This is a genomic window from Methanomethylovorans sp. (genome assembly GCF_041305605.1).
Taxonomy (GTDB): Archaea; Halobacteriota; Methanosarcinia; order Methanosarcinales; family Methanosarcinaceae; genus Methanomethylovorans.
The window spans coordinates 1-56,832 of record NZ_JBFYLB010000017.1 but is presented as its reverse complement, the minus strand read 5'-3'; the positions used below and the strand labels follow the sequence as shown (position 1 = coordinate 56,832).

61 protein-coding genes, 2 tRNA genes and 1 pseudogene (1 of these 64 only partly in view) are annotated in these 56,832 nt (G+C 43.2%); 36 read left to right on the top strand and 28 right to left on the bottom strand.

The window, feature by feature from the left end; all coding sequences use genetic code 11:
* Both ACCM36_RS01290 and ACCM36_RS01285 read left to right on the top strand, forming a co-directional pair.
* Positions 1-322, top strand: partial view of an ABC transporter ATP-binding protein gene (locus ACCM36_RS01290; RefSeq protein WP_370571887.1) — the 3' portion only. Its footprint begins 620 nt before the window's first position; only the last 322 of its 942 coding nucleotides appear in the window; its start codon lies off the left edge, out of view; its stop codon occupies positions 320-322.
* 50 nt (positions 323-372) lie between these two features.
* The gene (locus ACCM36_RS01285) at positions 373-993 is read left to right on the top strand and encodes an ABC transporter ATP-binding protein (RefSeq protein ID WP_370571886.1); all 621 of its coding nucleotides are present in this window, start codon (positions 373-375) and stop codon (positions 991-993) included.
* Between the two features lie 21 nt (positions 994-1,014).
* On the opposite strand, the gene ACCM36_RS01280 is transcribed toward ACCM36_RS01285, so the two are convergent.
* On the bottom strand, positions 1,015-1,818 hold the full coding sequence (locus ACCM36_RS01280) for a methyltransferase domain-containing protein (protein WP_370571885.1): 804 nt from the start codon (positions 1,816-1,818) through the stop codon (positions 1,015-1,017).
* A 116-nt stretch (positions 1,819-1,934) separates the two neighbouring features.
* The gene (locus ACCM36_RS01275; RefSeq protein WP_370571884.1) at positions 1,935-2,363 is read right to left on the bottom strand and encodes a hypothetical protein; all 429 of its coding nucleotides are present in this window, start codon (positions 2,361-2,363) and stop codon (positions 1,935-1,937) included.
* A 252-nt stretch (positions 2,364-2,615) separates the two neighbouring features.
* Here ACCM36_RS01275 and ACCM36_RS01270 point away from each other — a divergent pair, with 252 nt between their 5' ends.
* Entirely contained in the window at positions 2,616-3,596 is a 981-nt protein-coding gene (locus tag ACCM36_RS01270; protein WP_370571883.1) for a radical SAM protein, read from the top strand.
* An 18-nt stretch (positions 3,597-3,614) separates the two neighbouring features.
* Here the strand turns inward: ACCM36_RS01270 and ACCM36_RS01265 are convergent, their stop codons facing one another.
* The 6 genes from ACCM36_RS01265 to ACCM36_RS01240 form a co-directional block, all read right to left on the bottom strand.
* Complete coding sequence (locus ACCM36_RS01265; RefSeq protein ID WP_370571882.1) at positions 3,615-4,169, bottom strand: GNAT family N-acetyltransferase; 555 nt, start codon at positions 4,167-4,169, stop codon at positions 3,615-3,617.
* A 44-nt stretch (positions 4,170-4,213) separates the two neighbouring features.
* Positions 4,214-4,444 carry a hypothetical protein gene (locus ACCM36_RS01260; RefSeq protein WP_370571881.1) on the bottom strand — a complete coding sequence of 77 codons (231 nt, stop codon included), beginning with the start codon at positions 4,442-4,444 and terminating at the stop codon, positions 4,214-4,216.
* A gap of 13 nt (positions 4,445-4,457) precedes the next feature.
* A complete protein-coding gene (locus tag ACCM36_RS01255) occupies positions 4,458-7,229 on the bottom strand; it encodes a heavy metal translocating P-type ATPase (protein ID WP_370571880.1) in 2,772 nt (923 codons plus the stop codon).
* A gap of 20 nt (positions 7,230-7,249) precedes the next feature.
* On the bottom strand, positions 7,250-7,459 hold the full coding sequence (locus ACCM36_RS01250) for a heavy-metal-associated domain-containing protein (protein ID WP_370571879.1): 210 nt from the start codon (positions 7,457-7,459) through the stop codon (positions 7,250-7,252).
* 76 nt (positions 7,460-7,535) lie between these two features.
* On the bottom strand, positions 7,536-8,318 hold the full coding sequence (locus ACCM36_RS01245) for an EFR1 family ferrodoxin (RefSeq protein ID WP_370571894.1): 783 nt from the start codon (positions 8,316-8,318) through the stop codon (positions 7,536-7,538).
* Between the two features lie 42 nt (positions 8,319-8,360).
* On the bottom strand, positions 8,361-9,380 hold the full coding sequence (locus ACCM36_RS01240) for a restriction endonuclease (RefSeq protein WP_370571878.1): 1,020 nt from the start codon (positions 9,378-9,380) through the stop codon (positions 8,361-8,363).
* Positions 9,381-9,629: 249 nt separating this feature from the next.
* Between ACCM36_RS01240 and trxA the strand changes: the two genes are divergently transcribed.
* The gene (gene trxA, locus ACCM36_RS01235; protein ID WP_370571877.1) at positions 9,630-10,034 is read left to right on the top strand and encodes a thioredoxin; all 405 of its coding nucleotides are present in this window, start codon (positions 9,630-9,632) and stop codon (positions 10,032-10,034) included.
* A gap of 29 nt (positions 10,035-10,063) precedes the next feature.
* Positions 10,064-11,503, top strand: a complete 1,440-nt coding sequence (locus ACCM36_RS01230; RefSeq protein ID WP_370571876.1) for a methanogenesis marker 14 protein — start codon at positions 10,064-10,066, stop codon at positions 11,501-11,503.
* 388 nt (positions 11,504-11,891) lie between these two features.
* On the opposite strand, the gene polX is transcribed toward ACCM36_RS01230, so the two are convergent.
* Together polX and ACCM36_RS01220 are read right to left on the bottom strand one after the other, a co-directional pair.
* Entirely contained in the window at positions 11,892-13,637 is a 1,746-nt protein-coding gene (polX, locus tag ACCM36_RS01225; RefSeq protein WP_370571875.1) for a DNA polymerase/3'-5' exonuclease PolX, read from the bottom strand.
* A 52-nt stretch (positions 13,638-13,689) separates the two neighbouring features.
* On the bottom strand, positions 13,690-14,361 hold the full coding sequence (locus tag ACCM36_RS01220) for a DUF166 domain-containing protein (protein WP_370571893.1): 672 nt from the start codon (positions 14,359-14,361) through the stop codon (positions 13,690-13,692).
* A 289-nt stretch (positions 14,362-14,650) separates the two neighbouring features.
* Between ACCM36_RS01220 and tmk the strand changes: the two genes are divergently transcribed.
* Positions 14,651-15,262 (top strand): dTMP kinase, encoded by a 612-nt coding sequence (gene tmk / locus ACCM36_RS01215; RefSeq protein WP_370571874.1) that lies wholly within the window; start codon positions 14,651-14,653, stop codon positions 15,260-15,262.
* 65 nt (positions 15,263-15,327) lie between these two features.
* Here tmk and ACCM36_RS01210 read toward each other — a convergent pair whose 3' ends face one another.
* On the bottom strand, positions 15,328-15,603 hold the full coding sequence (locus ACCM36_RS01210) for a hypothetical protein (protein ID WP_370571873.1): 276 nt from the start codon (positions 15,601-15,603) through the stop codon (positions 15,328-15,330).
* Complete coding sequence (locus tag ACCM36_RS01205) at positions 15,600-16,310, bottom strand: HisA/HisF-related TIM barrel protein (protein WP_370571872.1); 711 nt, start codon at positions 16,308-16,310, stop codon at positions 15,600-15,602. The genes ACCM36_RS01210 and ACCM36_RS01205 overlap by 4 nt, the downstream gene beginning before the upstream one ends.
* 47 nt (positions 16,311-16,357) lie before the next feature.
* Here ACCM36_RS01205 and ACCM36_RS01200 point away from each other — a divergent pair, with 47 nt between their 5' ends.
* The 3 genes from ACCM36_RS01200 (at position 16,358) to ACCM36_RS01190 (ending at position 18,553) form a co-directional block, all read left to right on the top strand.
* On the top strand, positions 16,358-17,056 hold the full coding sequence (locus ACCM36_RS01200; protein WP_370571870.1) for a (5-formylfuran-3-yl)methyl phosphate synthase: 699 nt from the start codon (positions 16,358-16,360) through the stop codon (positions 17,054-17,056).
* Between the two features lie 236 nt (positions 17,057-17,292).
* A complete protein-coding gene (locus ACCM36_RS01195) occupies positions 17,293-18,249 on the top strand; it encodes an NAD-dependent epimerase/dehydratase family protein (RefSeq protein WP_370571869.1) in 957 nt (318 codons plus the stop codon).
* 55 nt (positions 18,250-18,304) lie between these two features.
* Positions 18,305-18,553, top strand: a complete 249-nt coding sequence (locus ACCM36_RS01190; RefSeq protein ID WP_370571868.1) for a hypothetical protein — start codon at positions 18,305-18,307, stop codon at positions 18,551-18,553.
* Positions 18,554-18,642: 89 nt separating this feature from the next.
* Here ACCM36_RS01190 and ACCM36_RS01185 read toward each other — a convergent pair whose 3' ends face one another.
* Positions 18,643-18,975, bottom strand: a complete 333-nt coding sequence (locus ACCM36_RS01185; RefSeq protein WP_370571867.1) for a transcriptional regulator — start codon at positions 18,973-18,975, stop codon at positions 18,643-18,645.
* Between the two features lie 336 nt (positions 18,976-19,311).
* Here ACCM36_RS01185 and ACCM36_RS01180 point away from each other — a divergent pair, with 336 nt between their 5' ends.
* The 8 genes from ACCM36_RS01180 (at position 19,312) to ACCM36_RS01145 (ending at position 28,595) form a co-directional block, all read left to right on the top strand.
* Positions 19,312-20,886, top strand: a complete 1,575-nt coding sequence (locus tag ACCM36_RS01180) for a glycosyltransferase family 2 protein (RefSeq protein ID WP_370571866.1) — start codon at positions 19,312-19,314, stop codon at positions 20,884-20,886.
* Between the two features lie 359 nt (positions 20,887-21,245).
* The gene (locus ACCM36_RS01175; protein WP_370571865.1) at positions 21,246-22,823 is read left to right on the top strand and encodes a polysaccharide deacetylase family protein; all 1,578 of its coding nucleotides are present in this window, start codon (positions 21,246-21,248) and stop codon (positions 22,821-22,823) included.
* Entirely contained in the window at positions 22,817-23,593 is a 777-nt protein-coding gene (locus ACCM36_RS01170) for a hypothetical protein (RefSeq protein ID WP_370571864.1), read from the top strand. The genes ACCM36_RS01175 and ACCM36_RS01170 overlap by 7 nt, the downstream gene beginning before the upstream one ends.
* Positions 23,590-24,261 (top strand): class I SAM-dependent methyltransferase, encoded by a 672-nt coding sequence (locus ACCM36_RS01165; protein ID WP_370571863.1) that lies wholly within the window; start codon positions 23,590-23,592, stop codon positions 24,259-24,261. The genes ACCM36_RS01170 and ACCM36_RS01165 overlap by 4 nt, the downstream gene beginning before the upstream one ends.
* A 42-nt stretch (positions 24,262-24,303) precedes the next feature.
* Positions 24,304-25,383: a DUF354 domain-containing protein gene (locus ACCM36_RS01160; protein WP_370571862.1), complete on the top strand. Its 1,080-nt coding sequence runs from the start codon at positions 24,304-24,306 to the stop codon at positions 25,381-25,383.
* Between the two features lie 53 nt (positions 25,384-25,436).
* Entirely contained in the window at positions 25,437-26,483 is a 1,047-nt protein-coding gene (locus tag ACCM36_RS01155; RefSeq protein WP_370571861.1) for a polysaccharide deacetylase family protein, read from the top strand.
* An 84-nt stretch (positions 26,484-26,567) separates the two neighbouring features.
* Positions 26,568-27,785: a glycosyltransferase family 4 protein gene (locus ACCM36_RS01150; protein ID WP_370571860.1), complete on the top strand. Its 1,218-nt coding sequence runs from the start codon at positions 26,568-26,570 to the stop codon at positions 27,783-27,785.
* A 252-nt stretch (positions 27,786-28,037) separates the two neighbouring features.
* Positions 28,038-28,595, top strand: coding sequence for a carbonate dehydratase (locus ACCM36_RS01145; protein WP_370571859.1), 558 nt, complete (start codon positions 28,038-28,040; stop codon positions 28,593-28,595).
* A gap of 48 nt (positions 28,596-28,643) precedes the next feature.
* Here the strand turns inward: ACCM36_RS01145 and ACCM36_RS01140 are convergent, their stop codons facing one another.
* The 6 genes from ACCM36_RS01140 to ACCM36_RS01115 all read right to left on the bottom strand — a co-directional run bounded on the left by ACCM36_RS01140 (position 28,644) and on the right by ACCM36_RS01115 (position 33,587).
* A complete protein-coding gene (locus ACCM36_RS01140; protein WP_370571858.1) occupies positions 28,644-28,922 on the bottom strand; it encodes a winged helix-turn-helix domain-containing protein in 279 nt (92 codons plus the stop codon).
* A 462-nt stretch (positions 28,923-29,384) separates the two neighbouring features.
* Complete coding sequence (gene cydB / locus ACCM36_RS01135) at positions 29,385-30,428, bottom strand: cytochrome d ubiquinol oxidase subunit II (RefSeq protein WP_370571857.1); 1,044 nt, start codon at positions 30,426-30,428, stop codon at positions 29,385-29,387.
* Between the two features lie 2 nt (positions 30,429-30,430).
* The gene (locus ACCM36_RS01130; protein WP_370571856.1) at positions 30,431-31,747 is read right to left on the bottom strand and encodes a cytochrome ubiquinol oxidase subunit I; all 1,317 of its coding nucleotides are present in this window, start codon (positions 31,745-31,747) and stop codon (positions 30,431-30,433) included.
* 220 nt (positions 31,748-31,967) lie between these two features.
* Positions 31,968-32,465: a ferritin-like domain-containing protein gene (locus ACCM36_RS01125; RefSeq protein ID WP_370571855.1), complete on the bottom strand. Its 498-nt coding sequence runs from the start codon at positions 32,463-32,465 to the stop codon at positions 31,968-31,970.
* Between the two features lie 35 nt (positions 32,466-32,500).
* On the bottom strand, positions 32,501-33,175 hold the full coding sequence (locus tag ACCM36_RS01120; RefSeq protein WP_370571854.1) for a peroxiredoxin: 675 nt from the start codon (positions 33,173-33,175) through the stop codon (positions 32,501-32,503).
* Positions 33,168-33,587: a Fur family transcriptional regulator gene (locus ACCM36_RS01115; RefSeq protein ID WP_370571853.1), complete on the bottom strand. Its 420-nt coding sequence runs from the start codon at positions 33,585-33,587 to the stop codon at positions 33,168-33,170. The genes ACCM36_RS01120 and ACCM36_RS01115 overlap by 8 nt, the downstream gene beginning before the upstream one ends.
* A gap of 311 nt (positions 33,588-33,898) precedes the next feature.
* Between ACCM36_RS01115 and ACCM36_RS01110 the strand changes: the two genes are divergently transcribed.
* A complete protein-coding gene (locus ACCM36_RS01110; RefSeq protein WP_370571852.1) occupies positions 33,899-34,672 on the top strand; it encodes an exodeoxyribonuclease III in 774 nt (257 codons plus the stop codon).
* Between the two features lie 132 nt (positions 34,673-34,804).
* Here the strand turns inward: ACCM36_RS01110 and ACCM36_RS01105 are convergent, their stop codons facing one another.
* Positions 34,805-35,314, bottom strand: coding sequence for a tetratricopeptide repeat protein (locus tag ACCM36_RS01105; protein ID WP_370571850.1), 510 nt, complete (start codon positions 35,312-35,314; stop codon positions 34,805-34,807).
* Positions 35,315-35,583: 269 nt separating this feature from the next.
* On the opposite strand from ACCM36_RS01105, the gene ACCM36_RS01100 reads away from it, so the two are divergent.
* Entirely contained in the window at positions 35,584-35,901 is a 318-nt protein-coding gene (locus tag ACCM36_RS01100) for a hypothetical protein (protein WP_370571849.1), read from the top strand.
* A 254-nt stretch (positions 35,902-36,155) separates the two neighbouring features.
* Here ACCM36_RS01100 and ACCM36_RS01095 read toward each other — a convergent pair whose 3' ends face one another.
* Complete coding sequence (locus ACCM36_RS01095; RefSeq protein ID WP_370571848.1) at positions 36,156-36,611, bottom strand: TIGR00725 family protein; 456 nt, start codon at positions 36,609-36,611, stop codon at positions 36,156-36,158.
* Between the two features lie 27 nt (positions 36,612-36,638).
* Positions 36,639-37,160, bottom strand: coding sequence for a DUF367 family protein (locus tag ACCM36_RS01090; RefSeq protein ID WP_370571892.1), 522 nt, complete (start codon positions 37,158-37,160; stop codon positions 36,639-36,641).
* Positions 37,161-37,306: 146 nt separating this feature from the next.
* On the opposite strand from ACCM36_RS01090, the gene minD reads away from it, so the two are divergent.
* The 4 genes from minD to ACCM36_RS01070 are packed head-to-tail and all read left to right on the top strand — an operon-like array spanning position 37,307 to position 41,949.
* Positions 37,307-38,116 carry a cell division ATPase MinD gene (gene minD, locus ACCM36_RS01085; protein ID WP_370571847.1) on the top strand — a complete coding sequence of 270 codons (810 nt, stop codon included), beginning with the start codon at positions 37,307-37,309 and terminating at the stop codon, positions 38,114-38,116.
* 11 nt (positions 38,117-38,127) lie between these two features.
* Entirely contained in the window at positions 38,128-40,041 is a 1,914-nt protein-coding gene (locus tag ACCM36_RS01080) for a type II/IV secretion system ATPase subunit (protein WP_370571846.1), read from the top strand.
* Positions 40,034-40,957: a type II secretion system F family protein gene (locus ACCM36_RS01075; RefSeq protein ID WP_370571845.1), complete on the top strand. Its 924-nt coding sequence runs from the start codon at positions 40,034-40,036 to the stop codon at positions 40,955-40,957. The genes ACCM36_RS01080 and ACCM36_RS01075 overlap by 8 nt, the downstream gene beginning before the upstream one ends.
* Positions 40,958-40,959: 2 nt before the next feature.
* Positions 40,960-41,949: a type II secretion system F family protein gene (locus ACCM36_RS01070; RefSeq protein WP_370571844.1), complete on the top strand. Its 990-nt coding sequence runs from the start codon at positions 40,960-40,962 to the stop codon at positions 41,947-41,949.
* Here the strand turns inward: ACCM36_RS01070 and ACCM36_RS01065 are convergent.
* From ACCM36_RS01065 to ACCM36_RS01055, 3 genes are all read right to left on the bottom strand, one after another.
* Positions 41,942-42,520, bottom strand: coding sequence for a FumA C-terminus/TtdB family hydratase beta subunit (locus ACCM36_RS01065; protein WP_370571843.1), 579 nt, complete (start codon positions 42,518-42,520; stop codon positions 41,942-41,944). The genes ACCM36_RS01070 and ACCM36_RS01065 overlap by 8 nt on opposite strands.
* Positions 42,507-43,355 (bottom strand): fumarate hydratase, encoded by an 849-nt coding sequence (locus ACCM36_RS01060; RefSeq protein ID WP_370571842.1) that lies wholly within the window; start codon positions 43,353-43,355, stop codon positions 42,507-42,509. Before ACCM36_RS01060 ends, ACCM36_RS01065 begins: the two co-directional genes overlap by 14 nt.
* Positions 43,356-43,741: 386 nt before the next feature.
* Positions 43,742-43,824, bottom strand: a tRNA-Leu gene (locus tag ACCM36_RS01055).
* A 151-nt stretch (positions 43,825-43,975) separates the two neighbouring features.
* Between ACCM36_RS01055 and ACCM36_RS01050 the strand changes: the two genes are divergently transcribed.
* The 6 genes from ACCM36_RS01050 (at position 43,976) to ACCM36_RS01025 (ending at position 50,912) form a co-directional block, all read left to right on the top strand.
* The gene (locus ACCM36_RS01050) at positions 43,976-46,468 is read left to right on the top strand and encodes a PAS domain S-box protein (protein ID WP_370571841.1); all 2,493 of its coding nucleotides are present in this window, start codon (positions 43,976-43,978) and stop codon (positions 46,466-46,468) included.
* Positions 46,469-46,586: 118 nt separating this feature from the next.
* Complete coding sequence (locus ACCM36_RS01045) at positions 46,587-48,266, top strand: site-2 protease family protein (RefSeq protein ID WP_370571840.1); 1,680 nt, start codon at positions 46,587-46,589, stop codon at positions 48,264-48,266.
* A 33-nt stretch (positions 48,267-48,299) separates the two neighbouring features.
* The gene (locus tag ACCM36_RS01040; protein WP_370571891.1) at positions 48,300-49,328 is read left to right on the top strand and encodes a TrkA family potassium uptake protein; all 1,029 of its coding nucleotides are present in this window, start codon (positions 48,300-48,302) and stop codon (positions 49,326-49,328) included.
* Entirely contained in the window at positions 49,325-50,008 is a 684-nt protein-coding gene (locus tag ACCM36_RS01035) for a TrkA family potassium uptake protein (RefSeq protein WP_370571839.1), read from the top strand. Before ACCM36_RS01040 ends, ACCM36_RS01035 begins: the two co-directional genes overlap by 4 nt.
* A gap of 13 nt (positions 50,009-50,021) precedes the next feature.
* Positions 50,022-50,768, top strand: coding sequence for a sulfite exporter TauE/SafE family protein (locus tag ACCM36_RS01030; protein ID WP_370571838.1), 747 nt, complete (start codon positions 50,022-50,024; stop codon positions 50,766-50,768).
* Between the two features lie 54 nt (positions 50,769-50,822).
* A tRNA-Arg gene (locus ACCM36_RS01025) sits at positions 50,823-50,912 on the top strand.
* A gap of 17 nt (positions 50,913-50,929) precedes the next feature.
* On the opposite strand, the pseudogene sfsA reads toward ACCM36_RS01025, so the two are convergent.
* Positions 50,930-51,663 (bottom strand): annotated as a pseudogene (sfsA, locus tag ACCM36_RS01020) (DNA/RNA nuclease SfsA).
* Between the two features lie 39 nt (positions 51,664-51,702).
* Between sfsA and ACCM36_RS01015 the strand changes: the two are divergent.
* The 7 genes from ACCM36_RS01015 (at position 51,703) to ACCM36_RS00985 (ending at position 55,479) form a co-directional block, all read left to right on the top strand.
* Complete coding sequence (locus ACCM36_RS01015) at positions 51,703-52,080, top strand: RHS repeat domain-containing protein (RefSeq protein ID WP_370571837.1); 378 nt, start codon at positions 51,703-51,705, stop codon at positions 52,078-52,080.
* Positions 52,081-52,094: 14 nt separating this feature from the next.
* Positions 52,095-52,682, top strand: coding sequence for a hypothetical protein (locus ACCM36_RS01010; protein WP_370571836.1), 588 nt, complete (start codon positions 52,095-52,097; stop codon positions 52,680-52,682).
* A gap of 3 nt (positions 52,683-52,685) precedes the next feature.
* On the top strand, positions 52,686-53,168 hold the full coding sequence (locus tag ACCM36_RS01005) for a hypothetical protein (RefSeq protein ID WP_370571835.1): 483 nt from the start codon (positions 52,686-52,688) through the stop codon (positions 53,166-53,168).
* Between the two features lie 93 nt (positions 53,169-53,261).
* Positions 53,262-54,254 (top strand): RHS repeat-associated core domain-containing protein, encoded by a 993-nt coding sequence (locus tag ACCM36_RS01000; protein WP_370571834.1) that lies wholly within the window; start codon positions 53,262-53,264, stop codon positions 54,252-54,254.
* Between the two features lie 8 nt (positions 54,255-54,262).
* Positions 54,263-54,649 (top strand): hypothetical protein, encoded by a 387-nt coding sequence (locus ACCM36_RS00995; RefSeq protein ID WP_370571833.1) that lies wholly within the window; start codon positions 54,263-54,265, stop codon positions 54,647-54,649.
* A 131-nt stretch (positions 54,650-54,780) separates the two neighbouring features.
* Entirely contained in the window at positions 54,781-55,269 is a 489-nt protein-coding gene (locus tag ACCM36_RS00990) for a DUF6883 domain-containing protein (RefSeq protein WP_370571832.1), read from the top strand.
* A 9-nt stretch (positions 55,270-55,278) separates the two neighbouring features.
* Complete coding sequence (locus tag ACCM36_RS00985; RefSeq protein WP_370571831.1) at positions 55,279-55,479, top strand: DUF4926 domain-containing protein; 201 nt, start codon at positions 55,279-55,281, stop codon at positions 55,477-55,479.
* A gap of 456 nt (positions 55,480-55,935) precedes the next feature.
* Here the strand turns inward: ACCM36_RS00985 and ACCM36_RS00980 are convergent, their stop codons facing one another.
* Both ACCM36_RS00980 and ACCM36_RS00975 read right to left on the bottom strand, forming a co-directional pair.
* Positions 55,936-56,412: a PIN domain-containing protein gene (locus tag ACCM36_RS00980; protein WP_370571830.1), complete on the bottom strand. Its 477-nt coding sequence runs from the start codon at positions 56,410-56,412 to the stop codon at positions 55,936-55,938.
* Positions 56,412-56,771, bottom strand: a complete 360-nt coding sequence (locus ACCM36_RS00975) for a hypothetical protein (protein WP_370571829.1) — start codon at positions 56,769-56,771, stop codon at positions 56,412-56,414. Before ACCM36_RS00975 ends, ACCM36_RS00980 begins: the two co-directional genes overlap by 1 nt.
* Between the last annotated feature and the right edge of the window lie 61 nt (positions 56,772-56,832).

Sequence of the window (56,832 nt, the reverse complement as noted above, 5' to 3'; positions counted from 1 at the left end):
CATGCTCATCATCACCCATGATCTGGATTTCGCCCATGCTGTATGTGACAGGGTGGCTGTGATGTATTCCGGGAGGATCGTGGAGGTCAATAAAGCCGAAAGGGTTGTTACAGCTCCGTCTCATCCCTATGCCAGGGGTCTTGTGCAGGCCCTGCCTCGTAACGGGCTTGTGCCTATGGATGGCCACAGCCCGAGCAGGATAGATCTGCCTGAGGGCTGTTTGTTCTACCAGCGTTGCGATTCCCGCTCTGATGTGTGTTGTCTGGAACACCCCCTCACGAAACTCCATGAAGGAGGGCTGGTTAACTGCCACCTGTATTAGAAGTAAAGCATCTGCAGAAAGAGTTCAATGGCAGGAACGTACTGGAAGATGTGAGCCTTGCCATTTGGCCGGGTGAAACTCTTGGTTTATGTGGCAGGAGCGGTTCAGGCAAGACCACGGTGGGACGCTGTATCGTCGGTCTTGAAAGACCTGACAGCGGAGACATTCTTTTCGAAGGCCAAAAGCTGCTGTTGAAAAGCAAAAAAGCCTTTTCAGGTAAAAGTACCGGCATACAGATGATCTTCCAGCATCCTGAAACTTCCCTGGACCCGCGCATGAAAGGCATGGACAGCATCATCGAGCCCCTGCAGATACACAATAAATGTAATGGAGAAGAGATGTATGACAAAGCCCTGGAACTTGCGGATATGGTGGGTCTTAGCATGGAGCATCTGCACCGCTATCCCAGCCAGCTCAGCGGTGGCGAGATACAGCGTATCGTACTTGCCAGGATCTTGTCCATAAGACCCCGGCTCATTGTAGCCGATGAACCTACCTCCATGCTGGATGTGTCGGTGCAGGCTCAGGTCCTGAGGCTCATGCAGCGCATCCAGGAAGAAAAAGGCATATCATACCTGCTCATATCCCATGATATCGAGCTTCTGCATCAGGTATGTGACAGGATAGCGTATCTGGAGGATGGGAAGATCGTGAGAGTGGAGAAGAGTTGAAAGAAGAAGATTCAGACATCTTCATTTCCTCCCCACGCCTTTAAAGAACATATAGTTGAAAGTCCCTTCTTCCGAAGCTGTTCTGTGCAGGTCTTCGATTCCTTTATCAAATATTTTGGCATCGATGATGCCCATTTCAATTGATTTTTCCCGCACTCCTTCCACCATGGGGATGATGGTAAGCCTCACGAAGCCTTCTTCCATGTGAGGACGGCTGGCATCGCTGTAGACCATGCGGGGTGAGACTTCCACATCCCTGAAACCCGCTTTTCTGAGCAGAGGATAGACCTGTCTGCCCACAAGGGAATTGCCGCCGAGCATAGCCTGTGAGACTATCAGGCTGTTCCATGCATGGAGTGCCGCTTCTGTTTCCGGGTGGAAGAAACATGAGCCGTGATCGCCTTCGATGACCGTGATGGTACCATCTTTTTTCAGCACCCGCATGAGCTTCTGCAAGGCTTCCAGAGGATGTTCCAAGTGTTCCAGCACAAAGCACACGAACACATGGTCAAAGCTTTCATCTTCAAAGGGCAGGTCGAAGATATCCGCCTGCCGGAAGGTCACATTGGAAACGTCATGATCCCTCGCCCGCTGCATGGCCTGCTTAAGCGAGTTTTCTGAAATATCAATAGAAGTGATATCAGCATCCGGGCTGTTCTTTGAAAGGATCACGGTCTGTGCACCTATACCGCACCCCGCTTCCAGCACCTTTTCCCCTGGCTGGTAATGAGTATCGCTGTGCAGCAGTTCTTCCAGTGTCGTTGCCTGGTCGTGCAGCCTTAAAGCCTCTCTTTCGGAGTACCCGTGGACGTATTTGTTGCTCATGTTCTCCCTGCTTTTTTTATTGCGGAAGTTCCATTGAACCCTCGGTTATATTAGATTGCTGCTAGAGGATCATTTGAGCATACACATGAAGATACTAAAAGAAGCATCCTTCAATTTTAGCAAATGAAGTATTCCTTTTTGGAACGAATATACAGTATAACAGGTATCGATGTTATCAGCGAACTGGCTGCTATTATGATCAATGAGCTAACCGTTATTGGTGGAAATATAAACAAGGAAAGTAATCCATTGACAGCTTCGAACAGAAGCCATGGCAGTCCGAGTGTCCATGCGATCTTTTTGAGCTTATAGAAGCCGTATGTGACAAATAGTCCGATGATCCCGAAGATAAAAGATAACAAAGTACCAAGAAGCCCATATATCATTTTTCCGAATATGAAAGCAGGTATTTGAGGCATTGTCTGGAGCAAGTGTCCAAGTGCTCCTATCATTAGTAAAGTAAGCACTATGTTAAATCCGGTTGGCCTCTTTAATTCTTTTGAAAGTGCATTGCATGCTGAACCTACTATTACTTCAGTTGACACTTTTATCACCACCTTTTCGGCTTTCAACTCAAAATGCTCCATGGTTATATAAAATACTATTGCATTGTAACAAGGTACATCTTCTGTTATATGAGGTTTTTTGTTTTTTTCTTACCGATAATTCCATTCAATATAAACCAATATGTATATATGTCTATATATAAAACATATTTTTTAGAAGCAAACATTGGAACAGAAAGTATCAAGTATTACGTGAGATAGTTGTAGAGCATCAATCTTATCGGTAATACCATGAGACCAGAAGTAAAAGCAGAACTTATTGCCGTAGGTTCCGTGGATATGGAACCCTCCCTTTCGGGCCGTACTACCATACCCACAGCAGGTCCTGGCGCTGGCAAGCTGGCCTTTTTCTTTAGTTCCGGTGGCAACAGGGTGCGTCTGGGCATTAATCCCGCTTCTCCCCTCAAAGGTAAAAAAGAAAATGGAGAGCTTGTGATCATAAAGGATGGACGGGAGATTGCCCGTGGCATCATCGAAGAAGAGCTCATCCACTGTCCCGAACAGGCTTTTATCACCATGTGCGAGAAATGCATCTTCGACTGCAAGTTCTGCCCCGTGCCTAAACTACAGGGCAAGGTCAAGACCATGGACGAGATGCTTGCAATGATCGAAAAGTCCCATGCCACCGGCAGGATGCATGCGATCTCGATCACATCCGGTGTGGAGATATCTCCTGAAAAAGAGGTTGACAGAGCCGAAGAGCTTATCCGCAGGCTCAGGGAAAAGTACACTGTGCCTATAGGTGTCTCGGTCTATCCCACACACGATTCCACGCGCAGGCTCAAGGATGCCGGTGCTGATGAACTCAAATATAACGTAGAGACCCTGGACCGGGAGATCTTCAGCAAAGTGTGTCCCGGAGGCGGTCTGGAAGATGTGCTTGCAGGCCTGCGTGAAGGTGTGGAGATCTTCGGACGTAATAAAGTTTGCTCGAATTTCATTATCGGCCTGGGTGAAACCGATGAATCGGCCATGAAAGGCATTGAGGAACTTGTGTCCATGGGCGTGGTCCCCATCCTCAGGGCTGCCAGTCCGCACCCTCTTAGAAAAGGTGAAGTATTCATAGAAAGACCGTCCGCTGAAAGGCTCATGCGCTTGACCCGCTTCCTGCGTGAGAAACTGGATAAGTACGGTCTGCGGGCGGACACTTTCCGGACTATGTGCCTGCCATGTACGGGATGCGACCTGAATCCGCATTCGGATCTGGAATAGATATCCTGTGTCCAGAAGCTACTTCAGGTTATTTTCAAACTCATCTTTAAGAATAGCATATATACAGCCATCCTGCACAACATTGTTTTTGATAATATTGCTTTTCAGGACAGCTTCAAGCCTGAAACTTGCCTTTTCAAGAACTCTTCTGGATGCTGTATTTCTGGCAAAAGGCTGTGCGTAAACCCTTATTAGATCGAAGTTCCCGAACAAATATTTCATCATGCACCTGACCACTTTTGGCATGATCCCTTTTCCCCAGTATTCCTCAGCCAGATAATAACCCAACTCTGCGTTCTTTTGATGTACATTTTCCTTAAAATACGCAGCTATGCTGCCTGCCACAACATTGTCTATAACAATAGCAAATGCCCTGGAAATGCCTTCACTATGTTTGGTGAGGTAAATGAATTTCCTGGCATCGCTGATGGAATATGGATAAGGGAAACCATCTCTTAAATTATCGGCTATTTTTTTGTTGTTCGCAATAACTGCAAGCCTTTCGGCATCTCCATCTTCCCACGGCCTCAGGGTAAACTCATCGGTCACTATTCTTATATTTCCTCTCTTCATGGAAATCCTTCTCTGAAAAATATTAAATGAGCATATTCTCAAGATCAGCGTATCCTCTTTTCAATGATCTCAGGCCAGACAGAAGCTGATACTATCATGCTCAAAACAAATACAAATACCATGCCTGCAACGATATCCACCTGACTATACAGTGGCACAGTCCTGGAACTGTTCACCATTACAGCAAGTCCGGCAAAAATGATCACAAGCAAAAGTGAAGAAAGGATGCTGGCAATAAGTGAGTATTTTCCTTTATTGTCTGAACTTTTATCCATACCGATCATCACCTTATTTTATCCGGCTCCTTTTCATCAGCAGCGAGTTCGTAGTGACAGATACGGAACTCATGGCCATGAAAGCCGCAGCAAGTTCTGGGGTTATCAGTATCTTATGAAACACCGGAAAAAGTAAGCCCGCAGCAATGGGTATGCCAATACTGTTGTATCCGAAGGCCCAGAACAGGTTCTGTTTGATCTTGTTCATGGTAAGCTTGCTAAGAGTAATAGAAGCGACCACATCCCTGAGATCATTCTTAATAAGCACGATACCTGCTGATTCCATAGCAATGTCCGTGCCTGCACCCATGGCAATCCCGATGTCAGCCTGGGTGAGCGCCGGAGCATCGTTAATACCATCTCCCACCATGGCAACTATGCGTTCTTCCTCCTGCAGTTTCTTGATCTCGGATGCCTTGTCCTCAGGCAGCACTTCTGCAAGCACTCTGTCAATACCTGCTTCTTTAGCAATCGCTTCGGCGGTCCTGCGGTTGTCTCCGGTGATCATCACAACTTCTATCCCCATTTTCCGGATCTTTTGTACTGCCTCTTTGGAGTTCTCCTTAATAGTGTCCGCAACAGCAACGATCCCGATGGTCTGTCCATCTTTAGCAACTATCATGGCAGTCTTGCCCTCAGCTTCAAGCTTTTCCATTCCAGGATTGATAACTGAGATCTCAAGGCCATTGTCTTCCATGAGCCTGCGGGTCCCAAGCAGTACTCTGCTGCCATTTATTGTAGCCTCGATGCCTTGTCCTGCAATTGACCTGAAATCCTCCACATTTCCAATGTCCAGCTGCTTCTCCTGAGCCGCCCTGACAATAGCCTCTCCCAGGGGATGCTCTGATCCCTTCTCAGCAGTTGCTGCAATTGCAAGCACCTCATTCTCATCATGGTCTGCAGTAAGCACAACATCAGTAAGTTCGGGTTTGCCTTTGGTGAGAGTGCCTGTTTTGTCAAAAACGATGGTATTAACTTTCGGGGTAAGCTCCAGAGCTTCTCCACCTTTGATGAGGATACCGTTCTCAGCGCCTTTACCGGTACCCACCATTATGGCAGCAGGTGTGGCAAGTCCCACAGCACAGGGACAGGATATGACCAGCACTGTGATGGAAATAAGTAATGAGAACAGGAAAGGACTTGTTATGCCGGAAACTGAGGTTACGTCATATCTCTCGTATCCGATAAAGAACCAGAAGAAGAATGCTGCAAGTGCAATGATATGCACGGCCAGGATGAAGTTACCAGCCACCACATCAGCGATTCGCTGGATGGGAGCTTTGGATGTCTGGGCATTCTCCACCAGCTCGATGATCTGTGCCAGGGCAGTGTCAGCGCCAACTTTTGTAGCCCTGAACTGCAGGTATCCGCTCTTGTTGATGGTTGCTCCGATGACAGTATCTCCTGATGCTTTCTCCACAGGGATACTCTCCCCGGTTATCATGGATTCGTCAACTGCAGAACTTCCCTGTACTACCACTCCGTCCACAGGCAATTTCTCCCCGGGTCTTACCACCACAATGTCTCCTACCTGTACATCTTCCACAGGTACTTCTTTCTCTTCTTCTCCAACAAGAACACGTGCAGTCTTAGCCTGCAATCCGATGAGCTTCTTAATGGATTCCGATGTCCTGCCCTTTGCCCTGGCCTCCAGATACCTCCCCAGGACGATGAACGCGATAAGCATGACAGCGGTATCATAATACAAATGGTGATAGCCCGGTCCCAGGTCCAGGAACGAGGATGCCATGCTTATGACATAAGCTGCTCCGGTACCTGTCGCAATGAGCAGGTTCATGTCCGTGACCCCGTGTTTCAGGCCTTTGTACGTGCCTTCGAAGAACTGCCTTCCCGGAAATACCATTACTATAGTCGTGAGCAGGAACAGCACGATGTCATTTGTCAGGATATCCGGCACAAAGTATAACAGCTGCGGGAATCCCATTTTCATACTGCCCAGCATCACAGGGATGACCATACCGCCAGCTATGAGCAGGTTCCTTTTCTGCTGCCTGATCTCCTCTTCCCTTTCCTTAAGTTCCCTGTCTTCCAGGGCTTTTCGGTCCATTTCCAGGGATGCTTTGTATCCGATGCCATCCACAGCTGCTTTCATCTGCTCAGGGGAAACCAGGGAAGCATTATATTCCACATGGGCTTTCCCAAGAGAAACGTTCACGCTTACGGACTCCACGCCATCGAGCTTTTTGAGCACCTTCTCCACGTTCAGGGCGCATGAAGCACATTTCATACCTTCTATCTTAAGGCTCAGGCTATCCCTTACCACTTTGTATCCGATAGCTTCGATAGCATCTTCAATCTCCTTCGGACCCACAAGTGCTGGATCATAAGAAACATATGCTTTTGCCATAGGCAGGTTCACAGAAGCAGAAGCCACACCCTCTAATTTTTTAAGGGTACGTTCGATGTTAAGGGCGCAGGCAGAGCATTGCATTCCTGATACTTTCAGGGTGATCTCCTGAAGTTTACCAGGATCGGTCTTTTTTCGACCCTTATCTTCTTTTTCATCGTCCTCGGGGATGGGAAAAGGACATGCCTGCTGCTCATCAGCAGCATCACATTCTTCTCCTGTCTCATAACCTGCATCCACGACTGCCTTCTTTATCATTTCAAGGTCCGTTGTTGCCGGGTCGAATTCAACTGTAGCACTTTCATCTTCCAGTTGCACCTCTACTGAACTGACTCCGGCAACCTTGGAAATTGCCTCTGTCACACGCTTGTGACAGTGCATACAGGTCATGCCATAAACTTTGAATTTGGTCTTCATGTAACTAAAGTTCAGTGATCCTATGCCACAACTTCATAACCCGCATCCGTAACAGCTTTTTTGATCTTGCTTATATCAGTTGCAGCGGCATCATATTCAACAGTTGCCTGTTTCTTTGTCAGGTCAACTTTCACGCTTTTTACTCCCTTCACTGCCTTTATGGCCTTCTCCACAGTTGCCTGACAGTGTCCGCACATCATTCCTTTTATGTTGATCGTTTCTTGTGCCATTATCTCACCAAGTGCCGTTATTCGTGATTTTATTAATGATTTGGCGGGCAGACTATAATATCCTTATGCAAGTCCACTATTGCAAAAGGTCCCTGATTTTGACAGCTCTGTAAGTCTTTCCCCGGTAATTGATGGGACAGGAAATGGCCTTTTTGGGGCAGAACGAGGTACATCTTAAACAGTATTCACAATCATATCCACGTTCAGGATATCCGTCCTCTGTCATCGTGATATTGCCAACCGGACAGAGTTTAATGCATATCCCGCATTTGCTGCATTTTTTCTTATTTATCTTCAAGTTCAGCAACTTCTGGTTAAGGTCGCTTTTTGTTAGTCTGAGCCCAGCTCTGGAAATGAAAAAGACGATATCGGAAAGTATGGGAACTCTGCCCCAGTTTGATCTTCCTTCGATGATATCAAGAGCATATTCTCCGGCTTTTTGAAGTCCCCTCTCTACTTTTTTCTGACATACCTTATCTTCTTGGATGTAAAATATATTCGGGGGCATAATGATCTCTTTAGCTCCCACAGGAGAGTAACCTTTCTTTTTTACGATCTCACGCATGGGACCTATGATCCCACCGGAAACGCCTCCAAGAGTATCCACCATAAATATAGGCGTACCATGGGCTTCAGGGAGGGCCTTTACAAAATCCCATACCAGCCTGTAAGTGGTAAGTTCAGCCACAGGAAAGCCCAAGCCTATCGTATGCTCCGGGTCGATATCACTGGGATCTGATCTTTCTATCCTGTGCAAATTGACTTGTATGTCATGTTTCTCAAAAACATAGCGCATCTTCTTAACAATAAGTAAAGTATTCCCGGTGCCGGAGAAGTAATAGAAATCCACGACCTTCATATCCACAGTATCATCTTCTCAAAACAGCCTTAACCTCAAATATCAACTGATCCTGACAGCAGCCTCTATAGCTTCTTTCCATGATGCAAGATCTGCACAATCAATTTCAAAACGGGCATTATCTTTCATATTTCCCATAACGACCAGTTTACTTCGGCCCAAAAGGCCTCCTCCTTTTATCTCAGTGCCCAATGTATCTTTCAAGCTTATGTCCTTTGAACCGCCTGAATACTCGATTTTTGCTATTCTCTTATTAGTAAGTACTGTAAACTCATCTTTTGTCCGGTCAAACTTCAGCAAATGCTCTCCACGTATGTATTCCTGCTGCAGGCATTCAAGCATCTCTGTTATCTGTTCCGGTTTTCTGGCCCGCATGCCCATGACCGTTATCTGTCTACCTCCCATTACCAGGTAGATCGATGGCATTTCATGCGCCCATCCCAGCATATCCCGTACTTCCACAGAGTAAAGCACTTCTCTTCTTTTAGAGAGGAGAGAGTTTGTATTTTTGATCAGAAAGATGCGCTTGTTGGTGCAGGCCATTAAGACCCGTTCACCTCTGAAGAGGACCTCTGTTTCTCCAAGTGTCTTTTCGCCCTGTTTGAGAACGGTACCTTCAAGACCCACATTTTCTCTCTTTTCAGAAACAGCAAGCTGCTGTATCCTTCTATCTGAATCTTCAGGCATGTAATGCTCCAACATCTTTACGAGCAGCGGACCGTCAAGCAGCTTCACATTATGCTCTGCAGCCTCTTTTTGCGCCTCTTTTGTGAAACCTGAAGTCGTAGCTATGATAACTCCATCAACATTATCCCTGTAGCGCAGGCTGCTGTATTCCCTTACCTCCTTTACACCTACTGGCTCAGCATAACGTTTAGCCTGCACGATCCATGTGTGGGAAAGGCCAAAGTTCTCGATGAAGATATTGATGTCCACTCCCGCATCCCTCGACCTCTGGGTGACCTCTGATCTGTACCCCATCTTTATGAACAGATGGCCAAGGAGGTCCTCAAACTCATAGGGTTCCAGGCCCAACAGTCTTTCAATTGTCCAGGTGTTCATATTATAGACCATCTAACGGGGATTTGAAACATAGATGTGAAAATATGTGGATGTTTTTGCTTCCTTCTTACTTATATTCTTGCTTCTGTATAGTTGTCTGGCACATATAAGGCAGCATAACAGTTGTTGTGTAGAGTAGTTGCACAACCATACAAAACTTTATTTCCTATCATGTCATATTGAGCATTGTTCTCCCTTACGAACACTACAGGATTAGGTTTTTAATACAATGGAACAAATCATTCGAGGATGAGTAAAATGGACGATCTGGAAGCTATCAGGAAGAAAAGGCTTCAGGAACTCCAGCGGTCCCTTGAAGCACGTCAATATCCGGCAGAACCGGTGGTTGTCACTGATACTGGTTTTAACCAGTTCATATCCCAGTACCCCCTGGTAGTGATAGATTGCTGGGCACAGTGGTGCGCTCCCTGTCGCATGTTATCTCCCACCATCGACCAGCTTGCCTCAGAACTGCAGGGAAAGATCGTGTTTGGTAAACTTGACACGGATCATAATCCCAAAACCGCACAGAACATGGGAATATCAAGCATCCCCACATTGCTGGTTTTCCGACAGGGCCACTTAGTTGACCGCATTTCGGGAGCATTGCCAAAACAGCCACTTTTACAAAGATTAACACCATTTATTTATTGATCTATTTATCACATAGAGGAGCTTGTAATATGGGCCATAAACCAAGAATTGTCGAGAGTCCTTCAGTACGTTTAATAGAACTGAAGTCCGGTTCCAATGCATATTTCATTGTAGCTTCTGTGGAAGTGGGCAACACTACTACCAAATGTATCCTTACAGCTACGAACCTGGAAGATGGAAAAACACGCCTGGTCACCAAGACCGTGACCATGACCCGTGATGTGAGGGCACCTAAACCCGGAGAGGAGATATTTGGCCGGACTCTCAGCGGTGTGGAGCTTACCAGGCAATCCATTGCTGAACTTGTGAGAGATACACTTCTAAAAGCAGTGGAAACGGCAAATCTGGATATAAAGACAGATATCCATTTCGTGGTACGTTCCACAGGTGTTGTGGCCGGTTTTGACGCACCGGAGGAAGTGGGCGAGTTTATCAAAGCACTGGCTGAAGGTTGTCTCATGGCGGGTGTACCTCCGAATCGTATGACACCACCGATGTCAGTATTTAATATGCATGAGAAGTTCCGTAAATATACCAAACTGGAAAAGGTCGTATTTGATGGGGCAGTTGCCAGTGTCACACCTCCCAAAGGAGCTACAGGCGTGGAGATCGTGGCCAACGAAATGGAAGGAGAACTTGCCACTGCAGGCATCAAAGAAGGTGCTAAATGGGTGGATGTGGATTTCCGTAACCCTTGCATTTCCATGGACTTTGGTACCACTCTGGATGGAAGGATCATAGGACAGGAATTACCTTACGCAAGGACCATTGGTAACTTCTGCGGTTATGCAGGTGCTATTCCGGATGCGCTCATCAAAGGCACAGGCAAGGTCGATGCCAAAAAAGGCACTGCTCTTGAAATAGCTCAGAACATATCCCTTGGTAAAGTTTCGCTCATGCTCAAGGGTAAACAGATAAAGGAATACTCGCAAAATATCCATCAATACATACGCATTGAAAAAGTACCCCAGGGTTTTAAAAGATACGGAAGCGTACCAGTGAACCCAAAAGCAGCAGAGGAGATAGGTGTTGTGCTCATAGGCTGTGATGTAGGGGTGAACGGTTCAGATATGGACAAGCTTATGGCAATAGGTGCCGAGATAAATGAGAAACATGGCATAAACTTCCTGTTCGCCGTGATAGATGAGGTAATGGCCCATGTTGTCCAGAGGCTTGTGAAAGTGGCACAGGACGAAGGACTTGTTTTTGAGAACACTGCGATCGGTGTTACCGGACGTGCAGGGATCACGGGAGACAAACCGAAGCTCATCTTGAAATATCTCGGGGAATTGGGCATAAACCACAAAATAGAGGAGCATGTTGTGTTTGTAGACGATGGTCTGGCAAGAGGCGCTGCCGTTATGGCGAGGTGCATGAACTCCCTGGGAACGACATTCAATCCGCTTGGTGGCAGAAGAGGCGGAAAATGTATTCTTGGCCAGCGCATTAAATTACAATCGGGAAAATGAATCTTGGGAAGGTAAGACCTTCCCTGTCTACATATGTAAAAGTGGCCGGAAAAATAACAGGTCCAAAATAACAGAATTATTCAATTCACTATCAGATTAGTAATAATTACCGTTCCTCTTCTCTTGTCTCATCTTCTCTTTTTTGAACTCCATCTGGTGCTTTGTCATTGCTCTTTCATGTCTGTTTGGTTTCGTGTTATTCATACGACCACCTGCAAATAGTCATATTTTCATACATGTGGCTATCTCCTGTGATAGTTGAGCAGAATAGGAACGATGCAGAAAAAAGAGACACGTTCCATATAATTCAATTGAAGGTAAGAGAGTGCATTTCAGAAACATTGCCTGTTATCTGGGTATTTATGTACATGTATATAAAGAAGCTGTCCTAATCCCTGCTTCTTTCATAGGAGATGCCTAAGAGCCTGCACATGTCCTTTAAATGCAATGTATTTATAACATCAGCAGGTGTAACCCAGGCCCTTCTTGCCGTACCCACTCCATATCTTATGTTAGCGAACTGGTCCGGTGAATGGGTATCGGTATTGATGGCGAGTTTTATCCCCATTTCCCTGGACATCATTGAATACTTATCATTAAGGTCAAGTCTCTGGGGAGCTGAATTTATCTCCAGTATTTTTCCATGTTCCAGTGCTGTGTCCATTATCTTTTCCATATCCATCTCGAAGGGCAGCCTCTTTCCGAATTTTCTGCCGGTGGGATGTGCAAGGATATGTACATATTCATTCTCCAATGCAGTTACGATCCTCTGTGTCATGGTCTTGCTATCCTGCTCAACAGAACCATGCACAGCCACTACAACAATGTCAAGCTGCTCCAGTAATTCATTACTATAGTCCAGTTTTCCATCAGTAAGTATATCGCATTCGGTACCCGAAAGTATACGTATGCCTTCGATCCTCTCGTTAAGTCTCTCTATTTCCTTGATGTGTTCCAGCAACCTCTTTTCTGAAAGGCCGTTTGCGATCTTAGAAGACCCGGAGTGGTCAGATATAGCTATGTATTCGTATCCAAGGAACCTTGCAGCAAGTGCCATCTCTTCTATTGTATTCTTACCGTCACTCCAGTTGGAATGTACATGGAGATCACCTTTGATGTCACCGATCTCTATAAGCTGAGGGATCTTCTTTTCCATTGCTGCTTCTATTTCTCCCCTGTCCTCACGCATTTCCGGCGGGATGAATTGAAGTCCGAGCATCTCATATTGTTCCTGTTCAGTGGAGCAAGGCATTTGCTCTCCCGTCACAGCATTCTTTAATCCATATTCGCTGAGGTGCAAGCCCTTTGCAAGGGCGATCTTGCGCAATTTAACATTATGTTCCTTCGAACCAGTAAAATGCTGAAGCAAGGAACCGAATGCATCATCTTTCACTATCCTCAGGTCTACCTGTATGTTTCCCTGATAGATGGCAGACCCTTTGGTATTTCCCTTTTCCAGGACTTTTTGCACGTTATCCATACGGGTAAACGCTTCTATGGCCTTTTCGGGGTCATCGGACCGGGCTATCAGGTCGATATCCCCTACAGTATCTTTCCATCTCCTGATGCTGCCCGTTATCCTTACTTCCCTGATCAATGTTCCATCAACGAGCTTTTTGGATATTTCCTCGGCTACAGGCAATGCCACACCCAGCGGAAATCTTCCTATGTTACCTTCTGCAACCTGACGTTTAACTGCAGTAAGAATGTTCTCTTCCGTTTTCACACCCATTCCGGGAATCCTGCGGATCCGATGTTCCTCTGCAGCCTTGAGCAATCCCTCCAGATCTTTAACACCTAATCTTGTATACAAAAGATGGGCAGTCCTGGGGCCGATCCCCTGCACAGCAGTGATCTCGTCTATTTCTTCCGGTATCTCATGCCTGACCTCTTCGAAAGCCTTGAATGTCCCTGTGTCAAGCATCTCCTTTATCTTTGCCTCTATTGCCTCCCCTACTCCGGGGATATTGCCAAGCTCATCTTTTTTGCGCAGGACATTTATATCCTCTTCCAGCTCCTCTATATGTCTTGCAGCTTTCTGGTATGCTTTTATCTTGAAAACGTTCTCTTCTCCTTTAAACTCCAGCATTTCTGCCATTTCATACAGGCGCTTTGCAACTTCAGCGTTAGCCATCTGAATATATAATGAGAGAATTGCACAAAAATCTGATGTTCCTTTTCCAATATTACTTTTTAAGGGCTGCCTTTTCAATGGCCTTCAGAACAGCATCCTTGTGCAGTTGTGCAGATTCGTGGATACCGCCTTTGTTGCCTCTTACAGCACGGCATGGATACTGCTGGATAAGAAGTCCTGCCTTTGCAGGTGCATCCTTTAACGAAACGCCTTTCAACTCCTCTGCCATGTGCCAGGTGCTGCCACAGGGTGCTCCTCTGATCACTTTTACCTCAGCCACTTTTCCTTCGTGAGTGGTGATCTCAAGCAGAGGCCGTGACAATTTGTCAGTGAATTCACATATAGCAGGATCTGCGCTGAGGGTGCAGCAGATATCCTCCACTTCTATGTACATACCATATTCCTGTGATATTCTTTTCAGTTCCTGTACAGGCGCTTTTGATGCACCTCCGGGAACTATGAGGGCCCTCACACCTGCCCTACCTGCCATATGGGCTATCTGTGGCGTAAGATCAGGATGTAGAGAGTATGTTATAACAATTTCAGCATTGAATACAGTTCTATCCATTGCTACCTGCTCGAGGAATTCTTCCGGCTCATCTATAAAATCAGGGAGATGTTCCGGCACTTCTGCGCTCAGCACTTTCATATCAGTGCGCGTAAGCAGATTACTGATGAGCCTTTTCCCATATTTGCCCCTTGTGATAACACCTATGGTCGTCATGTTCTTCATGTTACTTAGATTTCATGCACTATAAATGATCTTTCTTATGGACCTGTTGAGATATAGTCACGCAAAATTTATATTATACTATTAATATATTATATTTAGGTAAAAATCATGGCGGAGATCGACCAGTCAATGGTGTATTTCAAGTGCGGCTCATGTGATTACGTCTTTGAGTCAGACCCGGATTTCTTCGAGGTAACGTGTCCACAGTGCGGAAGTGGAAGCACTTACCGGATCTAAGAGTAGTTATATAATAGGTCTTGCCTTTATTGGTAGTCATTGAATGAGAGGCAAACTAATTACTTTAGAGGGTATCGATGGCTCCGGCAAGTCTACCATATGCCGGTTACTGCAGGATGAAAAAAGGTTCGCAGGGTGCATCTTCACTCGTGAGCCCACTACAAGCTGGCTTGGAGATGCTGTAAATCGTGCCCTGCGCAGCGATACGGACCATATAGCAGAGCTGATGCTTTTTCTGGCGGATCATGCTGACCATATTTCCAGGCTTGTTCGCCCTTCCCTTGAACGTGGATCTAATGTTATATCAGACCGTTATTCTGCAAGCAGATGTGCTTACCAGGGCTCCACACTTACGGGTTTGTTCGAGGACCCACTGGATTGGGTGCGAACACTACACAAAGGCTGGACTGTCGATCCGGACCTCATAGTTCTTTTTGACACTGATCCTTCGGTGGCTGTAAAACGTTGCGGGGATCGCGGAGAACAATCGAAGTTCGAGAAGATCGAGTTCCTGAAGGCAGTGCGCAATAATTACCTGCGTCTTGCAGCAGAAGACCGTGAAAGGTTTGTGGTCATCAATGCTGACAGACCTTTAAATGAAGTGAAAGAAGAAGTCTTCAGAATCATTGCTCATGCATTAGAAGGCCGGGAATAAAGATTGAACCAGATATTAAAAATGGTTCCTTACAACTGATCTTTTCCTTTTCCCGGCTTTAAAGATCACAGATCGTTCGCATCAGCGAACTTGATGAGTGTCTCTCCCAGATCCCTTATATATTTGGGATTTAGGTTAAAACGGCCTCTTTTCTGGCCAGCCCGTTCTTTTGCGATTTCTACATACTCATTTTCGTACTTTTCACTTGTAGCAAGGCTTATTGTTAGAAACCAGCCTCCTCCCATTTTGATCTCTGCGAAGCCTTCTTCTATTGTTATCTCAGATTTTACATCAGACTTTGTATCAGTTTCTTCCAAGCATGTCACCTTTATTCTCGTCATTGCTGTGCCCTATCCAGCGGTATTGAACCATTGTGCAGCGCAGTTGCCACAAGGGCACCTTTAATTCCTATGCTTTCAAGCTTTTTGATATCATGGATATCTTTTACACCGCCACCCAGAAGCACATCGTGGTGGGAAATGGAGGCAATCTTACTTAAGAATTGTGAATCCACACCGCTTGATGTGCCCACCCTGTCCATGTCAAGGATAATGATATTTTGTATATCAAGAGCATTGAGCTCATGCACAATTTCAGCAGGCTCACGGGGCATGAGAGGATCGGATGTAAGTATCTGCCCGTGCTTTTTGTCAATACTTACATTTACTCTGCCAGGCAGGAGGGCTGCAACTTCTTTTATGGTCTGAAGGGATGCAGTCTCGGTTCCAAGGATTAACGTATGTGCAAGAGAACTTACTTCCATCGCCTCTTTAAGCGAAGATATACCCGGGTCCAGCATTGTACTGACCTGTGAGGATATTTGCTTTATCGTGGCGAAGTTGGTATTATGAAGCCCGTCCACCTGCAGGATATTGAGGTCCGCAATGTAGACTTCTTTTGGTTTTACTTCTTCTAAGAGCTTTATGGGCTCTGAGGTGCTACAGATGCGGCTTGTCAGATGTACGGAATGGTAGTTCTTCCGATCTCCACCCTGCGCGTGGACCACATTCATATTATATAAATCCAGTACAAAAACGATACGAAACATATATTAACTGATAGACAGTCTCATGCTATAAAATAGAGGTTATTATCATGAAATTGCTAGTCAGCCCAATAAACAAAGAAGAGGCAATCGCTGCATACAAGGGTGGTGCTGACATCATTGATGTGAAGAACCCCAAAGAAGGTTCCCTGGGTGCCAACTTCCCTTGGGTCATCAGATCAGTGAAAGAAGCTATAGGTTCCAAAAAACCTATCAGTGCAACGATTGGTGATTTCAATTACAAACCCGGAACTGCATCTCTGGCAGCTCTGGGTGCTGCTGTTGCAGGTGCGCATTATGTCAAGGTCGGTCTCTATGATGTGCAGACAGAGGAACAGGCTCTGGACATGCTTATCAACATCACCAAAGCTGTCAAGGACCTGGACCCTTCTAAAAAGGTTGTAGCATCGGGATATTCCGATTACAAGCGTATCAATTCAATTTCTCCGTTCCTGCTTCCGGCGATCGGTGCGAAAGCTGGCGTGGATGTGGTAATGGTCGATACGGGTATCAAGGATGGCCGCTCCACCTTTGAATTCATGTCCGAGGACGAACTTACGCAATTCACCGGTTCTATCCGTGAATTGGGTATGGAATCTGCTCTTGCAGGTACTCTCAAGTTCGAGGATCTGCCCACGCTCAAACTCATCCAGCCCGATATCATTGGTATACGTGGCATGGTCTGTGGCGGCGATCGCACTTCCTGTATCCAGCAGGAACTTGTTGAGAAACTGAAGAAGTTGATCTGAGTAATTCCGGCTTGGTCCGGATCTTTTATATTTTTCCGTTTAAGCATTTTGATTTCTATATATATCTATACATAGATATATTGCCAGTACTGCCAATAGGACCTACTAAAGATTAGCTCCATAAATGTCTATATTGCTTCAGTGCCACATTTTCTGTAAGTGGAATTCAAAACACTTAAATATGTTCTTTGGATTATGTCTCTGAAAGAATCTAATATTTTTGGAATGGTGGAAGGATGAGATCAGGATCATCTAAAAAAGTGCTCGTTACGGGCGGTGCCGGATTTATCGGAAGTCATGTTGTGGACAGGCTTCTGGCCGATGGCCACGATGTGGTGGTCTTTGATAACATGACCTCAGGTAAAATGGAGTTCATAGCTCATCATTTGAATGAACCGCATTTTAAGTTCATAAACGGGGATATGCTTCAGCCTGATCAGATCTACAAAGCCTGTAATGATGTGGAACAGGTTTTTCACCTGGCAGCCAACCCTGACGTAAGGATTGGCTCTTCTAACACCCGGATGCATTTTGACCAGAACATTCTGGCTACATACAACCTCCTTGACGCCATGCAAAAGCAGCATGTGCCGGAAATAGCTTTCACCTCATCTTCCACAATCTATGGCGAAGCGAATATCATTCCGACCCCTGAGAACTATGGTCCATTGATGCCAATTTCCATGTACGGGGCATCCAAGCTTGCCTGCGAGGCAATGATCACAGCCTACTGTCATACCTTTGATATGAGATCCTGGATCTTCCGGTTTGCCAATATAATCGGTGACCGTGGGACCCATGGTATTATCGTGGATTTTATCCATAAACTCAAAAAGGACCCTTTTCATTTAGAGATCCTGGGTGACGGCAAACAATCTAAATCCTACCTCCATGTAAGGGAATGTGTGGATGCTATGATGTCCGTGGTTGAGAAAGGCAATGAGCAGGTCAATATAATCAATATCGGCTCAGAAGATGTCATCTCGGCCACCCGCATAGGTGAAATAGTAGCCGAGGAGATGAGACTCAGTCCGGAATTCGTATACACAGGTGGATCCCAGGGCTGGAAAGGCGATGTGCCTAAAATGATGCTTTCAATAGAGAGATTAAAAGTATTAGGATGGAAACCCGCAATGGGTAGTGAGGATAATGTGAGAGGGACAGTCAGATCCCTTCTTAGAGCTGTGGAATAGGTCGTATCAGTAAAGCATTTAAAGAGTTATGGCCTATTTATCCTACAGATAAAATATGAGTATAAGTGTCAGGCTCACCAGTGATCGCAAAATACAACTTCCGGAATATGTGATCAAAAAAATGAATCTATCAATAAACGATGAGATCATTGTGGAAGTTGAAGACAGCAAGTTAATTCTGACCAAAAAAGAAGGTAGTCAGGCTGATCTTTTTAATGGATCACATAATGAAGTCTGGAATAGTACTGATGCTGAAGAGTATTTGAAAGATGAAGGCAATTGCAGTGATAATAGCGGTTATTGAACTCTGTCAAAAGGTCATTGGCATGATTGCCCGGTAATAAGTATATCAATACCGCTGTTTACTTAAAAAACAATGATATCCATAACACGTTAGTTTTCCTCATCGCCCTTACAATGAGAATTACAACCCGAATCTGGTTCTCGCAGCATTGTACAAATACCACATATGCGATGAGGGATATTTTCAACTTCCCCATTGCTCAGGTCTTGAGCAATGGATCTAATAGCTGTTTTAACGTCATCTTCGAACTCTATCCTGTATCCTCTCTTCTTAGAAAGGTACTGGGAAATTGCAGACGGGGCCATGTCCAGCAGACGAGCGGTTTCCTGTTGGGACACCCCAAGATTCACTAATTCTTCTGCTATGGCTGCTCTTATTGCCGGCAGCACATCCCACACTATGGTTTGGCAAGGTAACTTCATCGAAGTATAATTTGTACCATTGGATTAAATCATTGTGGCTATATGTGGACTTTCAGGGCAAGGACTTTTTAGAACAAAGGCATTAAGATAAATATTACTATCTGTACGATATCCCTTTGTATTACGAAAGTCGCTTGAACGGTCAACAGTCACAACTTGCACAATGATTTGTTATATCTCGTATTGTTTATTCAAAAGGAACTGAATTATAAAGAAACATTTATATTGCTTTGAATTGATAGTTATTCAGATAATTATGCACATAGCGATACATAGCGAATGTGAGATTTACGATCAGTATGCCACCTTCCGGCTTTTAATGCGGGGGCTAAATAGTTGACCATAGTTGCTGTAATTCCTGCTTATAATGAAGAAGTATATCTACGGGATGTCATCAAGAAAGCAAGATCTTATGTTGATGACATTATAGTTGTGGATGATTGTAGTGATGATGCCACAGCATTCATTGCCACCAGCATGGATGTCACACTTATCCGGCACGATAAGCCTCTTGGTAGAGCAGAGGCTTTAAAAACTGGTTTTCAGGAGTCTTATAAACTTAAGCCTAAGATCATTGTAACTATCTATCCGAACGGCTGTCACAATCCCGACGATATCCCTAAGCTTCTGGAGCCCATCTTCTGGTTACAATCTGATGTTGTTACCGGTGAGTTAAAAGGCCATGAATGTATGCCCATGATCCTCATCGATAAAAATGGAAAAAAACAACAGACAGTTGTAGGGGAAGCATATGACTTTTCAGAAAGCCGATATGCGGGATTCAGTGCTTTTTCATCCAATACCTTTGATGCTCTTAAGTTCGATGGAACAAATGTTCCTATCGAGTTCTCTCTTATTAAGGATGTACAAGATGCAGGGCTTGACGTCAAAGGAGTAGAGGTATCCGTTTTCGTCAGTGATGAACACGCTGTTTTCTATGAACGCAAGATCGGTGTGGTCATCCCTGCCTACAACGAAGAAAAACTTATCAAGATCACTGTTGAAGGTATTCCTCCGTACGTTTCCAGGATCTACGTGATCAACGATGCAAGCACCGACTCCACTGCACAGGTGCTGGAATCCATCAAGGATCCGCGTTTACACGTCATCACTCATGAAATGAATCAGGGAGTGGGTGCAGCTATTCTGCATGGATACAAGCGCTCTCTTAAAGAGAACATGGATTTGATCGTGGTCATGGGAGGGGACAACCAGATGAACCCTGATCAGCTTCCCAAGCTTCTCATGCCGATCATTCAGGGCAAAGCCGATTATACCAAAGGCAATCGTCTCATGAGCAAGGAGTTTAGGGGAGGCATGAGCAAATGGCGTCTGTTGGGCAATTCCATTCTGACAATGATCAACAAGATCAGCAGCGGATACTGGCATATCATGGACCCCCAGAACGGTTATACTGCCATCTCTCGAAAAGCCCTCTCTGGCATGGATATAGACACTCTCTTCACTTACTATGGCTACTGCAATGATATGCTTGTGAAACTCAACACTTTTGGTTTTCACACTATGGATATCACAATGCCCGCCCGCTACGGTCAGGAAAAGTCTTCCATCAAGTACAGTAAATTCATGTTCCGTGTTTCTGTTATGCTCTTCAGGAAATTCCTGTGGCGCCTTAAGATGAAGTACATGATATTGAGCTTCCATCCTCTAGTGTTCTTCTATGCTCTGGGAATGATACTGGTACCTGTGGGTTTGCTCTTTGGGGGTTACATTTTTGCTTCCAAGTTGTTCCTCGGCTGGCCAGTGTCACCGAATTCCCCACTGCTGGACGCTTTATTGCTGATCACTGGAATACAGTTCACTTTGTTTGCTATGCTGTTTGACATGCAGGAATCTGACAAATGTATGCAAGATAGTGAAACAGAGATTCGGAGTGTGGTCTGGAACTAACTCATTCGTCTTAAGTAATATCTTAAGTAATTTGTAGTCAGAATGATCTTAGGGCAAATCCCATCAGTTCAATTATTAATACATAGCGATGATGACACTCAATACATATCATTTCAATGAAGGAAGCAAGGATGCCCCCGGACAGGGGTTTCCGGAGCGATCATATACGGCTTATGGGCAAATAGAAGATCAATTCGATCGAAATCTTTTGCTAGTGGTGATATCTGATGTTTTCTCTTAATAACCTTGATTTTTCTCTCCCTAGATTTCGCCAGATATGTGAATCAATATCCAGTAACTATACAACTATAACAGTATTAGATTATTTTCAAAAACCCCGTCCGGATAAATTCATAATAATGCGTCATGATATTGACAGGTTTCCTGACAATGCATTGAAAACAGCAAGAATAGAACAGGAACTTGGGATCAAAGCAACCTATTATTTCCGATCTAATAAGGGTGTATTCCACACAAGGATAATTAAGCAAATTAAAGAAATGGGTCATGAGATCGGGTATCACTATGAGGTGCTGAGTGAGACCAACGGTGATCAGGAAAAAGCTATCGAGCTTTTCCACTCTAATCTGGAAAAGTTAAGGCAGATCTGCGATGTTAAAACTATCTGCATGCATGGAAGGCCCCTTTCAAAGTTCGATAACCGTGATCTCTGGAAAACCTATGATTACAGAGATTATGGTATAGTAGGAGAAGCCTACTTATCCGTAGGTGAGGAACTGAATTACTTTTCCGATACCGGCAGATGCTGGGGTCTTAAGGACAATATGAGGGATTACATTCCAGGAAATGCACAGCAGATCGACATTGATAGAACCAACGACCTGATGGAACTGATCGAAAGCAAAAAACTAAACAATCTTTATATTCTTACGCATCCGGAAAGATGGTCATCTAACCTTTTTTCGTGGAGTGCATATTATTCGATGGACCTTGCTGTTAATTTTGGAAAGAACATTTTGATCGAATACTCCGGGCGAAAGAACCGCCTACACGCTAATCGCAGTTTATCGATCACTGTTGACATTGAAGATTGGTATCATATCCCTTCTGTTTGTGGATCTGATTTTTCAGTGTATAAAGATGTTAAAGAATTCTTTGAAAAATGGGACGGAAGATACGACTACTTAAGCGAGCCGACAAAAAGGGTCCTGGACATCCTCGATGAATTTAACATGACTGCCACATTCTTTATTGTAGCGGATGTTGCAGAACATTATCCGGGTTTGATCGAGTCCATTGCTTCAAGGGGTCATGAGATCGCATGTCATGGAGCTGATCACAGGTGCAGTATCAATCCAAACACAAAAAAGCCGCTACTGACAATTGAAGAATTCGAGCAAAGTACGATGGAAGCAAAGAAGATACTAGAAAAGGCTTCCGGACAAAAAGTAATTGGTTTCCGTGCACCAAACGCAGCAGTGACAGGACAAATGCTTGATTCACTTAGAAAAATGGGTTTCAAGTATGATTCATCAGTATCTGTGAACTCTTTGTATAATAAAACAGATTCTTCTTTGAATTTGGTTTCTACAGTTCCTTATTATCCGGCACAAGGCAGTCTTGAACCTGCTGCTACCGGGGACCTTGTCGAGTTCCCATGGTCCTTCTACAATATAGGAATAAAAATACCTACCTCAGGTGGACCAATGTTGAGGTTCCTGGGTGCAAACCTTATCTTGAAAGGGATCAGGCAGAGTTTGAATAGGGGACATACTATATTTTACTTCCATCCGATAGATATCAGCAAGGAAGACTTCCCCAAAGTGGGGAAAGGACGCCCCTTCTATTGGATAATTAAAGGAGATATTGTTGAACATAGGATCCGCTATATACTAAAGAATTTAGATGACGTGAAGGTAGTCCCATTGAGAGATCTGGTCGATGATCTGAAACCAGTGGGTGATTCCCAATGTTAAATTTTAAGGACCTTGATTTTACGACCGAAAAATTCCGTCAGCTCTGTTCTGCGGTAGCTGATAACTATACTTCCATTACCATAGAGCAATACCTGAGTGCTGGCAATGATCTGCCAGAGCGTTTTGTTTTGATGCGCCATGATGTTGATGGGAAGGCAAAGCCTTCACTGAGGACAGCACTTATTGAAAAGGAATTTGGCATACACGCAACTTACTATTTCAGAGCTAAAAGAAATATCTATGTCCCTGAGATCATACAACGGATCGAAGGAATGGGGCATGAGATCGGATATCACTATGAGACTTTGAGTGACTCAAATGGTGACTATGAAAAAGCAATAAAGATGTTCGAGGAAGAGGTACATAGGTTCAGAAACATCTGCGCTCTGAAGACCATCAGTATGCACGGAGCCTCTCTATCAAAGTATGATAATAGAGACCTTTGGAAAGTATACGACTTCAAGGATTTTGGAATTATCGGGGAAGCTTATTTATCTCTCGGAGAAAACCTCAATTATTTTACTGATACCGGCCGAGGCTGGAACTCAAAGAACAACCTGCGAGATTTTATTCCGGGCAGGAAGCAAAAGTTCTTTGCCGAGACAACTGATGACCTTATTAAATTGATTAAGAGTGGTGAGATGGATAATCTATACATCACATTGCATCCGGATCGGTGGACATCAACTACTTTTAGGTGGGTTTTATTCTGGGTACAGGACCTTGCATTTAATTCCGCAAAGAAGGCATTGAGGATGATGAGGAAATGAAGGTATTTGAAAAAATTCGTCTTAAATTGATATTAAAGCTTGGCTTTAAATATTACAAAGAGGATAAATATCTTATAAAAACCTGTTTGCGTTCAGTTGAAAATAAGCACCCAACGGTCCTTGATGTTGGTTGTGGGACCGGTCATCATTCATTCATGTTTGAGAGATATGGTGCTAATACAATTGCTTTTGATTATGACGAAGGTAAGATCAAGAAAGCAAATGAGAATAAAGCCCAACGTAACTCAAAAGTCCAATTTTTAGTCGCTGATGGCCGATATCCGGAGAAATATTTTACCGAGAAGTTCGATATTATATTCATGGCCGGTTTTTCTATATTTGCTATCAATCTGGATAAAGGTATCATGAGAAAATATCTATCAATGCTTAATGAAGGTGGTAGACTTGTCATGGTCCACAATTCCAATTTAACAGGTCTGGTCAGGAATACAGATTGGCGGAATCATAAGAAAGAGGAAATGTTTTCTTTCTTTGAAGATGTAGGCGGAAAGGTTGAACAGTTCTATTTCTATGACAGGCATGTTACTGTAAAAATATTACGTAGTTTTGCCATTACAGACATGTCGACTAGAGTGCATACTCTGGTATCCAGAATTACAAAGTTACCATGTGCTTTGGTCTTTATTGTAAGCAATAATAAACATTGATTTTATATATAATAAGAGTGGATTATTTATAACGGTGAAGGCATGAGAATACTTTTTAACATAGGGCATCCAGCTCAAGTTCATTTTTTCAAAAATGCGATGAAGATACTTGAAAATAAGGGACATGTTTGTAAAATGACAGCAGTTTCCAAAGAAGTATCTTTGGTCTTATTGGATGCATATGGAATCAAATACGATGTTGTCGGGAGTGCAAAACCATCTTTTTTTTCAAAAGGTACGGAATTACTCAAGATAGAACGCAAACTCTACAAGATCGCACGGTCCTTTAAACCTGATATTCTGGTTGGCGGAGTAGGGAATGCATATATTGCTCACCTTGGTAAAATGATAAGGAAGCCTTCTATTGTTTTCGATGATACGGAACACGCAAAGATCGAGCATATGCTGATGGACCCGTTCGCAACTGTGATATGTACTCCATCCTCTTTCACGAACGATCTTGGAAAGAAGCAGGTCAGGTACAATGGATACCATGAACTCGCATATCTTCATCCTAATTATTTCAGGCCTAATCCCGCTGTCTTAAAGGACCTTGGATTAAAAGAAGGAGATCCCTTCATAATACTAAGATTTGTTTCCTGGGATGCAGATCATGATTTTGGTCATCATGGAATAGAGAATAAGATCAAGCTGGCAAATGAACTTGAAAAATATGGAAAGGTGTTCATCACTTCAGAGATAGGCTTGGTTCCTGAACTGGAAAAATACAAGCTTAAGATCGCTCCTGAAAAATTACATGATCTACTCTATTATGCAACTTTGTGTATAGGAGAAGGAGCAACAGTAGCAGTTGAGAGTGCTCTTTTAGGCACACCGGCAATATATATATCCTCACTGATAGGAACTATGGGCAATTTCATTGAGCTCGAAGAAAAATATGGACTTATATTAAACTATAATGATTCTACTAAAGCTCTGGATAAAGCAGTTGAACTTTTACAAAACCCAGGCCTTAAAGAAAACTGGAAGAGAAAAAGAGACAAATTACTGGAAGACAAGATCGATGTAACTGCATTTATTGTCTGGTTCGTTGAGAACTACCCCAATAGTTTTAAAATGATAAAAGAAGATAAGGACATACAGTATAAGTTAAAAATTTAATGAACATCGGGATAGTTAAGACAGTACATATAATTTAAAAACGGGTGTTACTGATGTTAGAACGGGACTCAGAGCTATGGGACTTATTTACTAAAAAGGAAGAGTATTCACCAGACAAACTGGACAAGCATAACAGGTTTAGTTATGCTATCAGTAAGCATAAAGATATTTTTGATCCGGCTGTCTCGAAATTCCTATTAGCGGATGGTTCAGATATCAAATATCCGGAGGACAGGAAATTTGCTGTTTGTCTTACTCACGATATTGATGATATCTATCCTCCTCTGCGGCACATGCTTGTATCCTCGCTGTATAGTATAAAGCATCTCAATTTTAATGATATCAAATCTCAGACCTTATGGATTATCAAAGGAAAAAAGCATTCCCCGTATCTGAATTTTAACCATATAATGGATATAGAGAATAAGTACGATGCAAAATCCTCATTTTACTTCATCACTGCACCAAAAGATCCACTGCGCTTTCGATATAACATAGAGGACATAGAACACGAGTTAGGAGAGGTTCTGGACAACGGATGCGAAGTTGGATTACATGGCGGCTACTATGCATATGACAGTTTTGAGAACATAAAAAATGAAAAAGAGAGGCTTGAAACCGTTTTAGGTAAAAGGGTAATTGGTTATCGCAATCATTACTTAAGGTTCAAAGTTCCCGATACATGGGAGTTACTAGTGAAAGCCGGATTTAAGTATGATACATCTTTCGGATATGCCGATATGATCGGGTTCAGGAACGGTATGTGCCATCCCTTTAAACCATATAATTTAGATAAGAATGAAACCATCGATATACTGGAAATACCGCTGGTAATTATGGATGGTACTTTGTTCTCTTATTCAAAATCGTTCAATGATGCTTTTGAGAATGCAAAAAGACTCATAGACACAGTTGAAAGATACAATGGTGTGATCACTATCCTATGGCATAATAATACATTCAGCTGGCCCGCTATGAAATACTGGGAAAGGTTGTATGAAAAGATACTGGAGTATTGCCACAGTAAGAATGCATGGATCACCAGCGGTGAAGAGATCTGTAACTGGTGGGAAAAGGAAGGCAAATTACCAATATACTAAGCATGTTCTTAGGACCGAGAAATATAAGAATACGGTGATATATTTCTAAGTAAATACTTTGCTCTTCGTATTAAATTATAGATTATGGACAAAAAGCCTGCAGTGGGTGTCTTCTTGGATCTGAATGAAAAAAAAGCATTGTTCTTGCTCCAGTCATACAATAATTTTCAAAAAGAATCTGTTAACAGCACATGCGGATATTTTAAGGAATGCTCTGCACTGGTCCGTTCAAATCCGATCTCAGAGATCCATAAATATGTCCGTATCCCCTTTCTGGCCTTTCTGGATAACTTTAAACTCGATTATAAAATAGACCTTACCAATATTCCTTCAAATTTAAGAGTATACCCAACACCAATTCTATACGCTCCTATTAATTCACAATACAAGAAACTAGGCCAGAAACATTTTGATGTTGCAGAGAAAGCAATTAAAGAACACCAAATTGAATTTGATCTTGTTCACTCGCATTTTACATGGTCTTCCGGGCATGCAGGGGCAAAACTGAAGGAAAAGTACGGCGTTCCTTTTGTTGTAACGGGGCATGGATACGATATTTATGAGCAGCCTTTTAAAAGTGATGAGTGGAAAGAAAAGATAGAATACGTACTGAACTCAGCAGATGCCATAATTACGGTAAGCCACAGTAATCTGGCTTGTATCCGAAAACTCGATGTTAAAACTCCTGTTCATGTTCTACCCAATGGTTATCGAAGTGATCAGTTTTACCAGATGGATATGGAAAAATGCAGGAGCACATTAGGTTTACCTTTGGATAAAAAGATAATAGTCGCGGTAGGAAACCTCCTGAAAATAAAAGGACACAGATATCTGATCGAAGCTATGGCCGAAGTTGTCAGGCATAGAACAGATGTGGTTTGTTTCATTGTTGGCGGTGGGGCACTGGAAAAGGAGCTCAAAGAACAAATAAGAGCGACCGGCTTACAGGACTATGTGAAACTTACAGGCAGTAAACCGCATGGTGAGATCCCCCTGTGGATGAATGCATGTGACATATTTGTACTTCCCAGCCTGAACGAGGGAAATCCGACAGTTATGTTCGAGTGCCTGGGATGTGGAAAGCCATTTGTGGGAACAAGAGTTGGCGGAGTTCCCGAGATCATTGTCTCGGAAGACTATGGATTACTGACCGATCCCGAAAATCCAGCAGGGTTAGCGGAAAAGATCTTATCGGCACTGGATAAGAAATGGGATAAAGCTAAGATCAAAGAGTATTCCTCCCAATTCACCTGGGCAGAGATCGCAAAGAATATTGCGGAGATCTATAAAGGCCTCTTTTGAAGATTTAAAGTAGACCTATTGTTCAATATCTGACATTTTTGCTCCTTCATGTAAGATACTGATTTATAAATATATTCCTGGTATTTTTTCTTTTTTCCTCATGTTCTGGCAGTAAATGTAATTCTTCACAGGCATAAAATGAGTTCAAGCAACAGATTTAAATAAATTCTCATAATCTCTCATATTATACCCTTATAAGCATATGACAAGTGCTTCAGGTATTTGAGATCCCGGAAAAAGAGAGGTGATGATATGCAATTCCAAAACCCCCAGAAGCAAAAACCAAAGATAAGTAAAAAAGCATGGATATCTGAAACAGCCATCATAATTGGAAATGTGAATATCGGTGACAATGTCTTCGTGGCGCATAATGCTATCATCAGGGCGGATGAACCGGGCTCTTCCATAGTTATCGGTGATGGTTGTAATGTGCAGGATAACGTGATAATCCATGCCCTTTCCCATTCTCAGGTCATGATTAGTAGTAATACATCCCTGGCTCACGGGTGTATCGTGCATGGGCCATGTCACATTGGTGAAGGATGCTTTGTGGGTTTCGGATCTGTGGTATTTGACTGTACGGTCGGTGATGATACCCTGGTCATGCATAATGCAACCGTGCGCAAGATCACTGTCCCCGGTGGGAAAGTGATCCCGGACGGTATGGCTATAACTCAGCAGCATGCGGTGGGAGATCTGGAAGACATCACTTCGGAATTGGCGGAATTTAAAAACTCGGTAGTCAGGGCGAACATAAATCTGGTGAAAGGATATCAGGCTCTTTCAATGGAAGTTGAATGCGAGTACTAAAAAGAGACAGTAGCACAGTTTTATCGAAGGATCAGTACATGACTTTTATTAAATGTACTTTCCTTCCATTTTATCCATGATCGTTTTCCCCTTGTCCGTAAGGATATACTTTTTCCATGTAGTTTTTGTCGGGGTCAGGCATTCGATCAGTCCCATATCCTCCAGCTCTTTTAAGGCGCGGCTGATATTCTGGGTAGACCTGTTGTTCTCATGTGCAATATCAGAAGCATTGGCAACTGTGTGCTTTCTCATGTATTCCATGAGTATAAGGCGCCTATCAACACTTATTATCCATTTGAGCAGTTCATCCATTGCCTTTTCGTTCATGAGCTTCCCATCACAATACTGCTGATATACTATTAGATGATAGATGTCATCCGGAAATTACGATTATCTATGCTATGAATGTTAGTCCTGTATGATAAGGAAAGGCATTAATGTGCATTCCGTATATATTAAACATAGTGTATGCCCTGATCTAACATAATAAATCTCTGCGACTTATATCTGCTACAATCTATATAATCTAAACCATTATTTCCCCATAAGAGGATAGCTGATCAGGGTATCAGCCTATTACATAACATTGTCGGATCATTCTTTGTAAAAGCAAATTTTCTGGCAGCCATCAGTGATCACAGTGAGATGGATGAAGAACTGGTACGTGAATACATCATCTTTTCCAACGGATACTTAGCTGCAGAACCAGCCTACGGGCTGATATTGTAAACAATTTGTTCATCATGTATCAATGAAATCTATAGCATAAAAAATAAAAAAAAGGAATGGTCAGTAATTGACCAGTTCCGTTTCTTTGATCTTGTCCCTGAACAGTGTGTATGCCCAGAGCTGGTACAGAATAACTATCGGCACAAATACAAGAGCTCCTCCCAGCATAATAGTAAGGGTGAGCTGGCTTGATGCGGCCTGGAAGATATCTATTCCGTATTCGAGGGTAACAGAGGACTTTAGCATGTAAGGATATATGCTCACAAGTCCGCTCTCAACAACGAACAGTATCGTTCCGAGGTTACAGCAGAATGCCATGAATGCCTTTTCCTGTCTTGCAAAGACCACGGCAAGGATCGCAGTGATAATAGCGATAGCTGGCAGTACATACAGGAGAGGTGTGACCGAATAGTTAGTCGTAAAGCCTGCAATGCCCACAAAGGAATAGGCCAGGTAAAGCAAGGTAAATACAAGCACAGCGATAGTACTCTTCTTCGCGAGGTCAGCCGCTTTTCCAGCCAGAGGTCCTTCTGTCTTGACCTTGATCCAGAGAGCACCGGATGTTACACTGATAAGCACGAACAAAAGACCACCGACCAATGCATACGGAGTGAAAAGTCCAAGGAGTGTGCCCTCATAAACTCCCCCGGCAGCAATTGCAAGTCCCTTAAAGAAGTTTGCAAATGCGACCCCGAGAACAAGAGAGATCAGCAGGCTTCCGACAAACCATCCCCACATGAGGATATTCTGTATCTTAGGGCTTTCATCCTTGTGGAGATATTCCACGGAAATTCCCCTTGCGATCAGACCGATAAGCAGCAACATCATGGGAAGGTACAGGAACGTGAACATCTTTGAGAATACCAGCGGGAAAGCAGCAAAAGTGCCTCCTGCAGCCAGGATTAGCCATACTTCATTACCGCCCCAGAAAGGCCCCACTGATTTCTGGATCTGTATCCTTTGTTTCTTATCTCTTGCAATGAACGGGATCAAAAGCCCTGCACCAAGGGAAAATGAGTCTACGATGAAGTAAACGCCCCATATTACACACCACAGGACAAACCAGATAATGGCAAGCATGTCATGAGTCAGGAAATCCAGCATATTCAATCAACTCCTGTTGCATTGACCACAGTTTTCTTGATAAGATATATCTCAAAGACTATCAAAGCAAGATAGAATGCACTGATAAGCAGGGTACTGAACAATACCTCCGATACCGGGACCGACGAAATACCATCTGCGGTCTTCAGCAGGCCGTATACTATCCAGGGCTGCCTTCCTACCTCAGCTACATTCCAGCCGGCAATGATGGCAATGTACGGAAGCGGAATTGACCACATCATCAGTTTCAGGTACTTATCAGAATAGTACAGTTTTCCTGACTTCTGCAGATAAAGTCCTGCAAGAGCTTGTGCAATGAACAGAAATCCCAGTACAGTCATCAACTTGAAACTCCAGAACACCATCTCCACAGGCGGTAATTCATCCGCAGGTATCTGATTAAGTCCTGTTATCGTCCCGCTGAAACTTCCTGTATACAGGAAACTTGCAAGGCCGGGAATTCCCAGTAACTCGATACTGTTCGACCCTGTGCTTGCATCCGGCACCTGTATCAGATACATGGGCACCGAAGCTCCTGTTTCCCATATTGCATCCATTGCCGCTCCTTTTGCAGGCTGGATCTCAGTGACATATTGCGCATAACCATGACCAAGCACAGGAAGCAGGATCGAAGTAATGAGAGCAAGGACAATTGCTATCCGGAAAGATCTGCTGAACACTTCATTGTTGTTCTTTTTGAGGAAATGATATGAACATATACCTATTATCAAAAAAGCAGTCAGCAGATAGGCCGAAAGGAGAGTGTGCACCAGCATGTACCACACATAGCTGTTAGTAAGAAGAGCAAAGAAATCCGTCATTACCACCTTACTCCCATCGGCTAGAAGCTCATAGCCCACAGGGTTCTGCATAAACCCGTTGGCTGTGATGATCCACAATGCAGAAATATTAGTACCAAGGGCAACCATCCACATAGAAAATGCCTTCAGTTTCTGACGGTTGCGGTCAAGGAATATCCATACTCCAAAGAAAGTGCCTTCAAGGAAAAATGCCAATAACGCTTCCACAGCTAAAGGAGATCCAAAGACATCGCCCATGAATTCTGAATAAGCGCCCCAGTTAGTACCAAACTGGAATGTCATCGCAAGACCTGTGACAAGGCCTATTGCAAAGTTTATTTTGAAAATTCTACCCCAGAAATCAGCCATTTTTCTCCAGGTTTCATCCCTGGTTCTGTAATAGGCTGTTTCCATGCCAGCTACCAACAACGCAAGCCCCAATGTTAATGGGACGAACAAGAAATGGAATGCTACAGTTATGGCAAACTGGATCCGGCTTAATAAAAGCAATTCTACCATTCTTTATCCCTCTTTTGTATACTAACATTCTGTTAATTATCACAGTCCAGTGAGAAATCGGGATTACACCAACCACCCATTTTATTACTATTTAATTTATATATCCATAGTTATAGTTGCGTGCATTTGACCATGTTTTCAACTAGAGAGTGACATAAATCCCATAATAACAATAAAGGAACAGAGGCTTTGGTCTTTATCAGACCATAAGCCTAGCAGATCAATCTCTGCGCTGCAACAGCTCAATGTCTTCCATTACAGCCTGCAGGTCATCCTCATGTTCGATCTCATCAGTAAGGATCTGCAGCACAATGTTGTAGGTCACAGGATCTTTATCCTTGACCATCTGGAGGATATCGTTGTACACCTGGATGGCGCACTGTTCACCTTTGATGTTCTGCTCCAGTATCTTTTTTACAAAGGAATCTGTTGGAGCATCATAACCGCAATGTGACAACTTATCCCAGTCAGCCGGGGAAAGTACTGGTGTTCCGCCGAGCTGTATGATCCTGGTGGCAAGCATGTCGGCATGCCTGAGCTCATCAGCCGCGTGCTGTATCAGTTCGGCTGCAGCTTCTTCCTTCATTGGGCCTTTGATAACCTTTGCACCTACCCAGTACTGATAATAGGCAAACCATTCATCTGCAAGTGCCCTATTCAGTTCAGCCAGGAGTTCATTGACATTGATCCCAAGGATCTCTATCCCTTTAGTTCCCATTTTGTATCAGCTCCAGCTTATAGATAAGATACCGCTTAAGATTCTTTCTTAAAGCACATGAACCAATCAAGGCAATACTTACCTTCTTCCTTCTTCTCGACACGCTCTTTTGCAACGCCGCATGATCCTGGTGGTGGTATGATCACATCTTCCCCAGGTTGCCAGTTGGCAGGGGTTGCAATTCCTTCTGCATCTGATTTCTGTATTGCCAGCAGCAATCTCTTGATCTCGGCCATGTTCCTGCCGTTGGACAGAGGATAATAAAGAACTGCTCTTACCTTTGCTTTCGGGTCAATCATGAAAACCGCTCTTACTGCCTGTGTATTGGAAGCGTTGGGCTGTACCATTCCGTATTTCTTGGCAACGTCCATCCTCAGGTCTTCAATGACCGGGAAAGTAACTTCCACATCTTTCATGCCCTTGAACTGGATCTTCTCTTTGATGGTCCGAAGCCATGCAATGTGAGCATATATGCTGTCAATGGAAAGGCCAATGAGTTCTGTGTTGAGTTCCTTGAACTCATCCTGCATGGAAGCAAAGGTCATGAACTCAGTGGTACACACGGGAGTGAAATCTGCAGGGTGGCTGAACAAGATCACCCATTTACCTTTGTAATCTTCCGGAAACTTGATCTCGCCCATTGTGGTCTTTGCTGTGAACTTCGGTGCATCGTCGCCTATCAAAGGCATAGTTACTTTTTCTTCATCCATTTATATTCTCCTCCTTACATTTTTTACATATTCCATAGAAATTAGTGCTCATCGAATCGATATTGAATCCTTCTATCTCTTCGGCTATCTTCATTGAATAATCGAACAATTCTTCTGACTTAAAATCCTCCATCTTTCCACACTCTCTGCAGATCAGATGATGGTGTGGTACGAAATTTGCTTCAAACCTTGTGACCCCTTTTACATTCACCTCCTCAAGCAATCCTTTCTCAGAAAGGAATTTCAGATTCTTGTAGACCGTAGCCTTACTTATGCGCGTCAGTTTTTTCCTGACCCCGTCATAAACTTCGTCTACCGTAGGATGACCTTTGTGTTCACGCAGGAAAGCTATTATCTCCACTCTCTGATTCGTGTATTTCATGTCTGCTTTCCCTATGGTATCCATTGCCATTCCACCTGTACTTGCCTGTAAGGCACTTTTATTTAGATATAGATGATATCTAATACTAAATGATATTTGTTATTATTTAATAATTTCGTTCGATTAACATTGGGTATCGAATGAACTTAATTATCAATATTTCCTAGCAAAACCATCGATCAAATATTTGCGGAATGGTATAAATATGTTAGTGCTTTAGTATGCAAGTGAATGCATTTCCTATTACTCCTTTGAAGTCATATTAACTGCATACACGTCAGAAGATTGGTGTCAAAGGTTCAGTTTATATATCCACCTGTACAATGAAACCAAGATAAAAGATGAGCAGGATCAAGATACTTTCATGGAATGTCAATGGCCTTCGGGCTGCTTACAAAAAGGGCTTTATGGACATCTTTACGGCACAGAAGCCAGATATTCTTTGTCTGCAGGAAACAAAGGCTCAAGAGGATCAATTACCTTCAACTCTGCGCCATGTGGATGGATATAAAGTATATTTCTCCTCTGCAGAAAAAAAGGGTTATAGCGGAGTGGCACTGTACACAAGGAACGAACCTCTTGGGATTAGCTATGAGCTGGGAGCTCCTAAGTTTGACACTGAGGGGCGAGTTATAGCTTCTGATTATGGTGACTTCATGCTTTTTAACGTTTATTTCCCTAATGGTAAAGCCTCAAAGGAGCGGCTCGATTTCAAAATGGAGTTCTATGATATGTTTTTTGATCACCTGGATGCTCTTAAAGCGCAGGGTAAGAAGCTGATAATCTGTGGAGATGTGAACACAGCACATAAGGAAATAGATCTGGCACGTCCCAAAGAGAATGAGAAAGTTTCTGGTTTCCTGCCTCAGGAAAGAGCCTGGATTGATAAGCTAATTGATCATGGCTATCTGGATACATTACGCATGTTCAACGATCAGCCCGGCCAGTACACATGGTGGGACATGAAAACAAAGGCAAGAGAAAGGAATGTAGGGTGGAGGATAGATTACTTCTTTGCCAGTGATAATCTAAAGGATAGTATAACATCTTCCTTTATCCTGCCGGATATCATCGGTTCCGATCATTGTCCCATTGGTATCGAACTTAATATTTGAATACTATGGTTCTGTAGATATTAGAACTGCTACAGAAGCTGCTAATGGGAGAGATTAATAATCGAAGCCTAAAGAATGTAGTGCAAGTTCGCACTTTTTCCGAGATGCTTGAAAAGGCACTGGGACGTTACTTTAGCCACCATATCCCAATTCCTTGGCCTTATCATAGCATACTTGAGCTTCATCATATCTGCCAAGTTTATCAAGGACAGTACCTTTGTTATACCATGCATTTGCATACTGTGGATCAAGCTCTATGGCTTTATTTAATGCTTCGATAGCTTCTTCATATCTACCCAGATTATTAAGGACACCAGCTTTGGTATTCCATGCATTTGCATCCTGTGGATCGATCTCTGTGGTTTTATTATATGCATGTAATGCCTCTTCATATTTTCCCAGATAAGCAAGAGCATTGCCTTTGTTATACCATGCATAGACATTCCGTGGGTCAAGTTCTGTAGCTTTATCATATGCCTGTAGTGCTTCTTCAGATCTACCTGTAACAAAAAGGTCAACACCTTTGTTATTCCATTCAGTGGAGTTCAGTGTCCCTTCAGAAGTAACTTTTTCTGAACTTTGTGTGGTATTTTCAATAGCTTCCTCGCTACATCCAGCACAGAATATCGCAATAATCACCATAGTCAGAATCATAAATCTTTTAATCCACATAACATTCATCTCCGCTATTCAAAATAAGCTTTCAACGAAAATAAACATGCTCTTTACATCGTCACTTTGAGTTTTTACCAGAGAGTTTAAAAATCAAATTGGAAGAATTGATCATCTCTGTCAATGTTATGCAGTAATGCTGAAAACATACAAGTTCAGATTATATCATACAAACCAGCAAATTTAATATAAAGATATTACTTAGTAGTGCATTCTAGCAAAAAGTTACAGGTGAAAAAATGTGTAAAAAAGACAAAAATCATATTCCAGGATGTTGTTGTACTGGTCACGAGACAGAAGTTGAAAATAATCATGATGAAGGAGATATCGATACTCAACTATTGGCGGCATTTGAACTGAAAGCTGATATTGAGGCACTCTTAGATAAGAGTGAATGTGACGAAGAACAAAAACTGATTGCTACAGCACAACTTGTTGCTGAGATCATATCTGTTCGTCCGGATTCTCGTGAATGTGCATTTCAGTTAATGGAACTTATTGTCGATCTGATTCGGATAGAGGAAGAAGATGATGATGAAGAGTACGATTCGGACTAAGCATTCCATCGAATGCTTGTGAAATGCAAGAATGCTATTTCACTGCGTACTCTTTTTTGTCAACATTTTTGTGCATGTTCGGAAAAACGGCTCAATAGAAAACATCTCTTTTCAAGGAACTAATCAAATTGGCATTTTTACTAAATGTGTCCGCATATTGATCGACAACAATCATTTCAGGCTATGATGTTGATTTTTATATATTTTCTACAGGCCAATACTATATAAACTATATAAAGGTGGAATGGCTCTGTTCATGCAATTGCGTTTAGGGCCATGTCTACGGCTTCCACCGGGTCATTTGTCTTCATGGTACCATCAACGATCCATCTGGATTCAATGATAACGACCGGCTTTCCCATTTTAAGGGCTAACGCTATCTCTGAAAGAGTACCGTATTCTCCACCTACGGCTATCAAAGCATCAGAGGATGCAGCAACTATGGCATTGCGTGCATGTCCCATATTGGTCACGATCTGAAGATCAATGTATCTGTTGGCATCCTCGCGGCTGTTACCTGGAAGGATGCCGATAGTACTCCCTCCCTGTCGCCTAGCTCCACGGGCACAGGCTTCCATCACACCTCCCAGTCCCCCACATATAAGGACCACACCACGCAAGGCTAGTTCACGGCCTATTTCTTCCGCTATCATCTCAGTCTTATTGTCACAAACCCCGCCACCTATTACTCCTATCTGTATCTTTGCCATATAGTATCCTCCACAGGCTGATTAGTGTTATACGTATTCGGCCTGGATTTTAAGTATCCCCTTACTGTCCTTGGCCATGGAATATTCTTCAAGAGGCTCCCGGTTAAGCTCCAGAAAAGTATGTCCCCAGTTGAACTTAGAGAGTATGGAGGCAGCTTGTTCCTTGTATCCAAGTATGTAGAGAGAAGCAGCAAATGCTTCCACCGATGTAAGTTTGAACGGGCGGCCAAAGTTCACCGGATTGCCTGCAACAAGATATGGCAACGCTCGATGCTGCAGGTCAAGTATGAGCAATTGAGGAAAGACAGATTCGACATGTTCCCAGGAGCAGTCCAGTACAGTAAGCCCTTTTGTTATGCTATCAGCAGGAGAAAGAGCTTTTTCAGCCATTGGGTCAAGAAGGATGGAACCTCGGGGAATGGCATTCACCTTTTCCACGAGGTTAGCAAGCTTGAAGCGCACCATTTTCTTACCAGTGCACTTTTTAGGATCACACTGTCCGGCATGGTAAAGATATAGCCGAACTTCTCTTGACCTGCTTTTTTCCATAGATTGTTGATGGACTTTCCCATATATAGCTTGAGCGTAATTCAATAACTCAAATATTATAGTTATCTTTTTATATATTAATCACATATTTGTCTGTATAAAGTTTGGATTAAAAGTAGAAATTGATAATCAAAGTTGTGAATAAAATGGCTGCCAAAATATACACAATAACCTCTGGAAAAGGAGGGACTGGCAAAAGCACATTTGCTGTCAATCTGGCAGCAGCACTTGCCGGCCTTGCAAAAAAGACACTGTTGATAGATGCTGATATTGGTATGGCGAACATAGGTCTTATGCTGGGATTGGAGAATAGCAAGATCACACTACACGAAGTATTGGCGGATGAAGCGAATGTGGCTGATGCACTGTACGATGGACCGAACGGTCTTAAGGTTCTCCCCTGTGGTATATCTTTACAGGGCTTCAAAAAGGCAGATCTTTCCAGGCTCAAGGATATTATAGCCGAGGTTTCACCAAATTTTGAATTCATAATAATTGACACTTCCACAGGCATAAATCATGCAACTGCCACTTCCATTGAGGTGTGTGATGAGGTCTTACTGGTCCTTACACCCGAAATAACTTCTATTGCCGATGGTTCTAAGATGAGAGCATTTTCAATATTGTTAGGCAAAGAGGTCACAGGTATGGTACTGAACAGAACGATGCCAGTACACGATGAAATATATAGAGAAAAACTCGTGGGAGCTCTTGATCTGAAAATATTTGAAGTATTACCTGAAGATGTGAGCATACCCAATAGTATTGCAGGTAAAAGTCCCGTGGTCACAAAATATCCTTATTCGGAGATTTCTATAGCAATGAACAGGCTTGCAGCACTACTCTGTGGAATAAAGATGCCTGAACCTGAAGAAGGAAAGGGACAAAAAAAGCAAAAAAATGAAAAGAAGCGCATTGCAGGTGCAAAGTTGTCCTTCTCCCAGTCTAAAAAATAAGAGGTCATATCATGGGTCTTGCTGATGGAATCCAACATGATAGGAACACAGGTGAAGTTCATCTTCCAGTGTTGCAAGGGATCAATACAGGAGATAGGAATTCTAAACCTGAGGAAACTATCTCTCTTCTTTCCAGTATAAACAATGATGCTGTTTCTGATGATATCAGGGATGATCTGAAAGCCCGCATAGCAAATGATCATTCTCAATTGATCACGGGTCATAATATTGATTTTGGTGCAAACAATGAGTGGGAACAAAAAATAAGAAATGTTATCTCCAGCAAGGAGCTTAATGTAGACGCCAGCATAAAAGTACAAGAAGAGGAACAGGTTCCACTGCATCAGCGGTTAATAGCACTCATCTCTAACAACGGAGAAGAACAAGAAGAGGATTATAACATTGCAGTACATGGTCCCATTGTAGATTTCGGCATCCCCGAAGGAAGCAATTTCAAAGAGATCGAAATGTATGCTGTCAATCCTCCGTATGCTTATATAAGAATGGCCTATGATCCATTTGCACATGAATACCAGTATCAGGTACTTGAACCTCTGCTTTCGGAAGAAGAAAATAAACTGCTGGGTAATATAAAGCAACAGCTGATAGAGACTCTAGAGCTTAACCTGAAGGAGACCGATCACAAGAATGCTGAAAAATACCTTAGGGAGCATACAAAGAAATATCTTAGAGAATACAAGATAGACATCTCTGTCCGTAAAAAGGAAAGAGTGATGTATCACTTGATAAGGGATTTCCTTGGATTCGGAAGAATAGATGCTATCATGCGGGATATGAGGCTTGAGGACGTATCATGTGATGGCCCAAACACTCCCATATACATCTACCACAAGGCCTACAATTCAGTACCTACGAATGTGATCTTCACAGATGATGATGAACTTGACTCCTTTGCCATAAGGATAGCCCAGTTATGCGGAAGGCACATATCCATAGCAAATCCACTTCTTGATGCAACGATGCCCGATGGATCACGCATCCAGATCACCCTTGGAAGGGAAGTTACCACCCGAGGGAGCACATTTACCATAAGGCGGTTCAATGAGAATCCTATCACTCCGGCAAATCTCGTAAATTTCCACACTTTCTCCACGGCAATGATGGCATACCTGTGGATGGCTGTGGACTCGAGCAAGAGCATAGTGTTCGTGGGTGGTACTGCATCGGGCAAAACCACTGCAATGAATGCTGTATCTCTTTTTATCCAGCCTGAAATGAAGATCGTATCAATAGAAGATACAAGGGAACTTAACCTTTCACATCCCAACTGGATACCTGGCGTGACGAGAGAGTCCTTTGCAGGTGAAGAAAGAGGATCTATCCAGATGTATGAGCTTCTCAGGGCATCCCTGCGGCAAAGGCCAGAGTACATTCTTGTGGGTGAAGTACGTGGAGCAGAGGCTTATGTCCTTTTCCAGGCCATGTCCACAGGTCATACTACGTTCTCTACTATGCATGCCGATTCAGTGCAATCTGTAGTGCACAGGCTTGAAAATCCTCCTATCAACGTTCCAAGGATCATGATACAGGCTCTTGATATTGTTTCTATCCAGGCGCAGGTAAAAGTGAATGATGAGAGGGTAAGAAGATGCAAATCCCTTACGGAAATAGTGGGTGTGGATCCGAGAACAGGTGAATTGCTCACGAACGAAGTATTCATCTGGGATGCGGCAAAGGACAGTTTCCAGTATTCAGGTCGTTCATATATACTGGAAAGTATCATGGAGAACAGGGGATGGAACGAAGAAAAACTTAAGGATGAACTTAAGAAAAGACAAGACCTTCTTGAATGGGCACGTCTGAAAAAGATCAGTCACTATAAGGATTTTGCTAAACTTGTGGTGACATATGGCAGGGAACCTGAAACTATAATGAAGATGGTAAGGCAGGATCTGAATGACTAATATCTATTTCAATGTAGCCTATGAGATATTCGGGAAATATTATGATAACCGAAGGCTTGAGTATTATGGTCTTCGGTTGAACATGCTCAGGAACCGAATGAGCATAGGCTATGACATGTACATGTCTGGTGCTGTACTCACTGCTTTTGCATGTATGCTTTTCGCACTCATTGCTGTTAACCTGCTTTTTTATTTTATAGGTGTGCCTGATCTCACAGGATCCAGAATTACTGCTCCTCAATGGATGTTACAGTTCAGTGAGTACAAGAAAGTAGCCATATGGTTCGCCATGAACGCTATCACAGCAATCTTCGTTTTCACTGCTGTGTACAAGACATTCGTGATATATCCGGCCGTCATGGCAGGAGAAAGGAAGAGAGGGATAGAACGTATGCTTCCTTATGCCATTAACTACATGTCCTCAATGGCAGGGGCCGGAGTGTTGCCTTTAGAATTGTTCCGTTCTCTTGCAGCTAACGATATATACAGGGATGTGGCGGTAGAGGCAAGATATCTGGTAAGGGATATCGAAGTGCTTGGGCATAATCTTGTAACAGGGATGAGGAACCTTGCTCTGACGACACCTTCGCCTTCTTTGCAGGATTTCCTGCAGGGAGCCATCACGGTGGTCACATCCGGTGGAGAACTGGAGCCTTATTTCAAGATAAAGACCGAGCAGTATCTTATTGAGAACCGGCAAAAACAAAAAGAGTTCCTTGAGACTCTGGGATTGCTGGGTGAGACCTATGTTACAGCTTTTGTTGCCGGACCTCTTTTCATGATAGTTGTAATATCCATCATGGCAATAATGGGAGGAGCTGAAATGGTCTTCTTGTATCTGCTTATATATGCGATTATACCCTTTGGAAGTGCAATGTATATTCTGCTTATCAGCAGCATGACACCGGAGGCATGAGAATGGAATGGAAGAAGCTCTTTAAGAATGACTTCCCTGTGGATCCAAATTTTGATGAGGAAACACTCCGTCAGATGGAAGATGCTGCAGTACGTGTTGGACTGGAGAATTCTCGCAAGAATGTGCTATTTAAACAGTTCATAAGAGATCCGTACATGACACTCTGTACCTATCCGGACTATACATTCATTATTAGTACGCCTGTTGCGCTGGTATTCCTTATCATAGGTCTCGTACGAAACTGGCCAAACCCGATAATAGATGATGTGATCTTCTTCAGTGTTCTAATAGCTATATTCCCTGCTTCCATCATGTACCAAAAGAAGATGAAGCATATTACTAAAATAGAAGAATACTTGCCTACTTTCCTGAGGGATATTTCTGAGATGAGCCGTGCGGGTCTTACTCTCTCCAGATCAGTGGCCACCGTTGCAAAAGGAGAGTATGGAGAACTTTCTCCCGAAATAAAAAAGATGAATGACCTGATGTCCTGGGGAGTTTCTTTTGAACAGACATTGCTCACTTTTGCACACCGTATGAATACTGCTCTTATTGACAGGTCTGTTGCCCTGATCACTCAGGCCAGCAAGGCAGGAGGGCGGGTTTCCCAGGTACTGGAAGCTGCTGCCAGGGACTCTACTGAAGTGAAACAGCTCGAAAGGGAAAGAAAGGGTAACATGATAGTCTATCTGGTGATCATCTACATGTCCTTCTTTGTTTTCCTCTTCGTCATCGCTATGCTTGCAATGACCTTCGTGCCCACTATGGCAACAGCAGGTCAGGCTGCCACAGATGCCGGTGCAGGTGGTCAGTTCATGGGTGCTTTCAACCCGGATCTGTTCATAAGGGTGATGTTCCATGCATCTCTTGTTCAGGGATTCTTCAGTGGGCTTGTGGCAGGACAGATGGGGGAAGGAACAGTATCTGCCGGGCTTAAGCACTCCATAATCCTGTCGCTGATAGCTTGGGTCACATTCACCTTCTTTATCTAAGTTGACAAAAAGCGTTGAGGGCGTGCTCCCTCACTTTTTCAAAAAGGTCGTTTCCGTGTGTATCTATGCCAACTACAAGGGGGCCAAAGCGTTCTACCTCAAGTTCCCACACAGCTTCCGGCATTCCTAATTGTGGCCAGTGTACTGATCTGACCTTTTTTATTGACCCTGCTGCAAGAGCGGCACATCCTCCGGTATAGGCAAGATACACGCACTTATCCTTAAGAGCTTCAACTATTCCTTGCATGCCTCCCTTTCCAATTAGGGCACAAACAGCATGTTTTTCAAGCAGCTTTGGTGTCATCCCGGACATTCTGGCACTTGTGGTAGGACCTGCAGCGACTGCTTTCCACTTCTCTTCTTCTTTGACCATCAGAGGACCACAATGATAAATTGCCGCACCTTCAAGGTCAAAAGGCAGTTTTTCATCTCTGTCATCCAATTCCAGTATGTGAGCATGGGCTTCATCCCGTGCGGTGTATACAGTACCACTTAAGTACACAACATCGCCAGCAATCAGCTTTTTGATATCCTCTTTTTTAAGTGGTGTGGATAACTCATAAGTGCTCATGCTTTCCCTCCAGGACAACCTTTGCATGTCGATTAGCCCAGCACTGTATGTTCACTGCCACAGGCAGTGATGCAGTGTGACAATATGCCTGCTTTACATGTACAGCAAGTGCGGTTGTACTACCACCCATGCCCATGGTACCTATTCCCAGGCCATTGATGTCCTTAAGCAGCTCAAGTTCAAAAGGATCCATATTGTCCATATCCATCAGAAGAGCTTGCTTTGCAAGTCTTGCCGCCTTGTCAAAGGAACCTCCGATGCCTATTCCCACAACGATAGGGGGGCAGGGCATTCCTCCTGCTTTAAGCACAGTCTCCAGTACGAATTCCCTTATTTTAGAAATTTCCGTGGGATTGAACATGCGCAAAGCGCTCATGTTCTCAGAGCCCGCACCCTTGGGAGCTACTGTGATGCTAAGTCTGTCTCCTTCTGCAAAACTATAATTGATGTCCGGCAGGCCAATGCCTGTATTGTCCCCGCTGTTCTTCCTGGTAAGTGGAGATACGGCATTTGGCCTGAGAGGTACTTGTAATGTTGCATGGCGCACACCTTCAATGATAGCACCTTCAAGATCAAAATCAAGTGTCAAGGAACGGCCAATCTCTACAAAGAATACCATAATGCCTGTGTCCTGACACATGGGTACTGCCTGCTTTCGGGCCAGTTCAATATTCTTTAAGATAGCTGCAAGCTGTGCTTTGGCAGTTTCAGATCCTTCTACCTGATATGCATTTTCAATGGCAGCAATGACATCATATGAAAGGCAGGTCTCTGCTTCTCTTATAATGTTCACTGTTGCCAGAACCACGTCCTCATAAGTTATCCGGCCTGTCAAAGAACCACCCTGGAAAGCGCGTTGAGCCTCGCAGTTTATTGTTAATTGTTGCTGATCATTACTTGTTGTTAAGCTGAGCATAGACCGCTGCCGCGACTATTATGCAGCCGTATAGCCCGAATTTGATTGTTTTGATTATCATCACACCACCCATATATTAAGCTTAGTTTGCAGGACCACCATTGCAACAAGCACTGTTTTTTGGACCAGGTGCCGCTTTTTGTCCCTTCTACAACCCCTCTCTCTGATGTTCAACTATATTAATATTTCTAAAGCACGATAACTGTAAATTATCATTATGATGACACATGACCAATACGAATAATGCCAGAAGTAAATTAAAGAAATGATGGCTTACAATAGAAGAAAGAGACTTGTTTTATAGGTGCGGGAGAAGGGATTCGAACCCCCGAACGCCTGCGCGAGTAGATCTTGAGTCTACCACCGTTGGCCGCTTGGTTACTCCCGCATTCAGGATTAAGATAGCAGTAATACAGGTATCAATTATAAATCTAACTGTCCATAAAGTATCTAGCTAAACATATTCAACGGAAGATTCATATCCTACATCTGCTAAGTTCATCATTATTTAGCATGAAAAAAGGGTAAGAGGTAATTGGATGCAACCACATACAAAAAGGGTTTTTTTCGTATGCATATGCATAATGTTATTTGTATCCCTTGCAAATGCTGCTCCAGAAATCAGCACCGGTGAGATATTCATTCAGCACTACGATTTGTCCATCCTGCTATCCCTCTTTTTGTTCTCACTTTTAATAGTTGCTCTGAAAATAGGACCCATTCGCACTTTATCCAACATGCTACATGGAGAGAAATATCCCTTTCATGACTTGAAAATAGCTCTTGCAGATACTGATCTGGGAGTGTGGGAACTGGATATGGATAAAGGTACTCTCAATGTAAACAAACGTTGGGCATGCATGCTTGGATATGAGCCTGAAGAAATAAAACCTCATATATCATTCTGGAACAGACTGGCCCATCCGGATGACTGGAAAAACCTCTTCTTTAACAGCTTTCATGAATCCATAGATCAAAATGATAATTTCAGGAATGAGGTCCGTATGCTGGCTAAGCACGGCGTATGGAAATGGGTTGCTGTAAATGGCACTGTTGTTCGCCGGGATGCACAGGGAAGCCCCCTCAAGATCATTGGTACCCAGCTCGATATAGACCATATAAAAAAAGCTGAGAAGGAAATAGCCCATTCCGAACACAAATTCAGGACATTGTTCCATAGTGCCAATGACTCGATCTTTATTCAGGATATGGATATGATTATCCTTGACATGAATGACGCTGCCTGCAAACGTCTGGGACACAGCAGGGAACAAATGCTTGGTACAAAACTCCTTACCATCACTTCCCCGGAATTCCTTTCTAAAGAACAGGAAATGCAAAAGGAATTGCTAAAGAACAGGTATTCGGTCTACGAAACCTCATATATATGCAATGACAAGGACACTGTGCCTGTGGAAGTCAGCAATCGTGTAATATATTATGAGAATCGTCAGGCTATTCTAAGCATAGCAAAGGATATAAGCCGGTGCAAAAGAGTTGAATCCGCCCTAACTCAGTCAGAGAATAAATTCCGGTACATTTTTGACAATGTAAACGATGAAATATTCATGCAGGACATGGATTTCAACCTGCTGGAAGTTAACCAGGTTGCCTGCCAAAGACTCGGATATACGAAGGAAGAACTCTTAAAACTTCGGCCTGAAGACATCGAAACTTGCGATAATTCCCCTCTTATCAAGTCCAGGATGACAGCCATAAACCATTTCAATCACGGAATTTTTGAATCGGAACACCTGCGAAGAGATGGCACAACTTATCCTGTGGAACTTAGTAGCAGCATTGTAGAACTTGATGGAAAAAAGCGCATACTTACAATAATAAGAGATATTACAGAGAGAAAAGAAGCAGAGGCTGCTGTTCGTAAACATGAGATAGAAAAAGAGATGATACTTGACGGCATGGAGGAGCATGTTGTTTACCATGACCTTGACCTGAGAATATTATGGGCAAACAAGGCAGCATGTGACTTCTTTAATAATGAGCACAGTGCCATTATAGGCAAACTATGTAATGAAATATGGCCTGTAGGAGTTGATAGCAATGGAAATTGCGCTATCATGCAGGCTAACATCAAGGGCATTTCCAGGGAAGTTGAAAGGACCACGCCGGATGGCCGGATATGGAGTGTGAAAGGTTACCCTTTGAAAGGACCCCGTGGTGACATCAATGGAGGTATTGTGGTAACTCTTGATATCACTGAAAGGAAAAAGGCTCAGGAGCAAATACAGAAGTTCAACCGGGAACTGCTGAGGATGAACGAGGAACTTAAATCGGTAGATAGGATCAAAAATGAGTTCCTGGCAAATCTGGGCCATGAGCTCAAGACGCCGCTTAGTTCTGTGATCGGTTATAGTGAGCTGCTGGATTCATTGACACTGGGAGAACTCAACGAGGTACAGAAAAAGGCTTCTGAATCAATATACAGGAACGCAGAGAGGTTGCGCAGCTTGATAGACTCCTTGCTTTATTTGAGCTATGTGAATTCAGGGAAGATAGAATACAATTTCGAGCTTATGCATATTGGCAGTTCCATAGACGAGGCCCTTGCTAAGATTGCACGGAAATTAGAAGATAAAGGTATAACAGTAGATAAAAGGATCTCACATGGGCTATCTTTCATGAAAGCTGAACCGGAAAAGATCCAGGAGTTGCTGCATAACATACTGGATAATGCGATAAAGTTCTCACATGAAGGTGGAAAGATCGAGATATCTGCTTATTCTGAGGAAGAGGATATACTCAAAATAGAAATATCTGATCATGGAATAGGAATACCTGAGGACCAGTTAAACAGCCTTTTTACACTTTTCCACCAGATAGATAGCTCTATGAACCGCAGGTACGGTGGTACTGGAGTAGGCCTATATATTTGTAAAAATATCATAATGGCACATAATGGCGCGATATGGGTTGCCAGCAAGGAAGGCAAAGGCACTACTATACATGTGTCTCTTCCTTTGAAGGGGAAGACTGTTGACAGAAAAGAGTATATAGACCTCACTGACAATTAAACTGACAATTAAGAGAACATGGTGCTATGCTTCTTTGTAGCATAAAATATCCTTAACTTCGTATTATAAAAATCAGGCAGTGTCAACACCACCATCATTGCCAAATTGGAGAGTTTATTTGAACTGGACGACCGTTGGAATCGCATTATTTCTCCTGTACTGGATGTTCGTATCGTATCTGAACAGGAAAGGTATCCTTGAAAGACACAATATCACAAGTTATGGCCCATTGTTGATGATCAGAACTACCAGGGGGCTTCAACTACTTGACAAGTTAGCAGTGCCCAAAAAAGCCTGGAGACTATTTGCTGATGTCGGTATACGTCTCATGTTCATAGGCATGTTCGCCATGCTGCTCATCGTGATACTTTCAGATATTGCCATGCTTTCATCTCTGGGTAACAATACAATGCCTGAACCCAATAAGTTCAATGAGGCACGCAACATATTCCTTATCCCCGGTGTCAATGAGTTCATACCATTTACATGGGGCTTGATAGCACTCGTTGTGACCCTTGTGGTACATGAGTTCTCCCATGCCATTCTGTGCAGGGTGGAAAACATCAGGGTTAAGTCAATGGGCATACTGCTAGCCCTCATACCAGTTGGAGGGTTTGCAGAACCAGATGAGAAAGAACTTTTTGGTACCGAAACAGCTGAAAAAGAAGGCGAGAAATCAGGTGAACGAATATACTCCAAGGCAGCCACGCGCCAGCAAAGGGCACGTATCCTTGCAGCAGGTGTCATGGCTAACTTCGTTGTTGCACTTATCGCATTTACTCTGTTCTTTGGTCCCGTGCTTGGTGCAATTGCACCTATTGGTAACGTAATGATAATGGATGCGCAGGGTGAGGCTTCTGCTGCCGGGCTGGAGTCCCAGATGATCATCACCCAAATAAATGACAAACCTGTCGACAACATAATAGGAATGCTTGAATATCTTGATACATTCCCAGACGGCGAAACAGTCACATTGTATGCTTCAAAGGATAGGATCACCTCTGCCTATGATATCAAGGTCGGGTCTGTGGCAGAAGACATCAGTGGCGTTCTTATACAGGACATAGTATCTGAATCTCCCGCAGAGGCTGCAGGCTTACAGAAAGGCATGAGGATAATAGAGATGAACAGTGTCCCCATGCGAACTGTTTATGACTTCCGGTATTTCATGAACACCACATCTGCAGGCCAGTCTGTGACGATGGTGCTTGCTGACAATACATCAGGAACAGTTGAGTTAACACTTCAGCTTGCATCGCATCCCGATGAGGGCGATGAAAAGGGTTTTTTGGGAGTATATACCGGCCAGGATGAAAATGTGGTTACCCGCCTTGGGATCACAATAGGAGAATTCCCTGCCACAACTTATCTCTCATTGCTTCAGAGTATCCCTGATATGCTAAAAGGAATTGCTGGCTGGCTGATCCTGCTTGGATTGCCTATTGTTGGGTTTGCAGGAGAAGGTTTTCCTGGATTCAGTGGGATGCTTGCTAATTTCTATACACCTGCAGGATGGGCTGAACCCTTAGGAATTGGTATATTCTGGATCGCCAACTCGCTGCTATGGATAGGCTGGCTCAACTTTTATGTGGGCTTGTTCAATTGCCTGCCTGCAGTACCTCTTGACGGAGGGCACATATTCAAAGATTACACAAAGGCCTTTATCTACAGGCTGACAGGAAATGAAGAGCGATCACTTCGTCTTTCTGCAGCCGTAACTGCAACATTTGCAGTGCTGATATTCATGTCCTTTGTGTTCATGGTATTCGGACCATATTTAGTTCATGGTCTCTGGTGATGGATATCCTGGATGTGATGACACGTGAAGCACATGTATTTCTGGCGTATTGCAGTTGCCAAATACATTGCATCCGTTTTAGTCATTTTTTCATTGTACCTGTCTGTCTTCATTTATCTCATGAGGATGGAAGGCAAGTTTGAATATGCGAACGTTATTAACGGCGTTTACTGGCTGGTCTGTACTGTTACGACAGTCGGCTATGGCGATATTACACTTTCTTCAGATGCGGGAAAACTCTTCTCGATATTAGTCCAGCTTTCCGGTATCCCACTTGTCTTTGGTTTGCTCTTTACATGGTTGCTTATTCCATGGATGGAAAAAACGGTAAGACCAGCTATTCCTATCAAAGTTTCTGAAAAACTGAACGATCATATAATGATATGTGGCTATAACAAGCTTGTAGAAACATTGATAGAAGAACTGCAGGAGAAAAATGTTCCTTATATAATTATCGAGGACGATGACAAACTTGTAAGAACGCTCATAAAGAGAAATATTTCATGTATTTTCGGTAGTGCCTCTGAAGAAACTGCACTTAAGAATGCCCACATCGATACGGCACGTTTCCTGATCGCCAATAAATCTGATGAGATCAATGCTACCATTGTTCTCACAGCAAGGGCCATGAGCGAGGTGAACATCATAGCCATTGTCGAGAATGTGTCAAATGCCAAGTACCTCAAGTATGCAGGTGCTAATCGTGTACTGTCTCCTAAGCAGCTTTTTGGAGATTTCATTGGCAGAAAGGCAGCGGATCCTTTTGTGGGAAGGCTGACCGGCACAACTGAATTCTTTGAAGGTGTAAGTATTGTGGAATTCCCTATATATCCGAAAAGCTCACTGATGGGAAAAACATTGCGCAGTGCTGCTATAAGGGAAAAGACAGGTGCCAATGTAGTGGGTATATGGAATGGGGGTAAGCTCACATATGATGTATCACCTAATGAAAGGATAAGGGTAAATTCCGTATTGCTTGCTATTGGTACTATGGAACAGCTTTCCAGGCTTAAGAGATTGACCCAGGAATACCAGGGAATCAATAACGGAGAAAATATATGAGGGAAAAAGGCCATCTTATCGTCCTTGGATACGGGGATGTTGGAAAAAGGGTTACTGAGGTCCTCAAGAGGAATGATCTGAAGTTTCTGGTAGTAGATGCTCGTCCCGGGATATTTGAGAATGTTGACTTTGACTTCGTTGTTGGTAATGCAACTTCTGAAGATGTACTTAAGAAAGCTGATGCTGAGAATGCTTCCACTATCATCGTTTCCCTCAACGATGACAATGATGTTATATTCGCAACCCTTATAGCAAGGAACCTCAACCCTTCGGTCACAATAATGGCAAGGGCCAACTCCTACAAATCAATTGACAAGATCTACAAAGCAGGTGCAGACTACGTTCCATCCATATCCATCGTTGCCGGGCAGATGCTTGCAAGAATGACCTCGGAGTGTGTACAAGATGCATGTTATCTGGTGGACGAAGATATCAGGCTCTATGAAGGGATAGATATCGAAAAACACCGTGTGAGAGATGGTGATCCACTTGTCGGTAAGTCTGTCAAGGAACTGGATATCCGCGCAACGGTCGGGTGTACGATAATAGGGGTAGAAAGGGACAGTAAGGTTATCACAGACATCACTCCATCACTTATGATCCAATTAGGGGACGTTATTGCTGTTGTCGGTGGTAAGGCAGAGATAGGCATGTTCAAGAAACAGTATCTGAAAAATTAGGCATGATGATACCATGGAGCCACTGACATTTGCAATAATGGTATTCTTTTTGTCCATGTTGTTCTCCATGATAGGTCTTGGGGGTGCTATAGTATATGTACCCATTTTCTATTGGTCAGGATTCGACTTGCTGAGTGCCATACCCATGGGTTTGCTGTTGAATACTGCAACATCTGCATCCGCAGCTCTTACATACCTGCGTAAAAAGCTTGTGGAATTGCGTGTAGCCATGCCATTTCTGATAATCTCTATGATGGCTGCACCTGTAGGTGCTTATTGTACAAGTTTAGTACCCGTTGGTATATTGCTTGGTATATTCAGCATCATTATGGTACTGGTAGGTACACAGATGCTGATACCAGAAAAAAAGGTCTTTTCAGGAGGCAGGAAAGAGCACATTTATTCTCTTCCTCTAATACTGACAAGTGGATTTGTAGTAGGTTTTGCCGGCGGGTTGTTGGGAATTGGTGGCGGTTCCCTGGTAATGCCACTATTGATCTATCTGGGATACGAGATAAAAAAGTCTGCTGCCACTTCCGGACTTATTGTATTGTTCACTTCTCTTGCCGGACTCATTGCACATCTTGGCTCATGGCAACCGGACATGCCGCTTGTGATCTATGTCACAATTGCAGCTCTTTTAGGTGCACAGGTGGGGTCTTACCTCATGCACACCAGAATGGAACCGGAAACTTTGAGAAAAATGGTTGGTCTGGTATTGTGGATCATGGCTCTGAGAATGTTAGGCGGTCTGATATAATCCATTCTGATGGAAACCTTTAAGAATTTAATCGTAATCAAATGTTCCATAAGTGGGCTCGTAGGGTAGCCAGGATATCCTAATGGGCTTCGAAACCCAAGGTGAAGATACCCATTGACCCGCGTTCGAATCGCGGCGGGCCCGCCTGATTATCATCTGGTTTATTTACAAAGAGGCAACTTTCCGCAATAGTATATATGCCCGCAGTCGCCCTCTATGTTTAATCTGAAGGCAAGAGGATGAACCTGTACTCCTTCTTCAAGGGCATGGCCAAAAGCAGCAGCGAACTCCGGGTCTATTTTCTCATGTACTCGGAAACAATGTGCTTCCTGTCGGAAAACCAAATCAACATCATGGCTTTATCTCCGGCTTGCACGGCCTTTATGAGTTCTTCGACATGTCTTTTTCCACGTATTGTGGGAGCATCCGGAAACATCGCCATATTATTTTCAGCAAGGGTGCATCCTTTCACTTCAATCCATGTTCTGTGCGCTGCTCCCACAAGCAGGTAATCCAGTCTGCTTTTTCCAAAAACCTGTTCAGGAAGGATTTTTTCTATGCATTCAAGACCTTCGATGACCCGGTTCTCCAGAACCCAGTGGGAAATCTGCCTGTGATATCCGGAATGAGTCAGAACGAAGTTATCCCCAGTTTTGCCTGCAATAAGATCCCACCCTGTTTTCCTGTTCTTTCCGGCAGCCTTTTTCAGCAGCACATGATTTCCGGGATAAAGTATATCCTCAAGCCTTCCGGGATCATGGATGTGTACCTTTTCCCCTTTTAATTCTTCAGGGCTGACAATGTCCACTATTCCCAGAAACCGGTTCGGCCTGGAAACCAAAATTCCCTCTGCATCCAGAGGAATATCAAGCACGTGTTTTTTGCCGTATTTCATATTCATGTCTCTCTAAAGGAAGTTACTGAAGCCAAATAAATGTTAAGGTACATGTTCCGGGATTCAGAAAGACCCGGAGACATGGAGTGGTACCTTTCCGACCACATAGGCAGCACTTCCCTGATGGTGAACGAGAATGGACTTGAGGTCGAGCGTACAGAGTATTTCCCATACGGCCAGATACAGTCAGGTGGCACCGAGAAATACGGCTTTACCGGCCAGGAAAATGACGCCGATACTGAACTTATGTACTACGGCGCAAGGTATTACTCACCAGAGTACAGGTTCTTTGTCCAGCCGGATACGATGCTGCCTGATCCGTATAACCCGCAGGCACTGAACAGGTATGCTTATGCTCTGGATAATCCGGTGAAGTATACTGATCCGAGGGACATGTACCACTTGACACTGTTGTAGATGGTCTTTTCCTTTTGTATGATGGAGGAAAATACTTACTGAATCCATCTGAAGAAAACCGGAACAACTTGGAATGGAGTGGTGCGTCAGCTGTAGTTCCATATGTTCCTGGCCGCTATGTAAAACCACTCCTGAAATATGTATCTCCATCCGATCTTTCAAAAATAGGTAAATATGCTCCTGATGCATTGAAATACCTTGGCTACTCTGATGAGTTTGCGTATGCAGTGAAAAGAGGAGATACCATTCACACAGCTACAAACGCAAGAGATAAGACCATATGGCTTGCTGAAGGAAGCGTGGAGCAAAACTGGGGTTGGAGTCATATTGTTGACAAACATATATTAGGAAAATCTGGGAACGAATTCTCAAAAGCATTTGGAAGCCAATACAATGATATGGGGAAATGCCAGGATCTTATAATGGAAACTGTAGAAAAAGGAACTTACATAAATGATCCTCAAAATGGTGCAGCTTTTCTAATGAAAGTTGACGAACAACACTACCTTAAGGTAGCAGTCAATGAGCACGGATCAATTACCACAGCACATCCAATGGGCTTGGATGATGCCAAAAATGAAATAACTAATTATGGAGGGTGAACAATGAATGATAATAAGTTTCACGCAAAAATACTACAAGTAAAATCATATATCGATGAATTCGGACATACTTATGAACAGATGATACTAGTAGAATCGACAAGAGGTGAGATTTTTTGGATTTTTGACCCAAAAATAATTTGTGATAAGCAAATGGAAGGACAAATGGCAATACTTGAATTTAATGTTTGGCAGAATGCTGACCAAATAAATATTTTCAAATTAGAGACTAAACAAAAGAAAATAGTGCCCCCTAAATGTCTTTATGATCGAAATTATCCCAATTACTCTACAGTGTTTTATGGAGAAATTGTTGGGAAAGAACATGAAAAGAACTCTAATCGCCAATTTACAGTAGACGTTGGTTCTGGCATCATTAGAATTCTTGCTCGTGAAGCAGAATACAACAGTTTCTTGATTGGAGATTATATAATGATCGAGGGGGACATCGTACACTTATCAGAGGTAGATGGCAGAAGAATCTGACACGAGAAATACTGGTACGATGCAAACGGTCAGAGGGTCAAGAAACAGAACGCAGATGGCGAGTTTAGTTACTACGTCAACAAGTTATATGAAGTGGATGACAGCACACCCACCAGCTACTTCTTCCGTGATGATGAGAGGATAGCCAAGCAGACATCCAGAAGCATGCAGTGGTACCTGTCCGACCACATAGGCAGCACTTCCCTGATGATTGATGAAAGCGGCCTTGAGGTCGAGCATACAGAGTATTTCCCATACGGCCAGATCCAGTCAGGCGGCACCGAGAAATACGGCTTTACCGGCCAGGAGAATGATGCTGATACTGAGCTGATGTACTACGGCGCAAGGTATTACTCACCAGAGTACAGGTTCTTTGTCCAGCCTGACACACTACTGCCTGACCCGTATAACCCACAGGCGTTGAACAGGTATGCTTATGCCCTAGACAATCCTGTGAAGTATACTGATCCGACAGGTCACTACATTGAAAGTGGCATTGATATAGCATTCCTCATAATGGATATCAACGATATCCGTACCGGAAATGCAGATAAGTGGACTTACATCGGTCTTGGAACCGATGCCGTATGCCTGGCTTTACCGGGCGTGACGGGCGGCAGGCTTGCCGTGACAGCTGTGGAGGAAGGGGTTAGCCATGCGGATGATGTTGGGGATTTGTTTAAGCTGCTGGATAAGACGGCGGGTATAGAGAATAAAGTGGGTGATGCGATTGATTCTGGAAAAGCTTTGAATAAAGTTAATGATGCTGTTGGTACCTCAAAGTATTTTGTAAAAGCGGATAACCTTGAAAAGGCCAGAGAATCGTTGACTAATTTAGATTTAGATCCTAAAGTAAGAACTAACATAAACCGATTTTTAGCCGGAAAAAATGACTATACCGATTTTACAGTAAAATTTGAAGATGATGGGAGTTACTTAGTCACTGCAACAAAACCTGGAAATGTTCCAGGCTCTTATGCAATCTATTATAAGCAAATATCCTCCGATGGAGTTACAAATAAAGTATGGAAAGAAACATTTGACCCTAAAGGAAATTTAGTTCACAATAAAATCAAGAAGGAGTGAGCAAACCTATGGTAGATTTGAAAATGCTTGAACTATATAGAGATTTGCAGATTTCAATCAATGAATTCGATAAAACTACATATAGTTTCGCTCCCCCAGAATACTATTGGTCAGTAGAGATATGTAAGGAGCATGTAATCAATCTATTAGAAAAGTATAAAAAGAAAGATATTACACATGCCGAAGTAGTTTCCTGGGCAAATTTCATTTTATTTTCTGAATGGTATAGATATTGCGAAAAATATCAAGACAGAATTGCATATATATTAGATAAGCTGGAAGAAATAGATGAACAAGGAAAAGAACTCACCCCTAAAAAGGTTGAAATCTTTATTTCATTTTTAAAAGGTGAATTCGATTTCGAAGACTTAAAACAAATAAGCAATATTCAATAAAAATATCAGAAGGAATGAGGTGTACCTCTTCAATAATCTAGGTAGCATTTCCCTTATAGTTGATGAGAATAAGCTTGAAGTTTGAACACTGAGTATTTCCGGTATGGCCAAATCCAAGCGGCAGACTTGCCGTGACAGCTGTGGAGGAAGGGGTTAGCCATGCAGATGATGTTGGGGATTTGTTTAAGCTGCTGGATAAGACGGCGGGTATAGAGAATAAAGTGGGTGATGCGATTGATTCTGGAAAAGCTCTTAATCACGTTGGAGACGCTGGAAATGTCTTGAATCAGTTGCCGAACTTTAAAAATGCTAAAATTGATTCAAGAAAAATAACTGATTATGCTTTAAACCCGAATCATCCACGAGGTTCAGATAAAGCCAGAGTTTTTAAGAGTGCTCTTGGCTATGATCAGTCAAATGCTGATGATTTGATTGAACAGATCTATGCGAAACTACCAGAAAGTCAGGCTAGTGTTGGTGAATTAGATGAGTTCGGACAAAGATATACTGTAGACATAGCGATAACTGGTGCAAATGGCAATGTTGCTACTGTCAGAACAGGTTGGATTTTGGATAAGGGGTCTGATAGTCCAAGATTAACAACGCTGGTTGTAAAGTGAGGAATTAAAATGAAGTTTTCAGAACTGGATGTTGTAAGAATAAAGAAAGACGTTCCTGAAAAAGGCATTAAGAAAGGAGATAAAGGCACCATAATTGTTGCTTTTAGTAAACCTCATGAAGCTTACGAGGTTGAGTTTTGGGATAACGTATATACTCCTAAACAGGTGGTGCTTTTGCCAGATGAGATAGAAAAAGTAGAAGAAACGTAAATAAACATCAGACAGGTGAATGCCAACGATGCCATAATTCCCTCTTATGGACACTCTATGGCACCATCTCATTCTCCTGTTGCTTATATTGTAAACGGCCATAGAATCAAGAAACAGAACTCCAATGGTGAATTCACCTACTACATCAACATCCAGAACTACTGGATGTTTAAATCTTCTGAGTGCTGCTGTTTTATTTATGTATTTTTCTAGCATATTAGAAAGGCTGCCAGAATAAAGTAGTTTAATATATTGAACACTCAAAACATCAAACCAAAATACTTACTGCATAGTAACTTACTATCCAGTAAAATCTATGACCACGTGAAGAACTCTTCCAGCTTCAAGAGATATACAACGCTCCTTCATTGTATTCTACGGAAGAAGGCATGACGGAAAACGGAGTTAAGCAATTTGTAAAACCGAATTACTGAAGGCTGTACTTTAAATAGCCTTTCAATAGATCGAAAGAGCCTCATCGACACTGATTATGTCTACCTCTATCAGCTGGCTGACTTTCTCCTTCACACTTAACAGTGAACGTTCATCCATTGTTACAAGGGGGACTGCATACTCGTATGCAAGCACAACTATGGGGGCATCCTTTGGCTCTATGCGCAGGGCGGTTGCCAATGCACAGTATTCAGGACGACTGCGTACTTCTTCCAGAACCATCATTTCAAAGTCAAGTGGCGTGAATGTAGTCTTGACAAAAGGTTCCCTGAAAATGGACCATATAGCTGTTTGAAGCTCATCCAGGTCATATTTTTTTCTGTTACCTTCTCTTTGTACATTGTCTGTGACTTCTATTGCAATGTATGGAGAGACTACAGGTTTCAGATCACCCGACAGGACTTTCTCTATAAGTGAAACACATTTCTCATCCGTTTTCAGAAAAGCATGGATCCATATACAGGAATCCAGGACTATCATTACTGCTCCTTAAGGTCCCTGTGAGCCTGTGCGTATTTCCTGTCAACAGAATTACGGGAACTTTCTATGGAAATATCAACTTCTTCTTTTGCAGTACCTTTGCCAACACAAGCAAGCATTTCCAGCGCTCTTTCTGCCGGCATGGGCTCTTTCCAGGCACAGCGCATTATTTCTGCAGAATGACTTGCCTCCCTGAACAGTTCTGACCTTCTCTGGCTCAGATCAAGGTCCTCGAGGTAGTGAACTATTGCTTTTTTCACAAGCTCCTCCCTTGAGTGGGCATATCCGTCCCTGACCCTTGAATCTACCCTGCGGGCCAGATATTCACCGATATTTACCTCTGCAGCAGTTCCTGACATCTTGTGAAGATATTGTATCAACCTAAATATAAATTCTGTTATTTACTTAACCGAAAGTGGC

What these genes read in the sequence shown, in the direction of transcription:
- ACCM36_RS01280 (WP_370571885.1), bottom strand. Translation starts at nt 1,818, where the DNA reads ATGAGCAACAAATACGTCCACGGGTACTCCGAAAGAGAGGCTTTAAGG.
- ACCM36_RS01270 (WP_370571883.1), top strand. Translation starts at nt 2,616, where the DNA reads ATGAGACCAGAAGTAAAAGCAGAACTTATTGCCGTAGGTTCCGTGGAT.
- ACCM36_RS01265 (WP_370571882.1), bottom strand. Translation starts at nt 4,169, where the DNA reads ATGAAGAGAGGAAATATAAGAATAGTGACCGATGAGTTTACCCTGAGG.
- ACCM36_RS01260 (WP_370571881.1), bottom strand. Translation starts at nt 4,444, where the DNA reads ATGGATAAAAGTTCAGACAATAAAGGAAAATACTCACTTATTGCCAGC.
- ACCM36_RS01255 (WP_370571880.1), bottom strand. Translation starts at nt 7,229, where the DNA reads ATGAAGACCAAATTCAAAGTTTATGGCATGACCTGTATGCACTGTCAC.
- ACCM36_RS01250 (WP_370571879.1), bottom strand. Translation starts at nt 7,459, where the DNA reads ATGGCACAAGAAACGATCAACATAAAAGGAATGATGTGCGGACACTGT.
- ACCM36_RS01245 (WP_370571894.1), bottom strand. Translation starts at nt 8,318, where the DNA reads ATGAAGGTCGTGGATTTCTATTACTTCTCCGGCACCGGGAATACTTTA.
- ACCM36_RS01240 (WP_370571878.1), bottom strand. Translation starts at nt 9,380, where the DNA reads ATGAACACCTGGACAATTGAAAGACTGTTGGGCCTGGAACCCTATGAG.
- trxA (WP_370571877.1), top strand. Translation starts at nt 9,630, where the DNA reads ATGAGTAAAATGGACGATCTGGAAGCTATCAGGAAGAAAAGGCTTCAG.
- ACCM36_RS01230 (WP_370571876.1), top strand. Translation starts at nt 10,064, where the DNA reads ATGGGCCATAAACCAAGAATTGTCGAGAGTCCTTCAGTACGTTTAATA.
- polX (WP_370571875.1), bottom strand. Translation starts at nt 13,637, where the DNA reads ATGGCTAACGCTGAAGTTGCAAAGCGCCTGTATGAAATGGCAGAAATG.
- ACCM36_RS01220 (WP_370571893.1), bottom strand. Translation starts at nt 14,361, where the DNA reads ATGACGACCATAGGTGTTATCACAAGGGGCAAATATGGGAAAAGGCTC.
- tmk (WP_370571874.1), top strand. Translation starts at nt 14,651, where the DNA reads ATGAGAGGCAAACTAATTACTTTAGAGGGTATCGATGGCTCCGGCAAG.
- ACCM36_RS01210 (WP_370571873.1), bottom strand. Translation starts at nt 15,603, where the DNA reads ATGACGAGAATAAAGGTGACATGCTTGGAAGAAACTGATACAAAGTCT.
- ACCM36_RS01205 (WP_370571872.1), bottom strand. Translation starts at nt 16,310, where the DNA reads ATGTTTCGTATCGTTTTTGTACTGGATTTATATAATATGAATGTGGTC.
- ACCM36_RS01200 (WP_370571870.1), top strand. Translation starts at nt 16,358, where the DNA reads ATGAAATTGCTAGTCAGCCCAATAAACAAAGAAGAGGCAATCGCTGCA.
- ACCM36_RS01195 (WP_370571869.1), top strand. Translation starts at nt 17,293, where the DNA reads ATGAGATCAGGATCATCTAAAAAAGTGCTCGTTACGGGCGGTGCCGGA.
- ACCM36_RS01190 (WP_370571868.1), top strand. Translation starts at nt 18,305, where the DNA reads ATGAGTATAAGTGTCAGGCTCACCAGTGATCGCAAAATACAACTTCCG.
- ACCM36_RS01185 (WP_370571867.1), bottom strand. Translation starts at nt 18,975, where the DNA reads ATGAAGTTACCTTGCCAAACCATAGTGTGGGATGTGCTGCCGGCAATA.
- ACCM36_RS01175 (WP_370571865.1), top strand. Translation starts at nt 21,246, where the DNA reads ATGCGTCATGATATTGACAGGTTTCCTGACAATGCATTGAAAACAGCA.
- ACCM36_RS01170 (WP_370571864.1), top strand. Translation starts at nt 22,817, where the DNA reads ATGTTAAATTTTAAGGACCTTGATTTTACGACCGAAAAATTCCGTCAG.
- ACCM36_RS01165 (WP_370571863.1), top strand. Translation starts at nt 23,590, where the DNA reads ATGAAGGTATTTGAAAAAATTCGTCTTAAATTGATATTAAAGCTTGGC.
- ACCM36_RS01160 (WP_370571862.1), top strand. Translation starts at nt 24,304, where the DNA reads ATGAGAATACTTTTTAACATAGGGCATCCAGCTCAAGTTCATTTTTTC.
- ACCM36_RS01155 (WP_370571861.1), top strand. Translation starts at nt 25,437, where the DNA reads ATGTTAGAACGGGACTCAGAGCTATGGGACTTATTTACTAAAAAGGAA.
- ACCM36_RS01150 (WP_370571860.1), top strand. Translation starts at nt 26,568, where the DNA reads ATGGACAAAAAGCCTGCAGTGGGTGTCTTCTTGGATCTGAATGAAAAA.
- ACCM36_RS01145 (WP_370571859.1), top strand. Translation starts at nt 28,038, where the DNA reads ATGCAATTCCAAAACCCCCAGAAGCAAAAACCAAAGATAAGTAAAAAA.
- ACCM36_RS01140 (WP_370571858.1), bottom strand. Translation starts at nt 28,922, where the DNA reads ATGAACGAAAAGGCAATGGATGAACTGCTCAAATGGATAATAAGTGTT.
- cydB (WP_370571857.1), bottom strand. Translation starts at nt 30,428, where the DNA reads ATGCTGGATTTCCTGACTCATGACATGCTTGCCATTATCTGGTTTGTC.
- ACCM36_RS01130 (WP_370571856.1), bottom strand. Translation starts at nt 31,747, where the DNA reads ATGGTAGAATTGCTTTTATTAAGCCGGATCCAGTTTGCCATAACTGTA.
- ACCM36_RS01125 (WP_370571855.1), bottom strand. Translation starts at nt 32,465, where the DNA reads ATGGGAACTAAAGGGATAGAGATCCTTGGGATCAATGTCAATGAACTC.
- ACCM36_RS01120 (WP_370571854.1), bottom strand. Translation starts at nt 33,175, where the DNA reads ATGGATGAAGAAAAAGTAACTATGCCTTTGATAGGCGACGATGCACCG.
- ACCM36_RS01115 (WP_370571853.1), bottom strand. Translation starts at nt 33,587, where the DNA reads ATGGCAATGGATACCATAGGGAAAGCAGACATGAAATACACGAATCAG.
- ACCM36_RS01110 (WP_370571852.1), top strand. Translation starts at nt 33,899, where the DNA reads ATGAGCAGGATCAAGATACTTTCATGGAATGTCAATGGCCTTCGGGCT.
- ACCM36_RS01105 (WP_370571850.1), bottom strand. Translation starts at nt 35,314, where the DNA reads ATGGTGATTATTGCGATATTCTGTGCTGGATGTAGCGAGGAAGCTATT.
- ACCM36_RS01100 (WP_370571849.1), top strand. Translation starts at nt 35,584, where the DNA reads ATGTGTAAAAAAGACAAAAATCATATTCCAGGATGTTGTTGTACTGGT.
- ACCM36_RS01095 (WP_370571848.1), bottom strand. Translation starts at nt 36,611, where the DNA reads ATGGCAAAGATACAGATAGGAGTAATAGGTGGCGGGGTTTGTGACAAT.
- ACCM36_RS01090 (WP_370571892.1), bottom strand. Translation starts at nt 37,160, where the DNA reads ATGGAAAAAAGCAGGTCAAGAGAAGTTCGGCTATATCTTTACCATGCC.
- minD (WP_370571847.1), top strand. Translation starts at nt 37,307, where the DNA reads ATGGCTGCCAAAATATACACAATAACCTCTGGAAAAGGAGGGACTGGC.
- ACCM36_RS01080 (WP_370571846.1), top strand. Translation starts at nt 38,128, where the DNA reads ATGGGTCTTGCTGATGGAATCCAACATGATAGGAACACAGGTGAAGTT.
- ACCM36_RS01075 (WP_370571845.1), top strand. Translation starts at nt 40,034, where the DNA reads ATGACTAATATCTATTTCAATGTAGCCTATGAGATATTCGGGAAATAT.
- ACCM36_RS01070 (WP_370571844.1), top strand. Translation starts at nt 40,960, where the DNA reads ATGGAATGGAAGAAGCTCTTTAAGAATGACTTCCCTGTGGATCCAAAT.
- ACCM36_RS01065 (WP_370571843.1), bottom strand. Translation starts at nt 42,520, where the DNA reads ATGAGCACTTATGAGTTATCCACACCACTTAAAAAAGAGGATATCAAA.
- ACCM36_RS01050 (WP_370571841.1), top strand. Translation starts at nt 43,976, where the DNA reads ATGCAACCACATACAAAAAGGGTTTTTTTCGTATGCATATGCATAATG.
- ACCM36_RS01040 (WP_370571891.1), top strand. Translation starts at nt 48,300, where the DNA reads ATGTATTTCTGGCGTATTGCAGTTGCCAAATACATTGCATCCGTTTTA.
- ACCM36_RS01035 (WP_370571839.1), top strand. Translation starts at nt 49,325, where the DNA reads ATGAGGGAAAAAGGCCATCTTATCGTCCTTGGATACGGGGATGTTGGA.
- ACCM36_RS01030 (WP_370571838.1), top strand. Translation starts at nt 50,022, where the DNA reads ATGGAGCCACTGACATTTGCAATAATGGTATTCTTTTTGTCCATGTTG.
- ACCM36_RS01015 (WP_370571837.1), top strand. Translation starts at nt 51,703, where the DNA reads ATGTTAAGGTACATGTTCCGGGATTCAGAAAGACCCGGAGACATGGAG.
- ACCM36_RS01005 (WP_370571835.1), top strand. Translation starts at nt 52,686, where the DNA reads ATGAATGATAATAAGTTTCACGCAAAAATACTACAAGTAAAATCATAT.
- ACCM36_RS00995 (WP_370571833.1), top strand. Translation starts at nt 54,263, where the DNA reads ATGGTAGATTTGAAAATGCTTGAACTATATAGAGATTTGCAGATTTCA.
- ACCM36_RS00985 (WP_370571831.1), top strand. Translation starts at nt 55,279, where the DNA reads ATGAAGTTTTCAGAACTGGATGTTGTAAGAATAAAGAAAGACGTTCCT.
- ACCM36_RS00980 (WP_370571830.1), bottom strand. Translation starts at nt 56,412, where the DNA reads ATGATAGTCCTGGATTCCTGTATATGGATCCATGCTTTTCTGAAAACG.
- ACCM36_RS00975 (WP_370571829.1), bottom strand. Translation starts at nt 56,771, where the DNA reads ATGTCAGGAACTGCTGCAGAGGTAAATATCGGTGAATATCTGGCCCGC.